Genomic DNA, 57,671 nt, shown 5'->3' on the forward strand with positions numbered 1-57,671 from the left:
GGGCATCAAATACAATCAGGGCTACTGCCAATTCGTTCAAATATAACTGGTGAATCAGCCGATAACCCGGTTGTCCTGCTAAATCCCACAAAAGTATTTCCCGCAATTCTTGGCGATCTTCGCTTAACTCCAACTCCTGTTTGTGAAAAGTCCAAACACTACGACCGTGAGTTGATTCTGTGGGGCGAAACTCTCTATCAGTTAGCACCAAACTCAATCCAGACTTGCCTACACCACTTTCACCTACCAGCACCACTTTAGCGTTTCTATATAGGTCAGAAGGATTCGCCGGAGGTGCATTGAGCAAAATTTCTGAGTCGATTTTCCAAATGCGGATGGCTATGTCTGCTTCCCCCAAAGTCGCCAAAATGGGTTCTTTGGGGTGGAAAGCTAACCCAAAAGGCAATGATTTAAAAGTTTCTTCCTCCAAAATTGTTACCGTTTCCCAAGTGTCGCAGCGCCAGAGACGAACAGTACCGTCAGAAGATTTAGAAGCCAGTAATTTAGCATCATTAGAAAATTCTAAACAATTTACCGATCCTGTATGTCCTTCTAAAACAAATAATGTTTGCCCTGTTTGAGGGTTCCATAAGCGGATTATATTGTCACGTGAAGCTGATGCTACTATCTGCCCATCTGGAGACCATGCAACGCTGTAAACATCTGCCGAATGTCCAATCAGGGTTTTTTTCAGTTTCGTTGTTTCTTTATCCCAAAGTTTAATTGTGCTGTCGTGAGAAGCAGATGCCAGTATTTTTCCATCTGGCGACCATGCCAAGCTATTCACTTGTCCTGAATGTCCTTCGATGGTTTTGTATTCTTCTGTGTTGATATATCCCAACCTAATCGACCAATCATCCCCCATTCCACCGAAGGCAAGTATCTGACTATCGGGAGACCATGCCATACTCAGACATACACCGGTATGCATATCAATTGTCTTTTCGAGTTTGCCAGTATCTGTTTTCCAAAACCGGATGGTGTTATCAGCAGATCCAGAAGCAATTGATTCGCCATTTGGCGACCAGGCAACTGTCCAAACCCGTCCTTCATGACCCTCAAGGGTGCATATACATTCGCCAGTATTTACAGACCAAAGTTTGATTGTGCTGTCAAAAGATGGTGAGGCCAGCATCGTACCATCTAGAGACCATTCCACTCGACTAATTAACCCATTGTGCCCCCGAAGCGTATGTTTCAGTTGCCAACCTATTGGGATTTCGCTAAGAATGACTGGATTTTTCATAGATTCAGTTTTGTTTAATAGTTCACAAGTCAAGAATCAAAAAACCTTTTAATTTGTAGCTTTCTATGAGTTATCTTGTGCTTACTGCTGTCTAACTGCACTAAGTTATTGACTTGACAAACAGCTATATTTTTTCAGATAACATATAACGCGATATGCAACTTTTACTCAAATCTAACTCTCCAGTCTCTTTTCTTAGTTAAGAAGGGGGAAAATTTAGAGCATCTGACGTCAGAAGCTCTAAATCGGCAGAGCCGCACGCAGTTGCTACCTTGTGGGAACGTTAAAAGTGAACAAGTCGAGAAACCCGTTTAACACCTGCTTCACCAATCGAGTAGCTCCTGCTTGGAGCAAAGGGGTGAGAGTATTAAGTTGTATATCGCGTTATAGTATGTACTTCAATTTGGAGTATTTACTCAATTGAATCATTAATTGGCTCAAATAATTATTCTCAGATAGACTAATCAGTTTTTCGTCTTGCAGAATATATAAAAAGTATTAGATTCTTCCTTCCTCTATTTCCAAGGGTAGAACAATTTATGTAAAGTCTCTTTTTTTAGTAGGAATTTAGGAGTATTTTGCGTGATCAGGAGTTGGCGATCGCAGTTTGCCTTCTCAGACATATTCATCAAGACAATATATAAAATTTTATTTACATATCATTAGGAAATATAAGGCAATAAGCGGCAATTATCGGCAATTTGCAAAAATGTGTTTATTGAAGTAAAATAAGAGGTTAGATCGTCTATAACTAAGTCACAAAAACCCTGAATAAAATACTTTTTTAGGGAAAACCGATCTATTACTTTGGAGATATTATGTATAAACTACAAATAGAAATAGGAATTTCGGATAAAGTCTTATCCAATAAGGTCTGGAGAAGCTAAAACCTACTGTAATTTCAAGATACACTTTTATTTTTTCTTAATTATAACCAATCATCAAGGACATAGAGATGGCATCAATTCAAGTTGAATCAAAAGTTTTTCAATCATTAAAACAAGCGTACTCGGAGAAATTTGGCGGTTCACCAACTTCTTTAATTAACAGATTAAATTCTATTTATTATCAGTCAGAGGATAAAAGTGATAACTTAATTGCTGATAGAACTATTCGCTCTTTTTTTAATGCTGCTACCCCACCGAAAATGCAGGAAAAAAATCTCAATTATTTATGTAGGGTACTTTTAGACCAGAACAGCTATCAAGAAGCTCTAAGAAAAATCAGCAACATAGACTCTGAGTTTGAAGGAGATTGGCTAGATTCTTATTGGAAGCACTTAGAAAGAAAGTGCAATACAATGCGGATACTAGATATGAACGAACCAATACCTATTGATAGTATTTATGTTAAGTTTAAAATCCTCAAGAATATTCAAGGACGCAGGCAGCAAACCCTTGAATATTTATTAAATAATTTAGAATTAGAAACTTCAATTAATCCAAATTTTAGACGACTAATTTTTTCTAGTAATGAAGTTAAAATACCAGCTTTAGAAGCTGCAATGCAGAACCCAAAACTGATGGTATTAGGTAAACCAGGGGCAGGAAAAACAACATTTTTAAAGTATCTAGCCATGCACTTACCACTAGAAAAATCAATGGAGAAAATTGTGCCTGTTTTTATTCGGATGCGAGATATATCTGAAAATCAAGCCAATAGCAGCTTAACTGAAACTGTCATCTCTGAATTTACAAAATATATCCCCAACTCTGAGAAAAAAGTGCGTGATTTACTAGAAAGTGGGCGAATTTTAATTTTATTAGATGGATTAGATGAAGTAAAAGTAGAAAATAACAATATATATCGACAAATTGATGAACTTACCAATTCATTTCCAGATAACCGTTTTATAATTACCTGCCGCAATGCAGCGTGTGATTATGTTTTTGATAATTTTACAGAGGTAGAAATTGCCGATTTTGAAAAAGAAGAAATTGAGGTATTTGTTCACCATTGGTTTCAAGCCCGTGGAGAAGAAGAAAAAACTAGCGATCGCTTCTTAGAGAAATTAGCAGAAAATAAGGCAGTCAAAGAATTAGCCACAAGTCCTTTACTGCTGACGATTTTGTGTTTGACGTTTGAAGATAACTATAATTTCTCTGTAAATCGCTATGCACTATATGCAGATGCAGTAGATTCTCTTTTGAGAAGATGGGATGCTAGCCGTCGGATTGAACGTCAACCCGAACTTCATCTATCACGGCAACGGAAAATCAATATGTTTAGCGAAATAGCTTATCATGGCTTCAGTCAGAATCCCCCTAAATTTTTATGGCAACAATGGGAGCTAGAAAAGCAAATTGTACAATTTATGCAGAATATTATTCCTGAAATAGATTCAGCAGAAGTGCTAAGAATTATCGAAGCCAACTATGGTTTACTAATCAAACAATCTAAGGGAGTATACTCTTTCTCTCATCTGACTTTCCAGGAATTTTTTGCTGCGGAATACATAGTAGAAAATCGCAAATCAGAATTCTTGAAAAAGTTTGTTGAAGAAAATCTCATAGTCCGTCAATGGCGAGAAGTATTTATTTTAATTACTCAGCGACTGGGCAATGCTGATGAATTTCTTAAACTAATGTTTAGATGTACCAATGACATTGTAAAACAGAACCAGAATTTGCAAGATATGCTCAATTGGCTACATAGAATGACAACTAATGCTCACATTAGCTCTAGTTCTTGGAGAGCTTATTATTTAGCAATTGATTTAGATGTTGATCTCTACATTAGTCGTGATATTGAAATTGATCGGTCGACCTTTGCCAAATTTGCGACAGAACTCAGAAAATATAATGACGCTCATCATAAATTAGTTCCTCCACAACCAAAAGGTTTACTAATTTCCCGATTAGCAGCTATTCATGCTTTAGCTGTGGATCGTTCTCATGCAGACATTCCTAATGAATATGTAAGCCTAAAAAATTCCAATGAATTTACCATTAAACGACTGCAAATTGGTAATGATGTGGAAGTTGATATTAATGAAAAGCTAGATTTTGCAATTGAGAAAGCCCAAGAAGCAAATCTAATTGAGCTAACTAGAGAATTGATCGATTTGCAAAGCCGTCATCCATCTAGTCATGCAGCTAATCAAGAATGGCAAGAATGGGCAGAAGAATTACGACAACTTATGCTTACACATCTTGATGCTGGTTATAAAGTGAGCTTTGCACCCGCAGATGTCAAAGCTTTAGAAGATTATATTTATGCAAATTACTTATTATTTGACTGTATTTGTGGAGAAATTTATTGTTCTAGAGAACTACATGAGGAAATTCTAGATAGTTTACTATTACCTACAGATAAAATACCACCTCATCTATTAAGCGATTAGGATGTCAAGAACTTTTCTCTCAAAAAATAAAATTTATACAAATTCTTGAGGATTAGCAAAAGACCAATTCACTAATCTCAGAAGCGGAAATTTTTTGTACTTTATCGCGGTTCCTAAAAGTCCAGGTTCTATGCTGAGTAGGCATTTTAGCAGATATGCCCAAAAATTATACTGTTCAGAAATATTGTTCTGAGGAAAAATAGTGATATACTTCTCCTTGTTGATACTGGTGTTACAAGAATGCTACTTCAATTAAGCATTCTGTCAGTTGCGTTGGGATTTGCGGCTCATTGCTTCGCTCTTCTATTTGGCCTAAATGTCAGAAGCATTCCCTATCTCGAAGAAATGATGAATACTGCCATTTCTCTGGGCTTGTATATCAATGTTTTAAGTATCGATCCGATATTCTTTAAAAGACATTTGGACTCAATTATTAAGGTAATAGTTATTGGAGTTCCAATAAAAATTATCTTGCCCGGTTTCCTTTTGACTCACTTTTCACCCCGTGTTGCCCCAATTGCCTTTTTGTGTGCAACCGTGATTGCTCAAATAGATCCAATTGCCGCAGCTAAATCTCTTGACAGCAGCAAGATTAGCAGGAAATCTGAAACCATTTTGAGGGCTTGGTCTAGCTTTGATGACCCAATTACTGTACTATTTGCTTTTTACATTTTTTTACCACTATTAATCTCAAATAATTTTAGTTGGAATCAATATTTAGTGAGGATTGCTGCTGATATTATCAGTTGTATTACAGTTTATTACATATATTATAAAATTAATAAGTGGTTAAATAGACTATATCACAAGATAAAAACATTTTTAGAAATATTTATCTTAGTAATAATTATTGTTTATAGCGTTTTATCTGATTCATTCATTTTACCTGCATTTGTAGGTATATTCTTAAGACCAATTGCATCAGAACAGCTAGAAAAAATCATCTCTGCTATTTTTTATTTTAGTGTAATTGTTATTGGTTTATTGTCTGCTAATCTCAGTCTAGATTGGCTTTCTGGAGGAATTCTAGCATTTTCTACATTCTTTTTAGGACAAGTTATTGTGACTTTCCTGTTTTTAAAAGATTCTATGTCCAGTAAAGCAAGAGTTATGTTTGGTCATCAAAATGGCATGACTGCAATTCTGCTAACCGTTGCTATTGAAGTGTCTGGCTTAGATAAAACAAGAGATTTGTTATCAGTTACATTACCTGCGATTATCCTAATTGCCTTATTTTACTTTGGCACTAATTATCTTTTAGATCGGTTACAACTAAGCTCTTCAACTGACCAAGACTATTGAATTTATCTGAAAATGAGTGCAAAGCAGAGAATATTTTCTGGCTTAATGCCGCTTAATGCCGTTCATTGCCTATTATTGCCATAAGAGTTTATACTTAAGGAGGCAGCTTGATGCTGGATTGACATTTAGTAGGTATTATTAGCCATGCCTCAAAAACACGATCAAACCCAAGAGTCTGTTAAAGTCTGCAACCATAAACCTGGCGATCCTTGGGAAGAAAAGGGTTGTTGCGGAGAGATTGAAGCGATCGCCAAGGCAAATCAGGCGATCGCTAATGAGGGTAAGAACAAGCAGATAGCTGATGGTGAGACTAAGCAACTCATCCACAAAGCTGATAATTAAGATAAATTTAATCAGATGTCAAGTCATGGATAATACTCCTGGACTTGGACAGAAATTTGAAAAGACTCGATGGACTTACTACTAAAGATTTACTAGCCTGGGTAAACCAATCTAAAACCCAGGCTTAACAAAAATAAATCACCAAATCGCATTCTGCAAGCTTTGGCTGCTTTTGGTTGCTTTGCAGTTCACATCTGCTATAAATCGAGGCAAACTATCAGCTTTGGGGATACAGCTTGTATGTTCCGTTAAAGAGCGTGATTATGTCAAGGTAATTTGGATTCATTAAAATCAATCCAGCGATCGTACTGGCATTCAAGCCGCTAAAGATAATCACTCAACAATATTTTAAAACCTCACACCGAGGTGCTGAGTTGTTCTCAGCACCTTCGCATAAGATTATCATTCTATAAATTAGGTGGAATACAAACATCTGGCGCACACAAACCAGGAAATTCCAGTGTTGTCACCTCAAAGGTGTTTAAGTCTACGCGGCGGATAGCGTGATTATTGGTATCACTAATATATAGATATGAATCCATAACACTCAATCCCGAAGGTTCAAAAAAGCGGCTATTCTTACCTTGACCATCTTGTAAACCAGCAGAACCATCTCCTAATACTGTTTGACAATTACCATTGGGACTAACTAATTTAATTTTATGGTTATAGGTATCTGCTACCCACAGAAAATTCTGAGCATATTCCACTCCTAAACAGTGCTGCAAACGGACATCTTCACCTTGTCCATCTACATCGCCAAAACCAAATAAACCCCCACTACCGCAAATGGTTCGCACTTGGTACGGTTCGACAATTCCCACACCACGAATTGAACTAACTTCACTGTCAGCAATATATAATTCTTGCCCATTAGTAGTAATACCGCTAGGTTGAGCAAAGGCAGATTCGCTAAGTGAACCATCAATACAAGCTTCTGCACCAGTACCAGCATAAGTTTTGATGATGCCACTTTCTAAATCCATTTGCCAAATTTGATGTGGCCCAGCCATTGCAATAAACAAGGTATTTCCCACTTTGACTAAATCCCAAGGGGAATTCAGCGCGGTTTCTAAACCAGCACCGCTATGAGGATGGATATTGCGGCTTTGTTCACCAGTTCCTGCGATCGCTTCTACCACTTGACGCTTTAAATCAACTCGCCGCAGCGCATGATTTTCTGTATCAGCAACGTAAAGAATCTCATTTTCGGCATCATAAGCCATTCCCTGTGGTGCAAAAAACTGCGCTTCGCTGAACGAACCATCGCTTAAACCAGATTTTCCAGTACCAATTAAGTGCAAAATTTTCCCGTTGAAGTTACTCATAATCAGGCGATGATGTCCAGAATCAGCAATGAATAAACCCATTGGAGTAGCTAGAACTTTACCAGGAAAAGCTAGGGGTGTGATTAATGGTTGGCGCTGTTTTTCTAAAGTCAAGCTGATTTCTTGAAAATTAATTGTGCCTTTGTCTTGATGTTGCTGAATTAACTTTTGAATCAACTCGTCTAAAGCGTTACGGTTTCCTTCACCAGAAATTTGGCCAATCACGTAACCTTCTGGATCAATAATTATTAATGTTGGCCAAGCACGCACAGCATACTCTTCCCAAATCCGAAAACCTCTGTCCACTACAACTGAATGTTCAATGTCGTAGCGCAGAATGGCTTGGCGGATATTTTCTGTTTCTTTTTCATTTTCAAATTTGGCAGAGTGAACGCCGATAACAGTAAGACTTTCTTTATATTTTTGTTCTAAATATTTCAGGTTTGGCAGAATATGCAGACAATTGATGCAACAGTATGTCCAAAAGTCTAAAATTACGACTCTACCCTTGAGTTCTTTAAGAGATAAAGGTTTATCGGTGTTCAGCCAAGAGTAATTTTGTGGTAATTCTGGCGCTCTAACACGGGGAATCATAAAGTATCCTTTACTAAAGTTAGTTTATCACTTTAACTTTAAATTCAGAGCAGTTTTCATGCAGATTTTGCTGCCTTTATACACAGTTTATATATAATAATTGAACAGAAAAGTGAGATAACGGCTTCGAGCGATTAAACTAAAATCTGTAAATAATCATTGAAATTGCTTAGTTTATTTTAGGAGCTATATATGCTTGGGGTAATATTTGATCTAGACGGAACTCTTTGGAATATATCTAGTATATGTGCAGATGCTTGGAATCAAGCAATTAAGATTGCTAATATTCCGAGAACTCCTATTACTGAGGATGATATTAATGGGGTTAGTGGTCTTCCTTTTATAGAATGCATAAAAAATATTTTTCCAGACATAGAAGAGGAAAGTATTGATAAATTTTCTCTTTTAATCGAAGATTGTGAAAAGCAAGAGATAAAAATTAGAGGTGGAATTTTATACAAAGGAGTTTCAGAATATTTAGATACTTTGTCCGGTCAGTTTCCCTTGTTTTTAGTTAGCAATTGTGAATACTGGTATTTACAGGTATTTCTTTCTATGCCTTTAAACACTAATAATACAAACAAAACTTTTAGGGATATATTTGTAGACTCAGAGTGTTTTGGCAGAACTCAAAAACCCAAGGCTGAAAATATTATTGCAATCTGTCAGCGTAATAGCCTAAAAAAGGCGATTTATATTGGAGATACAGAAAGTGATCGATTAGCAGCTATGAAAGCAGGGGTTGATTTTATTCACGCCTCCTATGGATTTGGTTATGTAGAATCAGTAAATTTAAAGAGTGCAGCTTCTTTTAATGAAGTTGTTGATATATTGTTAACTCTTATTAATCCACCATCAGTAGCGATAGAAAATATTACAACGAGTTTATAAACTAGAAATGGTATTAGCGGATATCACTTTTGAAAAGACTTGACAGACTAACGACTACAGAGGTGTCAGCTTTGGTACAACAAGTGAAAACTAAAGCTGAACACGGAAAAGTTATCGATCGCATTCCGCAACTAGCTAAAGCTTATCCTGCTTGGTTTGCAGTTCATATCTACTGTGAATCGGAAAAAACCATCAGCTTTGGGGATACAGGTTGTGTATTTCCACTAATGAGCGTGATTAAGACATTTTCTTTACTTTATCTGCTGGAACATTTTGGAGCAGAAACAGTTTTTGGGTGGGTTGGGGTGGAACCATCGGATGCACCCTTCAATTCTTTAGAACAATTAATTACCGATCGCGGCCATCCCCGCAACCCGATGATTAATAGTGGAGCAATTACTCTTGCTGATAAGTTACCAGGAAAGGATGCAAGCATTCGCACTCTTTTATTTTGTCAATGGCTTAACCAATTAGCAGGTTGCCAACTATATTTAGATGAGGTGATGCTGGCTTCAGTGCGATTAACCCGTTCAACAGCCAATGAAGCGATCGCAAACTATCTTGCCGAAACAGGTCATCTAGAAAATCTTGAAACAGCACTTGACACTTATAATCAAATATGCTGTCTCTCTGGGCGAGTTGAAGATTTAGCCCTGTTAGGAAAAATCCTAGCTTTTGAAAATAGGTTGATAAATTCACAAAACCGTCGAATTGTCAATGCTGTAATGTCAATTTGTGGACTTTATGAAACTTCTGCCGAGTTTGCAGTCAGGATTGGTCTACCGATGAAATCAGGAATTGCTGGTGGACTTATAGCAATAGTACCAGGTGAGGGAGCGATCGCTTGTTACAGTCCTGGGTTGGATAATATTGGAAATCCTGTAGCAGCGATCGCATTTGTTGAGGCTTTAGCGCAAAAATTACAGTTGAGCGTCTTTGGTTAACTCTGTTGTTTTAGGTAACGGTGTTAATTCAGGAGTTGGCGTTAACGTTGCCTGTGGTTCTGGTGCAGGAGACTCGATAATCTCTGGCAGCGTGGGTGGCAAGCTAGGAGATGGCGCAATTGTTACTTGTGGAGTTGGTGTCTTAGCCGTTCGACGGTTGAAAAATCCGCCAAATCTAGGTTTAGTTGGCTGAGGCGCAATTTCAGGTAACGGCGTTGATTCAGGAGTTGGCGTTACCGTTGGCTGTGGTTCTGGTGTTGGCGTAATTATTTCTGGTGTCGGAGACTCAATAATCTCTGGCAGCGTAGGTGGCAAACTAGGAGATGGTGCAACTGGTGCTTGTGGTGTCTGAACTTTACCAGCTCCACGGTTAAAAAATCCACCAGGTCTAGGTTTTGTTGGCTGAGGCGCAATTTCGGGTAACGGCGTTGATTCAGGAGTTGGCGTTACTGTTGGCTGTGGTTCTGGTATAGGAGACTCAATAATTTCTGGTAGCGTCGGGGACAAACTGGGAGATGGTACAGCCGTTGGAACTTCTAATTTTGGTTGTTCTGGAATTTGCGTTTCCGGAATGGGCTGTTTTTCTAGCTTCGGTTGTATTTGGGGTGTTTTTTCAACAGAAGGTGTTGGTGTGGGTTTAGGTGTAAATCTATAATTCGGGTCTACAATAGGGCGCACCTCATCTGCTGTGAGTTCTCCTCTGACAATTCTCGACAAAGTGTCTTTACCCTTTGACTGGTAGTCAATCAATCTAACTGTAGTATTAAAGGCATTTTTCACAGGATTTCCCTGGTTATCGAGAAATTCTAGTTTTACCCAGTTTTTTCCTGGACGAAAGCCTTTAAGATAAATTGCCTGCCAGCGATCAAAAATAAAGCTTTCACCATTAATTGTGGAGCGAATGCGCCAATCACTGAATTCGTTGTTAGCGTTTTCTTTGCCAACCAGGTGCAGAGGAGCATTAGTTAGGTAAAAGTCCAGTAAGATTGGTTCTGCTCCGTAGCCGCTTTGAGGACGGCTGTAAGTTAGCAAAGGTAACTTGGGATCTGGATTGTTATCGTCGGTTTTGGTGAAGATATGAAATGTTGTCTGGGCATAAGCGCCTTCATTTTTAAAACTTTCATGCCAAGGACGAGAGGCGAAGACACGTAGGGTATGAGTACCTGGAGACAAGTCTGGCAAAACCAAAGGCTGATTCAGGTCGTAAATAGGTATATAAGGTTGGTTATCGAGAATTACGTGTAGATGGGGCCCCAGTTGTAATTCTGCGTCTTTAAATATTGGTAAATCCTTAACTTGAAAACTGGCTGTAACTTTGTTGTCTTGGAAAACCTCATCAGATTTTGGAGTAACAATTGTCACTTGTGGCTGATAAACTTCCAAAATTGGACGCAGTTCTTGAATAACACATGGTGGAGAAATTTCCGAAAATTGTTTGGAAATTTGAGAAATCTGTGGGGGTTTTTCTCCATAATCATTAGATACTTCCTGGCTGCCAGCTTTCTCACCACAACTGGTCAAGCTTAATACCAGCACCAATGTCATTATCCACCTGAGAATTGGAAATCTCTCAGCGAGGAATTTCTGTAACACCTTTTTCTGCCACGAGTTCATGCGTTGCACCCACTGATAGTCTTCGACAATTGACAGATTATTTTGGCTCAAACTGTCCATCTGGAACTATAGCCCAAAAGGTGAATCTGCCTCACACCCGATAAGTTTTCTTCAGGACTTACGCACACTCTACAATTCTTCTCTACGAGATGCTGCGCGTAGCGTTCCGAAGGAAAGGCGTTCTTGGCGTCTTGGCGGTATGCCTCCGGTACGCTACGCGAACGAGAAATTAAGCTTTTTAGCAATTTTTGCGTAAGTCCTGTGGAAAAAAATTCTTTTAAGATTTGCTTGGGGTATGAATCAATACGCTTGCGTTAAGCATTATTCTTTCCCTTGCCTCCCCTGCCTACCTCAACAGATTATTTTCTTAACTCAACTGTATTGAGGTATGAATCTACAGACTCATCTTCCCAATCCCTAATCCCGATTTTAAAATAAGTCATATTCTCTACAGCTTTTTACTTATAAAAATTGAAAGATGATACAAATATTTACGGTTAATAACAGCAAAAACTCGAATATCGGTTACATACAGCCAAACCATAAATTTTACGAATTGTTATTCTTTGTAAATTAAATAGATAAACTATTGACTTTTGGACAAATAGTTTGAAGTTAAAAGCCAGTTAAGGTATGAATTTCAGCAATATTTGAGCAAGTTTGAATTATTGTTAAAATATCTCCAACAATGTACAAGTGAAGACTTTATAATTCAACGAGAAACAACAATCCACATAGGTCTTCATCGCGGCTTCAGTACAATTCTGGAATTTGCGGTAATGGTTAATTTTGTGGTATTCATGATTCCTCATTCCTTATCAAGAGAGGAGGTCGAATGACAATAAGTCCTCCGGAGCGAGAGGAAAAAAAGGCAAGAGTAATCGTCGATAATGACCCAGTTCCAACCTCATTCGAAAGATGGGCGCAACCTGGACACTTTGACAGAACCTTAGCCAGAGGTCCCAAAACCACCACATGGATTTGGAACCTGCACGCACTCGCCCATGATTTTGATACACATACAAGCGATTTAGAAGACATCTCCCGCAAGATATTCTCAGCCCACTTCGGCCACTTAGCCGTAATAATGGTTTGGTTGAGCGGGATGATTTTTCACGGCGCGAAGTTTTCTAACTACGAAGCTTGGTTAAGCGACCCGTTGAACGTTAGACCTAGTGCTCAAGTAGTTTGGCCCATTGTTGGACAAGACATTTTAAACGGTGATGTTGGCGGTGGTTTCCACGGTATTCAAATCACCTCTGGTTTGTTCCAAGTATGGCGTGGTTGGGGGATCACAAACTCCTTCCAGCTTTACTGCACAGCGATCGGTGGCTTGGTATTAGCAGCCTTATTACTATTTGCAGGCTGGTTCCATTACCACAAACGCGCTCCTAAACTGGAATGGTTCCAGAATGTGGAGTCAATGCTGAATCACCACTTGCAAGTATTGCTAGGTTGTGGTTCCTTGGGATGGGCAGGTCACATAATCCACGTATCCGCACCGACCAACAAGCTTTTGGATGCAGGCGTTGCTCTCAAAGACATACCCTTGCCCCACGAGTTCATCTTGAACAAAGACTTGTTGACCGAGCTGTATCCCAGCTTTGCTGCTGGTTTAGCACCTTTCTTCACCTTGAACTGGGGTCAGTATGCTGACTTCCTCACCTTCAAGGGCGGTCTAAACCCAGTAACAGGCGGCTTGTGGATGACTGATATTGCTCATCACCACTTAGCGATCGCAGTTGTCTTTATCATTGCTGGTCATCAGTACCGTACTAACTGGGGTATTGGTCACAGCATAAAAGAGATCCTGGAAAACCATAAAGGTCCTTTCACCGGTGAAGGTCACAAAGGTCTCTACGAAAACCTGACCTCATCCTGGCACGCTCAGTTGGCTACTAACTTGGCCTTCTTGGGTTCGCTGACCATCATCGTCGCGCATCACATGTACGCGATGCCTCCCTATCCATATTTGGCAACTGATTATGCAACACAGTTGTGCATTTTCACCCACCACATGTGGATTGGTGCATTCTGTATAGTCGGCGGTGCGGCTCACGCTGCCATATTCATGGTGCGGGATTACGATCCAGTTGTGAACCAAAACAACTTGCTCGATCGCGTGCTTCGTCACCGAGATGCGATTATTTCTCACCTTAACTGGGTGTGTATCTTCCTCGGCTTCCATAGCTTTGGGCTTTACATCCACAACGATACAATGCGTGCCTTGGGGCGTCCCCAAGATATGTTCTCTGATACTGCAATTCAATTGCAGCCAGTATTTGCCCAGTGGGTGCAAAACATCCATACCCTAGCTCCTGGTGGTACTGCTCCTAACGCGCTAGAACCCGTTAGCTATGCTTTCGGTGGTGGGATTTTGGCTGTAGGCGGTAAAGTAGCGATGATGCCCATTGCTTTGGGTACGGCGGACTTCTTAATCCACCATATTCACGCATTCCAAATCCACGTTACTGTCCTAATTCTGCTCAAAGGTGTACTGTTTGCCCGTAGCTCTCGTCTGATTCCAGACAAAGCAAACCTGGGCTTCCGCTTCCCCTGCGACGGTCCTGGTCGTGGCGGTACTTGTCAAGTGTCTGGTTGGGACCATGTGTTCCTCGGACTATTCTGGATGTACAACACAATATCCATTGCAATTTTCCACTTCAGCTGGAAGATGCAATCAGATGTCTGGGGAACCGTAGATGCAGATGGTGTTGTGACTCACATCACCGGTGGTAACTTTGCCCAAAGTGCCATCACCATCAACGGTTGGTTACGAGACTTCTTGTGGGCGCAAGCTACGCAAGTCATCAATTCCTATGGCAGTGCGCTATCTGCTTATGGACTCATGTTCTTAGGCGCTCACTTTGTTTGGGCATTCAGCTTGATGTTCCTGTTCAGTGGTCGCGGCTACTGGCAAGAACTAATTGAGTCCATTGTTTGGGCGCATAACAAACTGAAGGTAGCACCAGCAATTCAGCCTCGCGCTTTGAGCATTATTCAGGGTCGGGCTGTAGGGGTAGCTCACTACCTCTTAGGAGGAATTGCCACAACTTGGGCGTTCTTCCATGCACACATCCTTTCAGTAGGGTAGCAATCAGCAAAATTTTGGATTTGAGATTTTAGATTTTGGTGAAGCAGCGCGGTCTTGGGAATTTCCCCCATGAGTGACTGCTGAACCCGAAGGGATTGAATCTAAAATCTAAAATTCAAAATCCAAAATTAAACTGATACTTGATGGCTAAAGGTCAGAGGATTTATTAAACCTATGGCGACGAAATTTCCGAAATTTAGCCAGGATCTCGCACAGGACCCGACAACTCGTCGGATATGGTATGCGATCGCTACAGGCAACGATTTTGAAACCCATGATGGCATGACGGAAGAAAATCTTTACCAAAAGATTTTCGCAACTCACTTCGGTCACTTGGCAATCATCTTCCTGTGGGCATCCAGCCTCCTGTTCCACGTAGCCTGGCAAGGTAACTTTGAACAGTGGATTAAAGATCCCCTTCATATCCGTCCCATCGCCCATGCGATTTGGGACCCCCACTTCGGTAAACCAGCGATCGAAGCTTTTACCCAAGCGGGCGCTAGCAATCCAGTAAACATTACCTACTCTGGTCTGTACCACTGGTGGTATACCATCGGTATGCGGAATAACGGCGAACTGTACAACGGTTCAGTTTTCTTGCTGTTATTCGCTGCTGTATTACTGTTTGCTGGTTGGCTGCACTTGCAACCCAAGTACCGTCCTAGCTTGGCATGGTTTAAGAGCGCTGAACATCGCCTAAACCACCACTTAGCAGGTTTGTTTGGTGTTAGTTCTTTGGCTTGGGCTGGTCACTTAATTCACGTTGCTATCCCCGAAGCTCGCGGACAGCACGTAGGTTGGGATAATTTCCTCAACACACCACCCCACCCCGCAGGTTTGACACCATTCTTTACAGGCAACTGGGGTGTTTACTCTCAAAACCCTGACACTCCTGGACATATATTCGGGACATCGCAAGGTGCAGGAACTGCAATTCTGAGTTTCTTGGGTGGTTTCCATCCCCAGACAGAAGCTTTGTGGCTGACTGACATAGCTCATCACCACCTAGCGATCGCAGTTTTATTCATTGTTGCTGGTCACATGTACCGGACAAACTTTGGGATTGGTCACAGTCTCAAAGAAGCCTTGAATGCCAAGAATTTCTTTGGTATTCCTGTTGAAGGGCCGTTTAACCTACCTCACCAAGGTATCTACGACACCTACAACAACTCCCTGCACTTCCAATTGGGATGGCACTTAGCAGCGTTAGGTGTTGTTACTTCCCTGGTAGCGCAGCACATGTACTCCATGCCTTCCTACGCATTTATTGCGAAGGACTACACAACTCAGGCAGCGTTGTACACGCATCACCAGTATATTGCTGGATTCCTGATGCTTGGAGCTTTTGCTCACGGAGCAATCTTCTGGGTTCGTGATTACGATCCAGAGCAAAATAAGGGCAACGTACTTGAGCGCGTGCTGAAGCACAAAGAAGCGATTATTTCCCACCTTAGCTGGGTATCCCTTTTCTTGGGCTTCCACACCCTTGGTCTGTACGTCCACAACGACGTAGTAGTTGCTTTCGGTACTCCTGAAAAGCAAATCTTGATTGAGCCAGTATTTGCTCAATTCGTCCAAGCTGCTAACGGTAAAGTACTGTACGGTTTAGATACTTTGTTATCTAACCCAGATAGTGTTGCTTACACAGCATGGCCCAACTACGCTAACGTTTGGTTGCCAGGTTGGTTAGATGCCATCAATGCTGGTACTAACTCCTTGTTCTTGACAATTGGCCCTGGCGATTTCTTGGTACACCATGCGATCGCTTTAGGTCTGCACACCACCACCTTGATCTTGGTCAAAGGTGCTTTGGATGCGCGTGGTTCTAAGCTGATGCCCGATAAAAAGGACTTCGGTTATGCCTTCCCTTGCGACGGCCCTGGTCGTGGCGGTACTTGCGACATCTCAGGTTGGGATTCCTTCTACCTTGCTGCGTTCTGGATGCTGAACACCCTTGGTTGGGTTACATTCTACTGGCATTGGAAACATCTAGGTATTTGGCAAGGCAACGTAGCTCAGTTCAATGAGAACTCTACATATCTCATGGGCTGGTTCCGCGATTACCTCTGGGCTAACTCTGCTCAGTTGATTAACGGTTACAACCCTTACGGCGTGAATAACCTGTCTGTCTGGGCTTGGATGTTCTTGTTTGGACACCTAGTTTGGGCGACTGGCTTCATGTTCTTAATCTCCTGGAGAGGTTACTGGCAAGAGTTGATTGAAACCCTTGTTTGGGCACACGAACGCACTCCTCTAGCTAACCTAGTTCGCTGGAAAGACAAGCCCGTTGCTCTGTCTATCGTTCAAGGTCGTGTAGTTGGTCTAGCTCACTTCACTGTTGGCTACATCGTTACTTACGCCGCGTTCTTGATTGCTTCTACTGCTGGTAAGTTCGGTTAATTCGGCTGCTAGTTTTGTAGGTAAGTAATAAAAATCCCCTGCCGCAAGGTGGGGGATTTTTTCATTTTTGATTACTTTTTCTACTTTTTTGGGAACTCTAAAGCATAAATACTTTAGTGTACGAAATATAAAATTCGTAGAATCTTTTATACAAGTTATTTTATCTCTCTCTGATGAAGGGAGAAAAACTATGTTTCGATTTATCAGAGCCTTCAACCAATGACTTAATGCGACTTGCTCAGACTGGTGGAGCCTTTCAATTTATTAACTATGAACCAGACATATACTCACTAAAAGATGGATAATCTATCTAAAAAGAAAGCGATGTCTACGACAGGCGGTTCCTGAGCGCAGCCGAAGGGCTACGCCTAAAATTAACTTTAATACAATTCACTATAGGAGTTATCAGGTGTCTATTTCCGAAATTACTCAAAAGCTATTAGCCGCGAAAGAAGAGAAAAAACTAAGCTTTGCCGATTTGGAAAAAGTTCTCGGACGTGATGAAGTATGGATTGCTGCTTTATTCTACCGTCAAGCTAGTGCTTCCGAGGAAGAAGCTAAGTTATTAGTTGAAGCATTGGGGTTAGATACTAGTTATGTTAAAGAATTGACTGGATATCCTGTAAAAGGATTAGGCCCGGTTGTACCAACCGACCCACTAATTTATCGTTTCTACGAGATTATGCAAGTTTATGGTTTCCCCATCAAAGAAGTAATTCAAGAAAAGTTTGGTGACGGGATTATGAGTGCCATTGACTTTACATTAGATATAGAAAAAGAAGAAGACCCCAAAGGCGATCGCGTTAAAATCATTATGTCTGGCAAATTTTTACCATACAAAAAGTGGTAGCATTCAGTTGATAAATTCCAAAAGGATAACCAGGGTGCAATTTTGCCAAATCTACTAAAAATTGCTAATACTGAAAATCTAATAACACTTATTTACGACGCTGCAAAGCAACAGAAATTAAACCCCATCCAACGCGTTTTCCTCAAGGGGTGGCCGAGTTATTCATCAAATTCTTAACTGATGAAGGTGATATGGTATTACATCCATTTGCAGGTTCTAATACAATCGGCTTTGTTGCTGAAACTCTGCAACGCCGATGGATATCTTTTGAAATTAATGAGCATTATATAATGGGAAGTCGTTATCGATTTAGCCAATAACCAAATTAAGTAAAGAGTGAGAGCAAGAAGTTAAAATTTATAACTTATAAATCTTAACTCATAACTACTCACTCAAATTTCTCCATTCACCTGCATTTGATGAACTTGATCGGCTAGCTCTTGACGACCTTGATCGTCTAGTTTGTCAATAGCTAACATCCCCATGAGAATAACTTCTTTCAGGGTCAAACGTGTAGAATGTGCCTGTTTTTGCACAATCTCCTTAATAATGGGACTGACACCAATTGCTGTACTAGCTCTAGCCACGGAATAAAAGGAAAACACTAATGATTCAGCCTAAATCTTAGCACTTCAATGAGGCTATTCTCTAGAAGTAAAACTTAATTTAAATGTGTTTCAACTCATACTCCAATGAGTAAACATAAATTTTAAATTACGTATAGTAAATTCTCAAATTTTTAGTATGGCAAACTTGATTCTTGCTCATTGAGGACCCACCATCGTATGATATCAATATTCTCAACAGTTAAACTTTAGCTATTCCTCTTTGATAACTGAGGTATTTACACTGCTCAATTTCACATAGAAAAGTGAAAAATGTAGAAGTGAAGCGGCTTGTCGTCAGACATCACCTCTCGATCTACCAAACTCTCATGCGATCGCCACAATTTACTGAAATCTAGAAATCTAAAATATTATGATTATTTAATCAAAAGCAAAAACTTCTCTCCTGAAGATCCTCAAAAATCACTCACTAATCGCCGATGCCAATACTTACAATGTTTTTGACAACTGAGTAATAAAAAGTGGTCGGCAGATAAAACCAGTGCTTTCAGTAAAAGTATTCTCACAAAAAAGATTTGTATACCACAGGGAAAACCGTACTTTAAAGAGATCGTAAATTGTCAAATATAATATCGTGAACACGCTTTACAGAACTACACAGTGTAAATAAGAATAGTAGATTAACCGAAGTAAAATTTTCCTGAATACAGGCAACTAATCCTGTGATATGGAAAAGCAGTGAGTAGAGGAGAGAGAAAGCGATGAGGGACCCTTATCTGTTGGCAGCAGGCTTGTTAACAGGATTAGCAATACCAGCATCGGCTCTTCCACATCTGTCGATTGTCCTGCCAGAAAATTCTAGATTCCTGTGGGATTTAAAACAGGGTTCGCAGGCAATAATCAGTACAAAAATTATCAAGAGCGTTGATCTCTCCTTACCAGAACTCAGTGGCCAAGCGTTCCAACCCCTAAAAAGTTCGCAGCTACCAGTAGTTGAGAAAAACGTCACTAGCGTACCAGAATTCAGTAGTCAGGGATTACCAGCCTCAACAGAGTCATCACTCAACCCCAGCGCCCAAGCAACTAGCCTCTTATTGACATCTGGGAATCAGCTTTACTACCAAAGATTGGCCGCTCTGAAAACAGGTCAGATTTATACACGCGTAGATAGTGATAATTTGCAATCATTGTGGGAGTCGATCAAAAAACGTCAGCTAACTTATGACGACTGGAAAAGTTTATTAGCTTTAGAAGCTAGAGCGATCGCTCAAGGTCAAGGTGCAAATCATCTAAGTATTTTAGTTGGTGATTCTTTGAGCATGTGGTTTCCAAGAGAAAAACTGCCTGCTGGTAAATTGTGGCTAAATCAAGGCATATCTGGAGATACTTCCAGTGGCGTTTTAAAAAGATTGGGGGCATTTTCGGCAACGCGGCCGGATGTGATTTACGTCATGGCTGGGATTAACGACTTACGGAAAGGCGCTAGTGATGAAACAATTTTGCATAATTATCGCCGGATTGTTCGTCGTTTACGGCAGACTCACCCAAAAGCTCAAATCATTGTCCAATCAATTTTGCCTACTCGCCTAGCAAAACTTTCCAACAGCCGTATTCGTCACATCAACACCCAATTAACCATGATTGCCAAAGAAGAAGGTGCTAATTATCTAAATATTTATAGCTGGTTTACGGATATGGAAGGCAATATGCGCCCAGAGTTGACTACTGACGGGTTGCACCTGTCTCAAGAGGGATATGATGTGTGGCGATCGGCACTACAACAGATCGAATACAAGCTCACTCAGCGCCAGAAGTGAGCGATCGCTGCAAATGTTGGCAAAGCGATGTCTACGATGGTCACTGAATCTCGACTCACTTCGACGCCGCTCAGTGCAAGTCGCTCGATTTCCGCGCAGTCGTTCGCGGAGCGTCTCGTAGAGAAGTGCGGGCTGCGCCTACGCAATTTTTTAATTTATGGAAGTTACTGATACCGATGCCATCAATATACGTTCTGTAATTGAATACCAATTGGCAGCTTTTAAAAATGATGATGCCCAAAGCGCTTTTTCTTTCGCTAGTCCCGCAATTCAAGCGCAATTCGGAACCGCAGAAAATTTTATGCAGATGGTTAAGACAAGCTACCCAGCAGTATACCGTCCTCGGTCTGTCTTTTTTGAGAAAATAACAACCATCCAAGGAAATATAACTCAACCAGTGCTGCTACTTGCTCCTGATGGAGTTCCTCTGAGGGCTTTATATTTCATGGAAAAACAGCCCGATCATATCTGGAGGATTAACGGTTGCTTTCTAGTTTCTCTAGAAGGGAAATAAACTCTATCTGTATACAACTAAAATTTTATACTTTAACGCCCAAGGCTTCCCTATTTAAAACTTGATTCAACTTACCGCTACGATAACCTTCTAAATCTAAAGTTACATAGATAAATCCAAAATCTTGAAATGCCGAAACTAAAGTTTGTAAATCGTTAGTCAACACAAACTCTTTAATTTGTTCTGGTGGTAATTCAATACGTGCTGTATCGCCTTCTGATCGCACACGCAAATTCTGCCAACCTAGTTTTCGTAGATAAATTTCTCCTCTACCGACTCGTTGCAACTTAGCGACAGTAATCTCTTCACCGTAAGGAAACCGGGAACTGAGGCAAGGTTGAGCAGGTTTATCCCACCAAGGTAAACCGAGTTGTTGCGAAAGTTGGCGAACTTCAACTTTAGTGATACCCACTTCGGCTAAAGGCGATCGCGCCCCTCTTTCTTTAGCCGCTTGAATTCCTGGGCGATAATCATGCAAATCATCGGCATTCACTCCATCCACCACATAAGGATAACCCAGTTCTAAAGCTAAAGGTTTGAGAGTGTCGTGCAACTCACTTTTGCAAAAATAACAGCGATTAACAGGGTTAGAAGTGTAATTGGGATTTTCCATCTCGTGAGTCTGGACGATTTTATGAGGAATCCCAATTGTTGCAGCTTGAATTTTCGCGTCTTCCAATTCTTCTGGTAATAGCGAAGCAGAAACAGCCGTGACAGCTAAAGCGCGATCGCCCAACACATCATAAGCAATTTTGGCAACCAAAGTACTATCAACGCCCCCAGAGTAGGCAATCAACGCCTGCTCCATTTCTTGAAATAAGGCTCTTAATTGCTCAAATTTTTCTGTCAGCATCATTTCCTAATCCTGCCAAAACCCTATAGCACCCAACAATTTCTATTGTAGTCATTACTTTTGAGGCATGGGGCATGGGGCATGGGGCATGGGCTATTAGTTATTTCTTCCCCTGCTTCCCCTGCTCCCCCTGCCTCCCCTGCTCCCTCATCCCCTACTCCCTACTCCCCATCAACCGAAGTTGGTGCTTTACTGTACTTAGCCACCAGACTGGCTAAAAGTGGTAAATCAATTGGCTTAGAAATATAGTCATTTACTCCAGCAGCTAGACAGATTTCGCGATCGCCTTTCATTGCCATTGCTGTTTGAACAATTACCGGAATCGTCCGATATTGCTCATGTTCTCGCAGTTGTTGCACCAAGTTCAGACCATTTCCATCTGCCAAAGAAACATCCATTAAAATCAACGCTGGGTCTAACTGTGTTAAAGCTTCCCACATTTCAGTAGCCTTCTTAACCCAAGTCACCTGATATCCCAAGTTACGTAGATAAATTTGCATCAAATTAGCGTTGGGTAAATCATTTTCTACCAGCAAAATCTCTACAGACGAGCTAGGCGTGAAAGCCAAAGGAAATGAAGAAAATTTTGCTTCCTCTGCTTCCCCTGCTTCCTCTGCTCCCCCCACTCCTACTTCTTGCTTAAAAGGAAGTACGAGGGTAAAACGGGAGCCATGATCTACTTCAGATTCCACCTTCACAGAACCACCGTGAATTTGGGCGAGTTTTCGAGTCACTGCTAAACCCAAACCAGTACCTTCAACACTATCAGCTACAGCCTTGGCAATTTGGAAATAGGGTTCAAACAGTTGAATTTGGTCTTCTTGGGAAATGCCACTGCCAGTATCCCAAACTGTAAAATGCACAAATCCACCTTTGAGAGCAACTCGTAGTCCAACACTTCCAATACTTGTAAACTTTAAGGCGTTGAAGAGTAAATTCAACAGCATTTGCTTGAGCCGTAAGGGGTCAGCTACTAAAGTTGTAATATCGGGTTCAAGTTCTAAGCACAGTTTCAAACCCTTATTAGCGGCTTTTTCTTTCACCAGTGCCAAAACATTGCTACATAGCAGTGGTACATCTACTGCTTCCCACTGTACTTCTAGCTGATTTGCTTCAATTTTAGAGAGATCCAAAATATCATTGATTAAAGCTAGTAAGTGCTTGCCGCTAGACCGAATGATACTTAAATACTCTTGCTGGCGTTCTCTAGTTGGTTCGTACCCTGGAGCTAAAAGCAGATGAGTAAACCCAATAATAGAACTAAGCGGTGTACGAATTTCGTGACTAGTGTTTGCCAAAAACTGATTTTTGAGTTGATTTGTGCGCTCCAATTCTTGATTAGAATTACTTAACTGTTGATACTGTTGCTGCCAAGATAGGATGTGTCTAAGCTGTGCCAAAGCTGTAATACAGTACTTGGCACATCTTGCCATCAATTGCGATCTAAGTTGAGCTTGTGATTCTATGAGCGATTCACGATCAGAGTTTAGAGAAGCTACGGCGATAATTAGCCAGCCCATGACATTACCAGAATCATCAGCTAACCGCCAAGCACTCGGTAGTTGTTGATTCTCAAGGTGTTGTAAATCTTCGAGTTTTATGACCTCTTGCAATCTTAACAGCAGCTTTTTTTCTGCTGTCAGCACTTCTAGAAATAAAGGTTGTGAGTTTGAGAATGGAGAATGAGAAACATAGCAAACTGTAGCAACAGCTTCTTGTGGTTGAAACAGAGCAATGCCTACGGCACAATCTGTAACCGCCAGATTACTGCTGTGAATAGCACTGTTGATTTCGTTAACCACAGTTTGGAAAATTTCCGCTTGTGCGGCTTCTGCCTGTGGGACAGTCTGACAAGCAGAAAGTAGGCAATCATTAAGGCGACTTTGCAACTGGTTTAAGCTGCTCTCCAGCCACAGCTGTGCGCGAAGTTGCTCAATTGTTGTCAAAAGTTTTGGCGTTGCATCTATATGTGAGTTCTGGTCTGATAAGCTTGAGTACTGCTGCATGGTCAACTAGACCGCCGAACAAGTTTAGCTTCGCATAAAAATCCGAACCGGATTTTATGTATATTAGCCGACAATTCTTTTTTATTTATAAACCATAACTTATGTTGTTATAAACCATAACTTATGATGTGGAATTTAGCAGCTAAACCAAAAAAATTATTGGATGAACTGCTGACCTAAAATTTTTAAAAGCAACTTCAGACTTATGGACGCACAATTCGCCCAGCTAATGGTTAATGGGATTGCGGTGGGGAGCATTATTGCTCTAGCGGCAGTCGGACTTACTCTTACTTATGGAATTTTACGGTTATCTAACTTTGCTCATGGTGATTTTCTAACTTTAGGAGCCTATCTGACTTGGCTGATAAACACCATTGGAGTCAATATTTGGCTGTCGATGATCCTAGCGGCGGCGGGAACAGTAGCAGCAATGCTGTTATCAGAAAAGTTACTGTGGTCAAAGATGCGCTCTATCCGTGCTACTTCCACTACGCTAATTATTATTTCTATCGGGCTTGCCTTATTTCTTCGCAATGGGATTATTTTGATCTGGGGTGGCAAGAACCAAAATTATAATTTACCTGTTACTCCGGCTTTAGATATTTTGGGTTTAAAGATACCGCAAAATCAATTATTGGTATTAGGGTTAGCGGTGCTAGCAATTTTGGCGCTGCATTATCTGCTGCAAAATACCAAAATTGGTAAGGCGATGCGAGCAGTTGCTGACGATCTGGACTTAGCCAGGGTTTCAGGTATTAATGTTGACCGAGTAATTTTCTGGACTTGGCTAATTGCTGGCACTCTGACATCACTGGGCGGCAGTATGTATGGGTTAATTACAGCCGTGCGCCCAAATATGGGATGGTTTTTAATTTTACCATTATTCACCTCAGTAATACTTGGTGGTATTGGCAATCCCTACGGTGCGATCGCAGCAGCTTTTATTATTGGCATCGTCCAAGAAATCAGCACTCCTTGGCTGGGTTCGCAGTATAAACAGGGTGTAGCACTGTTAATTATGATTTTGGTGCTGCTCATTCGTCCCAAAGGTTTATTCAAAGGAACGATTTGAGCAGCACCATTCCACTTCTAATTATTCAATAATGTGGAAATACCAGGCTGCTACCAGGAAATTGATAGCTAACAAGAATATTGCCCAGCCTGTGCGATAGGCGTAGGGAGGTTTAGCTCCACTGTCGGCAACTGGTAAATCTGCAGGATTCTTCGTTGTTTTAGAGGTCATAATCCGATTCTCCTAATGTCATGACTTTTTAAGAAATACCAAACTGGCGTACCAAATACCCAAATTCTTTAAGAATATTTGTGTGAATTTGGAAATTGGGAATTGGGAATTGGGCATTAGGGATTGGGGAAAGACTTACTGTAACTTCTCTTCTTCTCCCTCATCTCCCTCATCTCCCCCATCTCCCCCTGCTCCCTGCCCCCTGCCCTGCCCCCTACTCTTCACTCCCCACTCCCTCCTCTCCAGCATGATAGGAACTGCGAACCAGAGGCCCAGAACGAACATGGTTAAATCCCATTTCCCATGCTAATCTGCCGAGTCGATCGAATTCCTCTGGAGTCCAATATTTTTGGACTGGCAGATGTTCTAAAGATGGACGCATATACTGCCCGATAGTCAAGCGATCGCACCCCACAGTCCTTAAATCAGCCATTGCTTCAACGACTTCATCAACTGTTTCTCCGTGTCCCAGCATCAAACCTGATTTGGTGGGAATTGTCGAATCGATTTCTTTAACCGTAGCTAGTACCGAGAGCGAGCGATCGTATTTAGCTCCCCGGCGCACTGGCCCAGTTAACCGCCGCACTGTCTCAATATTGTGATTGAAACAAGCTGGTTTGGCTTTGACAATCATCCCTATTCGTTGACGTTGACCTGATTCGCCAACACCAGCACCACCCCAAAAATCGGGGGTCAGCACTTCAATTTGAGTCTCTGGGTTCAATTGGCGAATAGTCGCGATCGTCTCCACAAAGTGCCTTGCACCCTGATCGGCTAAGTCATCACGGGCTACAGAAGTCAGCACCACATAACGCAATCCCAAAAGCTGCACTGCCTGGGCTACCTTTTGGGGTTCCTCTAAATCAAGAGGCATCGGTGCATGACCTTTATCTACTTGACAGAAAGCACAAGAGCGTGTGCAAGTAGGCCCCATTAACAAGAAAGTTGCAGTTTTTTGGGCATAGCACTCTCCCCGGTTAGGACAGCGACCTTCTTCGCAAATCGTGTGAATTTGGCGCTGCTTAATAATACGTTGTACGGTAGAGATTTCACTGGCTTTGCCAATCGGGCGACGTAACCAGCTAGGCATTGCCGTAATTTCAGACTTTAGGTCGGCTTGTTGTGACGAAATCATAGACATCCAAGCAAGATGCGGATATAGATGTACTGGCCTGTCGGTTAAATATCACCATGACACAAATTGAAAAGAGCGCGAACAAAAGTTTTGCAAAACACCTCTAGCAATGTCATTTATACCGAAATATACTATCCCCCAATTGCTAGAAATTTTGTATATAGTGGGAGGATTCTCAAGGACAATCGGCAAAGCCGCTATTTACACTTAAAGTTTCGGTTAGAGCAAACAGTCGTGGCAAGCAACAAGATTTTAGTTATCGATGACACTACAGTTGTCAGGGTAAAAGTACGAGAAATGTTGCCTCCGGGCAATTTTGAGGTACTGGAAGCAAAAGATGGTTTGGAAGGACTAAATTTTATCCTTCAGGAAAAACTCAGCCTGATTATGCTGGATTTCCTGTTGCCTAAAATGAGTGGCTGGGAGGTTTTCCAAAAAGTTCAAGCCGATCCTGAATTAAGGAAAATTCCTTTGGTGATCATGTCTGGTCGCAAAGAAGAGGTGACGGAAAAAATCACAGAACCCTTTGAATACTTTGAATTTCTGGGCAAGCCTTTCGATCAAAAGCAACTAATTAGCGCGATTAAGTTAGCTATGACCAAGGCGAAACAGCCACGCCCAGAACTAGTTTCAGTAGGAGCAACGGTTGCTGTCAAAAATGGCGCAGTTGCAACACTAGAAGTAGCAACTGCTACGGTAGCCGTCCCTAGCGCCGCAAATACTGCGATGCCTACAGCGCCAAGCAACGCAACTCTTAGTGTTGCTGCTGCGATGCCTACGGCGGCAAGCAACGCAACTCCTAGCACCGGGGGAGTCTCCGACGCTGAAATCAATGCGTTGAATGAGAAAATTGCCAAAATGCAAGCAGAAATTGATGGTTTGAAGAAACAGCTAACTCAAGTTGTGACTTTTATTAAACAAAAAATCAAGTAGTATTTGTGCTCGTTATTATTATCGCAGCCAAAAATACACCGTTTCTAATAACGGGTGTCCGATTAAAAGCGGGTAAAAATAGTTAGTTCAAAAACACTTATGTTGACAAATCATTGTTGACAGCAAAATTCAATAATAGGAAATTACAACATATAGGGGCAATTCATGGATTGCCCCTATATGTTGTAATTTTGCGTAAGTTTTATAGATGCATAAAATTTATTTTAAAGTTTACCAAAGCGGCGTTTTACCCGATATTGTTTAACTCCTCACCGGACACTTACCCTTCACCATCAAAGATCCGATGGAGTTAGTTTATTCTCACATTCCTAAACAATTCCTAAAAGCCAGCCTAATTAACTTCAAATATTCCACTAATTTTATTTGACATCATCAGCAAGCTAATGGCAAAAAATACCGAAGACCGCTATCAGAGTGCTTTGAGTTTAAAGCATGGCTTCGAGGTGGATCAAAGTCAGTGGCAAGAAACAGGAAATATTACACCCTTAGAATTAGGCGTAAGAGACATTTCAGATTAGACCGTTTCGTAATTCCTGAAAAACTCTATGATCGCCAAAGTAAAGTTGAAACCCTACTTGCTGCTTTTATTTGGTGTGAGAATGTTGCTGTTATCAAAGTTTTTGGGAACTATAGGATTGTCAGACTAGAAGGAAAGTCAGTCATTCCGTCGATGAAATAGAGGTGAATTAGCTGCGATCGCAGAGCAATAGTGGATAAATAACAAGAAGTTAAATTAATTTAAATACATGAATTATAAGCCAGGAATGAAAATACTTGATCAACCAGAGGATAATTTGATTTTAGTGGTAGATGATACCACTACAAATTTAGAAATTGTATTTGATATTTTAACTAATGTAGGCTTTAAAGTTATTACAGAAAATGATGCAACAAGGGCAATCCAGCTTGTTGAAGATAAATTGCCTGATTTAATTTTGTTAGATGTAATGATGCCAGTCATGGATGGATTTGAAGCCTGTAGAATGCTGAAAGAAAATCCCCTAACCTGTGATGTTCCAGTAATGTTTATGACAGCCAATTCTGATACTGATAGTAAAGTAAAAGGTTTAAATATAGGGGCGGTTGATTACATTACTAAACCTTTTCATGAAGAAGAATTATTAGCTAGAATTAAAACCCATCTTCAATTACGAAATCTCACCAAAACTTTAGAAAGACGGGTTGCAGAAAGGACAGCAGCGTTGTCTAAAGCATTAAAAGACTTACAAGAGTCTCAACTTCAGCTTGTGCAAACCGAAAAAATGTCTGCCCTTGGTCAATTAGTAGCAGGAGTTGCTCATGAAATTAATAATCCAGTTGGTTTTATTCATGGCAATCTCGGACACGCTTCAGTATATTTTCAAGACATGATTAACTTGATTGATCTCTATCAGCAGCACTATCCTAATCCGTTTCCAGAAATTCAAGAGGAAATTGCAGCGATAGATTTGAAGTATATCCTTACCGATCTACCTAACTTAATTTCCTCAATGAAAGAGGGTGTTCAGCGCATTCGTGACATTAGTACCAGTCTGAGAACCTTTTCTCGCTCAGATAGCGATCGCAAAGTTTCTTGCAACATTCATGATGGCATCGATAGTACAATCATGATTCTCAAACACCGATTCAAAGCATCTGAGGAGCGTCCTGATATTCAAATAATTAAAGATTACCATAACTTGCCAGAGTTAGAATGCTTTATCGGACAGCTAAATCAAGTATTTATGAATTTGCTAGCTAATGCTATTGATGCTTTAGAGGAGTCTAATATAGGACGTACTTATATAGAAATTGAAGCAAATCCCAATCAAGTTTTAATTCAGACTAGCCTTACTGAAGATAAAAATCATATATTGATTCGGATTAAAGATAATGGCTTGGGAATGTCAGATGATGTCCAGAAAAAAATATTTGACCATTTATTCACCACCAAGTCTGTGGGTAAAGGTACAGGATTAGGATTATCAATTGCCCGTCAAATTGTTGTCGAAAAACATGGGGGAACTCTGGAGGTAAATTCAACATTAGGACAAGGTTCAGAGTTTATCATCAAGCTTCCTATTTAATAATCATAGTAAATTGCGTTTATAAACATAATAGATAAATTTATGTTCAAGGCAGTAGTAGGTCACAGTAACGATCCAGATTCGCTATCAGCAATTGAAGAAATTCTTCAGCAATGTGTCAGATCTCTTGCAAGAGATATACCAAAAGCTGGAATTCTTTTTGCTGCAATTGACTTTGAACATTCTCTAATTTTGCAGCAAATTTATCAGGCTTTTCCAGAAATTGAGTTGATTGGTGGAACAACAGATGGAGAAATTTCTTCAGTTTTAGATTTTCAGCAAGACTCAATTACTTTGATGTTGTTTTGCTCAGACGAAGTTGAAATTCATGCAGGAGTTGGACGCAAAGTTTCAGATAATCCAATTACTGCAACTAAACAAGCTGTAGAGCAAGCCAAAGCAAAAAGTAGCGCACCTCCAAAGCTATGCTTAACTCATCCAGAGAGCCTTACAACTAGTGGTGTTTCTATATTGAATGGCTTAAAGCTAGCTCTTGGTCAATATGTGCCAATATTCGGTGGTTTAGCAGGCGATCAGTCAAGATATCAAAATACATATCAATTTTTTCAAACAGAAGTATTAAGTGATTCTGTACCAATTCTGCTTTTTTCCGGCACAATATTGTTTTCCCACGGTGTTGCGAGTGGTTGGCATCCTATCGGTCAAAAAAGCAAAGTCACTAAGGTAGATAAGAACATACTCTATGAAATAGATGATAAGCCAGCTTTAGACTTTTATCAACATTATCTAGGTTTGCTTCCTCCTTCAATGGAATATCCGCTAGCAGTCTTTGATCAGAATGGAGATAATTTTTATATAAGGGCACCTATTTCTTACAATCAAGAATCTGGTAGCATCACTTTTTTTGGAGATATTCCCGATCAGGCAATTATTCAAATCTCAGAAGCAGCTTATGAAGATATTCTGGCAGCTTCCAAAGCTTCATTCATGAATGCCTTAGAGAATTATCCCAGTGCAGAACCAAGTGCTGTTTTGTTTTTTTCATGTGTAGCCCGTCGGCAAATACTTGGTATGAAGGCACAAAAAGAATACCAGAATACGAAACTTTGTCTGACTGATTATTTACCAGCCTGTGGATTTTATTCTTATGGAGAGATTGCTCCTATAGATCGAATTAGCCAGACACAATTTCATAATGAAACGTTTGTAACTTTAGTTTTAGGAACTCGGTAAAAGTTGATGGAAATCGTAAATTATCAGCAAGAAATTAAGGAATTAAAAAAAGCGAATAGAATTCTCCAAAAAAAATTGGATCGCTCTGAATCCGACCGGATAAAGCTCGAAGATATAAATAAAAAAAAAGAATCCTTACTCAAGAAAGTAATTGATGAATTAAAGGACTATCAAAAAAATTTAGAAGAAAGAAGCTATGAACTAGAAACGATGCTTTTTAATCTTCAAATAATGCAGAATAAAATGTCTACTTTAGGAAGTCTTGTTGCGGATGTAGCTCACGAAATTAATAACCCAGTTGGCTTTATAGCAGGTAATCTGACTCCGGCTAAAGAGTATATTCAGAATTTATTACATCTCCTCGACCTCTATCAGCAAACCTATCCTAAAGCATCTGAGCAAATTCAAGAAACAATCAAAGTGATTGATCTAGAATATGTGCGCGAGGATCTACCTAAATTAATTTCCTCAATGAGAGAAGGTACAGATCGTATTTCCAACATTAGCAACAGCTTGCGAACTTTCTCTAGAGCAGATACAGAACAAAAAGTTCTATTTAATCTTCATGAAGGTATTAACAGTACTCTTTCCATTCTTAAGCATCGTTTGAAAGCTAATAAGATTCGTCCTGCTATTCAAGTAGTTCAGGATTACAGCGAAATTCCTCTAATAAAATGCTTCCCAGGGCAACTAAATCAGGTATTTATGAATTTATTGGCAAATGCTATTGATGCCTTAGAAGAGTCTAACTCTGGGCTGACTTTTAATGATATTAAAGCAAATCCCAATCAAATTACAATTCATACTGCCCTAATTAAAGATACAAATCATGCCTTGATTCGGATTAAAGATAATGGGGTGGGAATATCGGTTGATGTTCAGCAAAAAATGTTTGACCATTTATTCACGACCAAAGCTGTAGGAAAAGGAACAGGATTAGGATTATCAATTGCCTATCAAATAATTGTCCAAAAACATAAAGGAACTCTAGAAGTAAATTCTGTGTTAGGAAAAGGTTCTGAGTTTATAATCACTATTCCTATTTATTAAACTAGCAAATAACAAAATTTTATAATTATTCTTATCAAAATAAATATTCATATCACAATCCGATTTGATTTCTGTTCGCGCAGATTGGCGTAGTCATACTTATTTTTATAGGAGGCAATAGGCAATAGTCAGGAAGCTTCTTTGAGTTGTAATAAATTTTTTCATAAATAAAATATGATTTCTATAGTAGCAAATTATAGTAATGTAATAATTCGTAGTTTCTAGTTTGTAATTCAGGTTTCAAAGTAAAAAATTTTGTTTTTAATATAAATTTTAAATTTAATTTAAAGTTAAAATATATGACAAACGCCTGTCTGCGTATTAGCAAACAGGCGTGTATCTGAATACAAACTTTGCTTGAGATTCAGGCTATTAAATCTTCGCAGTAGAATCAGCTGAAGGTTGAGACTGACTAACCGAATCTAACTTTGGTAAAAGCAGTGGATTTTCTGCTTTTACATTAGTGTTGATTGTTGCTTGCAAAATTGGGGTATTGGAGATGGAATTGTTCGCCAATGTAAACAGTGGATTTGACAAAATCCCTGCTATGGAAGTGGCAATTAATGTTACCACTAATCCCACCTGCAAAGGTCTTAGCCCAGGCAAATCCCAGCGCACTTGTGGATAATTCTTCACCGCGTCGGACATTTCATGGGGTTCTTTAACTACCATCATCTTGACTACACGAATGTAATAGTAGATGGAGACGACGGTGGTAACTAAGCCCAGCAAGACTAACCAATAAAGACCTGCTTGCCAACCAGCCCAGAATAAGTAAATCTTGCCGAAAAACCCAGCCAGTGGTGGAATACCACCCAAGGAAAGCAGGGAGATGCTTAACCCCAGTGTTAAGAGTGGGTCTTTTTGATATAAACCAGAGTACTCGGCAATCTGGTCGGTTCCTGTGCGTAGTGAGAACAGGATGATGCAGGTAAAGCCGCACAAGTTCATGAACAGGTAAACCAGTAAGTAGAATATCATACTGGCATAGCCTGCCTGAGTACCAGCAATCAAGCCAATCATCACAAACCCAGCTTGGGCAATGGATGAATAAGCTAGCATCCGTTTCATACTGGTTTGGGCTAGGGCGACTACGTTACCCAAGATCATGCTGAGAACGGCTAGAGCTGTGAAGACAAACCTCCACTCGTCAGCAACAAGGGGGAAGGCTGTTGTCAGCAAACGGATAGCTAAGGCAAACCCAGCCGCTTTGGAACCGACAGATAAAAAGGCGATGACTGGGGTGGGAGCGCCTTCGTAAACGTCTGGTGTCCACTGGTGGAAGGGTGCGGCGGAGATTTTGAAGCCAATACCTGCGATCGCAAAAACCAGGGCAATCACTAAACCTAAAGATTGTCCCACTTTTGCTGTGGCAATGCCATTAGCGATCGCACTAAGTTCGGTTTGTCCTCCAGATAGTCCATACAGCAGTGATACACCGTACAAAAATATTGCTGTGCTGGAAGCTCCAATTAACAAGTATTTCAGCGCCGCTTCGTTGGAACGGGGGTCACGCTTGGTATAACCTGTTAACAAATAAGAGGAGATACTCAGGGTTTCTAGGGAGATGAAAATCATCACCAATTCACTAGCCCCGGATAAAAACATCCCTCCTAAAGTAGCACTCAGCAAAATAGCGATAAATTCTGCTAAAGCGGTGCCGCTTTGCTCAACGTAGCGAATTGACATCAGTATAGTCGCGATCGCAGACAAGGCAATAATACCGCGAAAGACGATACTCAGGTCATCACTGTTAAAGCTACCAGTAAAACCGATGGGACTAGAAGAGTCCCATTGAAAATATAGGGCGACAATCGAAGCAAATAAACCTGCGATCGCTAGATATCCAATCCAGCGTCCAGATGTACGCCCCAAAATCAAATCAACAATCAAAACCCCCAAGAGGGTGAGAATAACAATCCCCTCTGGTAAAATCGTTCCAGCGTTTAGCTGGGATGCAATATTAGCAAAATCCATGAGATGTATAGGTTTTGGGGATTAGACATTAAGGCTAACTCTGTTCACTCTAGCAAGTTTTCTAATCCCCAGACTAGCTCTTTTAACAAGAGCTTAACAGCTTGGGTGCAGATGGCGATTGCACCAACTTCACCGACTTACCAGCAGCTTTCTCAGTATTTAGGAATTTACCTAACAGCTTTCCTACCTCGTTTTTCAGGCGTGACCTTTAGCGAATATGATAAATAATTATGCTGCAACCGATGCGATCGCCACGTACAAAAAGCTTATAAAATTAATAAGGGCACAGCAATGCTGTGCCCCGAAAATATTCATAACTCCTAACTTTATCAAAAACCGACAGATGGCAGCTTGCCTTGTAACGACTGAAATTTAGCTTGAACACAGTTGGCACAATTGCAACCGAGTTTATCAGTAATCGGATGGGATGTTTGAGTAAATTTTGGTGTTACCAGATCGGGAATTTGTTGTGTAGATACTACCGTCGTAATTTGGGTAGCATAAGCAGATTTAAGGCTAGATGCGTTTGCTGGATTGACTACCAGCAGTATGGATACCAGAAATGCAGGACAGGCAAGTAAAATCAGTTTGACTATGTTCATAATTCACACGAAGATAGCTTTGCTGATACAGCATAGCTAATAAATTGCCCAGCTTCAATTTTAATTACCAAGTATTGTTTAACTACGCCCGAATCCTTGACCCCGCAAAACCTTTGACCAAACGACTAATTCGCCCTGTTCACCGCCTGCGGCCAGTAACTTGCCTTGGGGATGCCAAGCTAGGGTAGAAAATCCTGCTGAGACACCTGTGATAATTTGGGATACTTCCTTAGCTTTGTTCCACAAACATAACCAGCCATCAGCAGCAGCAGAAGCGAGAAGGAAGCTTTTGGGTGCAAAGGCGATTGCATTGATCACACCCACATGATTAGTTAAAACTCGCGCTTCCCAACCTAAATTATCATCCTCTAGCTTTTCCCACACCACAATACCTTCAACGCTGGAGGATGCGAGTATTGGCGCACCCACTTTAGTCATAGCTTCTGACCATGCCAATTGGCGAATTTTACCAGGGAACCCACGCATCACCCAAGGATCAGGGTTGTTCCATTCTAAAACGGTAACGCTACGATCCATGTTGCCAGAAGCGAGGAATTTGCCATCGGGCGACCAAGCCATAGCTAAACTGACAGTAGTCATATCTAGGTTGTATGGTTCTTCATCCCAGTTTTGACTATGCCAAATTTTGACTCCCTTATAACCACTAATGGCTAAGTATTCTCCATCAATGCGCCAATCTATACCCAATACTGAAGAGTTATCAAAATTCAGCGTCACGACAACTTCACGAGTATCTGCATCCCAGACTTGAACGTAACGCCCCAAACTAAAAGCGAGTTGGTTACTGGTGTAATTCCAAGCTAACTTATCAACCCATGCAGGGGCATTTTCCAACGTAGCGATTAATTTACTATCCCGCCAAATTTTCACCTGTCCATCTTGTCCGCCAACGGCTAAAAATTTTCCATCTGGTGAAAAAGCTAGACAGTCTACTGATTTACCGTTACCAGTTTGTAAGGTTGTGAGTTCGCTATCATTCCACAGAACTACTTCACCGGCGGCGGAAGTTGCTGCTAAAGTTTGACCTTGTGGCGACCAAGCGATCGCAGTTACATAATCTGAAAGTGTCCCCGAATAGTATTGTTCAAATTCCTTAGATTTGGTTGTAGAGTTCATATTTATTAGGTACTGGGGAATAGAGACTAGGGACTGGGGCTGGGGACTAGGAAGTAAATTTTTCCCAATACCCAATCCCCAGTCCCCAATCCCCTATTTAAGCTAAACAAGCGAGAAAATCTTGCTTTAGTTGGGCTGCATCAAGATTGCGACCAATGAAGACTAGTTCGTTTTTGGGAGTTTCGCTTGGTTTCCAGGGGCGATCGGGTTTGCCATCGAATATCATGTGTACTCCTTGGAATACAAATCGATTATCTTCTCCAGCAATATTTAAAATGCCTTTCATCCGAAAGATATCGGGGCCTTGGGTACGTAGTAACTCCGAAAGCCAAGCGTTTAATTTTTCTCCATCAACTGCACCTGCTTCTACTAAAGCCACAGAATAAACAGTTTCATCGTGTACGTGGGCATCTTCGCCTAAAAAATCTGGATCGATTTCTAATGCGCGTTCTAAATCAAAGGCTTTTACACCCAACAAAGCATCCATCCCTAGTTCAGAATTTTGAGTACGGTAGATTTTTGCGATCGCATTCATCGCCCGAATCCGTTTTTCTAATTCATTCAACTCTTCTGGCGCTACTAAATCTGTTTTATTAAGTAAAATTACATCGGCAAAAGCAATCTGTTCTTGGGCTTCGTCTGCATCCCAGTGCTGCCAAATGTGCTTGGCATCTACAACTGTCACCACTGCATCGAGAGACAGTTGACTTTGCAAATCTTCATCAACAAAAAATGTCTGAATCACTGGCGCAGGATCGGCTAATCCAGTTGTTTCAATTACTAAATGGTCAAATTTATCGCGCCGCTTCATCAAATTGCCAATGATGCGAATTAAATCGCCGCGCACTGTACAACAGATACAGCCATTATTCATTTCAAAAATTTCTTCATCTGCATCGATAATCAATTGATTATCAATACCCACTTCCCCAAATTCATTAACAATCACAGCAACTTTTTTGCCGTGTTCGTAGGTGAGGATGTGATTGAGTAGAGTCGTTTTACCTGCTCCCAAATAGCCAGTCAGAACAGTAACGGGAACTGAATTGTTGATTACGTCAGCCACCATACTCTAAATTCCTCTTGTCTCACCTTATGGATAATCATTTTCGCCTATGATAAATCTTTTTATATTTTTGTGCTAAATTGCTATTTTTTGGATTTCAGCAAAATAATCACATAATTTAATCACAAAACATTTTCTTTTTATGCATCTGTAATAAGTAATAAATATTCATAAGTTGGGGTAGCTAGTAGGAATATTGCATACAAGCCAACCCATCTTGCGGGAAATCGCAGGTTAATACCTTAACATTTTTGCAATTAATGATAATCATTATCACATAAAAGTTATACTTTGGTGGAGACTTCCCTACTAACGTTCGCAAAGAAGACTTAAAGCCTCTCTCCTACGAGGCTACAGTGTACACACAGCCTCTTGGTGTAAAGATTTAATTTTCTGGGTATAACAAAAAATCTTGAACTGCTTCTAAAACAACTGCTGGATATTCTTCATGCAGTCCCAAAGAACCAGGAATTACAACGCTTTTCACTCCTGGTAAGGCTACCAAAGCGTTCATTTCTTCTCGTGATTTTGGGGGACTGGATTCCCCAATTACTACCATGAGCGGTACGGTTAAAGACTGCACAAGTTCTAAAAAATCAGATTGTTCGTGTACAGCATCGAGATTACCAGTTACAAAGGCAGCAGAAGCAAATCGTGCTCCTGGTTGTTGAGTTGTGTGCCACTTTTTATCAATGAAACTGGGTGTAATTTTAGCCGCGTCAGTAAAGACATGACGACGGTACATAAAACTTAAGAAAGATGGGCTAGTGTTGAGTTTGTAGAGAGCTTGACCAAGTATAGGCGATCGCACCAATTCTCTCACAAAACCAGCTATCTGTTGACTTGCCCCCATTGTCGGCAAAGGCCCACGCCAAGTAGGAGCTAACAACAAAATTCGTGAGAAAGTAGCAGGTTGTTTGATAGCTAATTTTAAAACGTAACTAGCAGCATGACCAGCCGCCACCACAGTAATGGGAGTATTAAAAATAGCTTTGACAAAATCTTCCAGAAATTGCTGATATATTTCTGGTCGATAATTCAAACTAGGGCGAGAAGATTCACCAAAACCTGGCCAGTCTATGGCTACAACTTGAAAATTGGGAGCTAGTAACTTGGCAAGTTCGCCGACTTCCAAACGCGTTGAAACACTGCTGAAAGATGGTAGTAGCAATAGCGGTGAACCTTTACCAAGGGTTTCATAAACAACGCGCAATTGCTGATTTTCCCAATTCCAGAGATATTCTTGAACTACTCCACCAAAGCCAGTAGCAACAGAGGTAGATAATAAATTTGTTGACATGACACTAAATTTTGGTAGTTACACATTGTTTGTGATTTGTCAGTTGTCCTTTGTCCTTTGCAAATGACCAATGACTTATGACCAAGTTTAGCTAGGTAAATCTAACTTACATTCCAACGCTTTTTTTTGCATTGTTTTAAAAATGTTGTAAAATCCATTAGCGCGGGATGGCGTGAGGCTAACATTTAAGCCTGTTTCTTGAATAAAATCTGGGGTAAGTTGGACAATCTCACTTGGCGTTAGTCCCTGCAATCCTTCAACCAGAAGTCCAACTAATCCTTTAGTTAACTGGGAATCGGAATCGCCCTGAAACACAACCTTACCGTCATCCAAGGCTGCTGTGATATAAACTTGAGACACGCAACCAGGAACTTTATTTTCAGGTAATTTATCAGCTTCTGGGAACTCATTGAGCTTCTGAGCATACCAGATTAGCTGTTCGTAGCGCCGCTTCGGTTCGGAAGCGCGTTGAAAGCGCTGGACAATTTTAGCAAGCGCAGGTGGCAAAGAATCTAGAGTTGAGGACATAAACAGAAGCTGAAAACGATCGCTATCTCCTTGAGTGTAGATTATCTTGAAAGCGATGCCTACGGTAAATGCTCGCCTACGCGCCTCCGGTTCTCTTGGTATATCAGCTAGCTATAACTTGATAAATCTAGACAATTACTGCGTAGGCGCAGCCCGCCGTAGGCATCGCATCCCCCTTGTCCAGGTTTTCTAATGCGTCTAATCACAAAAACTTAATTTTATTCTAAGTAAAAAAATTATTACTTTGTAGCATATTCTCTGCGTGCCTCTGCGCTACGCCAGTTGCTACAACGCGGGGAACCCGCGCAACGCACTGGCTTACCTTTGCGTCCCTCTGCGTTGAAATTTCAACCCTCAATTCTCCACGATTCGACAACTCGATGCCTACACACTTACAAAATTAGCTGCAAGTAGATTAAACCAAGCAGCTAGATAATTATCAATAATTAAAAATTAAAAATCAAAAAAAATTCTGATTTTTAATTTTTAATTTCTCTCCCTTAAGGATTAATTCGTAGTTTGTGCAGCTAGCATCTGCTTCAGCTTTTCTAATTCCGAAGCCCAACGAGGATCTGGACGAATAGCGTCTGAATCGGTAGTTGTTGTTGTGCTGTTTTCGCGGGAACCTCCGCCACCGCTTCCACGACGAGGCTTTTTAGAGCTTTTCTCACGACGGCTACCTTCTCTGTTGGGGCTAGGAGTCGGGGTACTATTACTAGTACTAGCAATAACTGGTTTAGGAGCTTGCTCGTCGCCCTCTTCACCCTTTGTCCGAGGTAATGCCTTCTCTAGCTTAATGGGAGTATCTTTGAACATCTGACCATTATACTTTTCAATAATTTCGTCAGCTTGTTCGTCATTGTTGACTGTAAGAAAACCGAAACCACGGCATTTGCCAGTTTTGCGGTCTTTAATTAATTTAGTAGTTACAGCATCACCTTCTGCTGCAAAAACGGCTTGCAGATCTTGACGATCTATTTCATCTTTAGGCAAATTACCTATATATAGGCGAACGGACATGAACTATACCTCCAGAGTTGAATGAACATGGCAAGGCAAGAAAACAATCACTTAGCTTTGGCTTTTAAATAGATGCTATTGACCAAGACTGCCATAAACCAATTTTTTTGCTCGAAACTATCAACCTATACAACAATACAGTTTTTCGTCGGGATCAAGCTTGTTTAATCCAAATGCCCACACTATGGTGAGCTAATAACACCTTAATTCTAAGAATTGTAAATTTAATAGCCTAGTGCCTGCTAAAGTACACGCTTTCTTCTATGCCCTTTTTCGCAGAATCAAATACCATTCCTTACATTACCACGGTATTTTCTACGTAGCTAGTTTAGCGCATACATTTCCGACGTTAGTATTACTGCATCGTAACATAAAACACATTTTTTTATTCAAGTGGGCATATTTTGAAACAAAAACCAGCCAGTGGCTGGTTAATTTGCTGCTGTGTTGGGAGGATAAAAGGTATGGAGCGGGGAAAAAAGCATCCGAATTCACAACTAAGCTGTACTGCTGAGTTACAATGTCGGCTGCTCTTGTTTGTGTGAATAAATGTAACACTTGTAAAGAAAACCTGCAACTTTTGTTTACATGACAATTTGTCTTTTGATAATACCCAATGCCCAATGATTAACCAGTAAGAAAAACGTATGCGCCCCAAGCCTGTGCTGCAACTGCCAAAAAAGTAGACCAAATGGGATGAGGGCTATGAATGGTTTTACCACTTTGAGTTTCTAAGGTTTGGATATCGATCCAAGGTGTTGCTCCTCGCCGGAACCAACCTGTGACAATAATTTGCCGACCAATTAGATCCTGGTGATTAACTGACTGTCCTAGCCAAGAAATGTGGTGTAATTTCACTAAACCAGCGCTGGATTGGAAGATTAAATCTTGCGCTAGGGAGTTGCTAGTGCCTTGACGACCTAATAGTTTGCCCACCAGACGCACGCTGATGCTGTCAATGGGTAAAGCAGAAGGGTCAGATAACAGATGGGGTAAGCTGTCATCAGTTTGCACCGTGGCAGGTTTAATATCGGGAAAGAAAGAATTAATCCGCATCACTGTACCGATGCTAAAGCCAATTAGAAGGCAGCCTGTAATGAAAGACCAATCTTCATATATCCACTTTAGATGTAAAAACTTGAGTGCGAATGCTAGTTGCCAGGTTAGCCAGACTAAAGCTGCAAACATAATCCCTAGAGGAATTCCCAACCAGGGAGCGATTTGTAATAAGAAAGACTGACGCTTAACCTTTGATGGAACGCTAGCAAAATGTAGTTCGGTGTCTAGATGCCAGTGACGGGCTATTTGGCAAAGGCGTCCGATGCGATCGCCCATTAAAGGGTGACTATTATTAATCGTAAACCATTGGCGATAGGGATTGGCTGTATCCCAGTTCAAAAAGGATTCAAAAGATAGATTACTGGCAATAGTACCTAAAGATAAACTCTGTTGGTAACTAACTGGTGTCAGGAGATTTAAGCTTTCTAGTTGCCAACTCGTGTGTTCTTGTTTTTGGATATCAGCTGCAATGCCAATGGCAATTTTGAGTAAAGCGCGAATCAGGGCATTGGGATTACCAGTAATTTCAGATGCGACGCGATCGCTATAATAAAGCCGCAACCGCGACAACCACAATGCAGCCCCAGTTAGGAAACACCAAACTCCATAAATTAGACTGGCCATAATTGTTACCGGCCAGCGCCAAACTTTCGCTGATATTTTGTCTCCCAACTCCGACACTTGCTGATATAGCTTATGAGTTGGTAGTGTCAGCAACAGCAACAAAGACATTACAGCAAAATCCCAGTGAACAATATGTCCTAGCTGCGTCGCGTAAATAGTGGCGATTTCATCATCTGCTAATTGCTCTAATAGCCCTTGACTGACAACAATCCTGGCATTACGTGGTAAACTACCATAAGTCAGGATAATTGGTGCAGTCATTGGTAAAATCCGCAGTTTCGGTAACGGCCACTGCCTCTGTTGGCAACAACGTTGTAGCACCCGAACCGCTTCGCGACTATGAGCATTCAATACATCTTTCGGAAATTCTCGCTGACCATACAAGTTAGCCAGTAGCAGATCCAGCAACCAAGGTGATACTCCGATTAAAATCACCAATACTATTAGCAAGAATTGACTAGGGTCGCCGTATAAAGGCTGCAACGGCTCTACATAAGGTAGTTTGACTAAAGTCTCGTTGATGAATCCCATTGCTAACTTGAGGATTTCTCGCATCACCAAAAACAGGGCGATGAATGTTCCTGCTGACAGTAGCCGTAAGGGAATTAATTTTGGTTTACGTAATGGTTGCCATGCTCTAGCGCGCTGTGCTTGCCGCCAATAAATAACACCGAACAGTTTGGCTTGGGTGCGGGTAACAGAACCCATGAAGCCACTTAGGGGCGCAGGTGGTGGTGGTGGTGGTGGTGTCGCTACTGTAGCCTTGAGTCTAGGTAGTGGCACCATCGGTGGTGTTTCGTTGCTTTTGGTTTCTATGACTTGATCGTTCGGCTTTTCCTCTAATGTCGAAGTTTCCGGGGGAGTTACTGGAGTTGAATTTGGGGTTGAATTCTCAAAGGGAACAAATCCAGTTTCGACATTTTTTGATTCTTGTTCAGGTTTTTTACGTTTTGTCAGGTGTTCGAGAGCGCGTGTTGCCCACTCTTGAACTTGCGGATTGTTACTCTCAATCAGATTTTGGGAAATAGCGATCGCTTTCGGAACTTCGCCAGTGCGAGCATAAGCCATCACTAAACCAACCTGGGCTTGTAAGCTAGCAGTACCGCTTTGACTGGTAGCAATAGGTTCTAGTTGAGCGATCGCTGTTTGGTAATTTCCCTGCTTGAGGGCAACTAAACCAGCCTCCAAAGACGGTTTGGCATGTGAAGGCATACAAATTCTGGCACTCCAATCTCTTCTAAATGATCCACGTTTGTGCAAAAGCGCGAACCTCGGATGCCGTGGAAATCAACCGCGCTCAAGTTTTGCTTGTCTAAGTGAATTAATCGAGTAGGAATTCAGGAGTCAGAAGTCAGAATTCAGTTGAGTCTTCATCTGAATTTTGGATTCTGGATTCTGTATTCTTCTTCATTCCTTCACTGGTTGTTGACTAGAAAATACTGGAGCGATCGCGCTTAATTTTAACTCTGGATGGTCGCCCATTAACTGTTGACAATTCCATTCATTGCGGAATAACAACACTGGTCGTCCCATACTGTCTTTAACTGTAGTGGTATTGAATATTCGTCCCACTTTTTCTAATGCTTCCCAACCACCCTCAACCCAACGGGCGACGCTGTAGGGCAATAAATCTAATATGGTTTCTACACCATACTCATTTTGTAAGCGAAACTGTACTACCTCGAATTGCAACTGACCCACCGCCGCCAAAATTGGATCGCGCTTGGCTTCATCAGTTGAATACATAATTTGCACAGCACCTTCTTCGCGCAATTCCGCAACGCCTTTTTGGAATTGTTTAGACTTGGAGGGGTTGGGATTCCTCAAAGATGCGAACAGTTCCGGCGAGAAATACGGAATCCCCTCATATTCGAGCTTTTGTCCCGTGTAAATTGTATCCCCGATCGCAAAAACACCGGGATTGTTCAAACCGATCACATCGCCAGGATAAGCCACATCAATCGATTCTCGCTCTTGAGCAAAGAGTTTTTGCGGGCGAGATAGACGGATGAGTTTACCAATGCGAGCGTGATTCACCATCATATCTTTTTCAAACTTACCAGTGCAAACCCGGATAAATGCGACGCGATCGCGGTGTTTTGGGTCCATATTCGCTTGCAGCTTGAAGACAAACCCCGAAAATTCCGGGTATGTAGGAGGAACTTCGCCAACACTGCTGACATGAGAACCGGGTTTGAGGGCATAGTCAAGGAAATACTTAAGGAATAACTCTACCCCGAAGTTAGTCATGGCGCTACCAAAGAACACAGGCGTCATTTTCCCTTCGTGTATCAGCTGCAAATCTAACTCTGGCCCAACTCCTTCTAAGAGTTCTAGATCGTTTTTCAGTTGGTAGTAGAGGTTTTCTTCTAGCTGTTCTTCTATTTTTGGATCGCCTAACTCGACTATGGTATCGCGGGCTTCTCGGCTGCCGTGGGCGCTGCGTTCAAACAGGTGAATTTGTTGCTTGTGTCGATCAAAAACACCTTTAAAGCGATCGCCCATCCCAATCGGCCAGTTGACTGCATAGGTTTGCAATCCCAGTTCTTGCTCAATTTCATCCAACAATTCCAGAGGTTCCCTTCCGGGGCGATCGAGCTTGTTGATAAATGTAAAAATTGGGATACCCCGTAACTTACATACTTCAAACAATTTGCGCGTTTGAGGTTCCAAACCCTTTGCCGCATCAATCAACATCACTGCATTATCGGCGGCGGCGAGGGTGCGATAAGTATCTTCACTGAAATCTTGGTGTCCGGGAGTGTCTAATAAATTGATTTGACAATTCTGGTATTCAAATTGCAACACTGTGGAGGTAATAGAAATACCCCGTTGTTGTTCCATCGCCATCCAGTCAGAGGTAGCCTTACGCTGTGCCCGCCGTGCCTTAACCGCACCAGCTTCGTGAATAGCACCTCCGTATAGGAGTAGCTTTTCTGTTAGTGTCGTTTTACCCGCATCGGGGTGAGATATAATCGCAAAGTTGCGGCGAAGTTCAACTGCTTGAATAAGTTCAGACTGAAGTTCAGTAGACATAAGTGTATTTGTTTGTCAGCTAACTTAATTTTTTTTGACTCTAGTAAGTCTTTTAATCTTAAGACAACGATGCTCGTGATAGGGTCGTAATATAACCAACAATCTGACTAAATAGGAGAAAGCAATGTACGACACAGATAAGCGAAAGCTACTATCCGCCTTGTCTCATGGGGCGATTTTTTTCAGTACCACATTGATATCTGTAGGTATACCGATCGCCATCCTGCTTGTATCTGACGATCCTGTTGTTAAAGAAAACGCCAAAGAATCGATCAATTTCCACTTTAATGTCTGGTTTTATGGCGCAATTTTGGGAGCGTTGTTTTTTCTATTCGGTTGGTTAGTATTACCTCTATTATTATTGGGGCCACTAGCAGGTTTGGGATATCTATTACACTGGGGATTAACAATTTGGGCGCTCATTGGAGTTTTCAGTAATCCTGATATACCCTTCCGCTATCCCTATATTTTCCGAGTTTTTTAACACAAATTTATGGGATTAGGCATAGAGCATTGGTAATTGTCAATTATTTACTACCAAGCACAACATTTCATTAAACTTAGTAGCAAATTCTCTGCGTGCCTCTGCGTTTACCTTTGCGCCACTTTGCGTTTAAATTTTTGAATTTCTTCATAATGTTGTTTTTTTTCCAGTCCGTCGGATAGGTGCAACCAAGCTGTAGAATACAAAATTGCCCTACAACTTGATTAAGAGTAGGGCAAAGGACAGTTAAGCACTGTTTGTAGTCTCTCTGACGGCAGGAAAATTTTAGCCTGCTTTTGTGACGCTTTGTTTTGTGTCTATTTGCGTTGTTTTTCTTGATAAAATTTTATGTTTCCTACACATCGCCCCCGTCGTCTGCGTACACATCCCCAATTGCGCCGGATGGTTCGTGAAACTGTTTTAACAACAAGCGATTTAATCTACCCACTATTTGCTGTACCAGGTGAGGGAATCGCTAATGAGGTGAAATCTATGCCTGGAGTCTACCAACTTTCGGTAGATAAAATTGTCGAAGAAGCAAAAGAAGTTTACGACTTAGGAATTCCTTCTATTATTCTATTTGGTATTCCGGCTGATAAAGATGTGGATGCTACTGGCGCTTGGCATGATTGCGGTATCGTCCAAAAAGCAGCGACGGCGGTAAAAGCAGCAGTGCCAGATTTGATTGTAATTGCTGATACTTGTTTATGCGAGTACACAAGTCACGGTCATTGCGGTTATTTACAAACTGGTGATTTAACAGGACGAGTTTTAAATGACCCTACTCTGGAATTGTTGAAAAAAACAGCAGTTTCTCAAGCGAAAGCTGGGGCTGATATCATCGCCCCTTCGGGGATGATGGATGGGTTTGTGCAAGCAATTCGTCAGGGTTTGGATGAAGCCGGATTTCAAGATACACCGATCTTGTCTTATGCTGCTAAGTATGCTTCGGGTTATTATGGCCCATTTAGGGATGCAGCAGACTCGACACCCCAATTTGGAGACAGAAGAACTTACCAAATGGACCCAGGTAATGGCCGCGAAGCGATTAAAGAGATTAAATTGGATATCGCTGAAGGTGCTGATATGCTGATGGTTAAGCCAGCCTTGGCATATATGGATATTATCTGGCGGGTGAAGGAAGCGAGTAATTTACCAGTTGCGGCTTACAATGTTTCCGGTGAGTATGCGATGGTGAAAGCTGCGGCTCTGAATGGTTGGATTGATGAAGAGCGGGTGGTTATGGAAACTTTAACCGGGTTTAAACGGGCTGGTGCAGATTTGATTTTGACTTATCATGCCAAAGATGCGGCGCGATGGTTAAAGTAGGCTAGGTATATTGAATACTAATTTAGTGAGAAATCTCACGCAGAGGCGCGAAGACGCAGAGTTGTGTTTTGGTGTTTGGGCGTGAGATTCTTTTATGACTTACGCAAGAGTTAGGGAATAATGTAGACGCATTAGCGAAGCGGTAGCGACGTTCGCGTAGCGTCTCGCAGAGAAGGAGCGTCAGCGGCTTGCCGCAGGCTACCACAGAGGCGCAGAGAAGCCAGTGCGCTCTTGCGGTTCCCCGACTTGTTCGCTTTTAGCGTTCCCGCTCTTTAGCAACTGGCGCGACACGGAGAAATAGGAGTTTGAGAGATATTTTGCGTAAGTCCTATCTTTATATTTTGGGTTTAGCTGGTGCGAAATTCAAACAAAATTTAACTAATCGGCGTTATACTTGTCATACGTGTATTGCAAGGATGATAAAGGTTATGCTCAGTGTCAGGCTGGATGAAGAAACAGAACGGCAGCTAGCCGATATTTTAGCTCACGAGCAAACGGAAAAGAGTGAATTGATCCGACGCTTGATTGCTGAACGCTGGCTAACCTTACAAGCGGGTAAAACTTTGGTAGAGAGGCGGGGTGGACACCCCGAACATCTGCTACAAGATGCACCAACGGATTTATCGGAACGCTCAAACCGTAAAAAAGCGATCGCTCAATATCTCAACAAGCGGCATTCATGACCTATTATCCGCTTATACTCGCGGATAGCGGGTTTTTGTTTGCGTACTACAGCGCTAAAGATCGGTATCACCAACAGGTGCGTCGTTTTTTTGAAAACTGTACTTCTAGGCTGGTGACTACGCCCATTTGTATTGCAGAAGTAGTGTGGTTGCTCAACTTTGATTGGCGTACACAAAACGAGTTTCTTCTAGATGTTGCTAAACAACTCTACGAGTGTGAGCAACTATTGCTACAAGATTTTTCGCGCATTGCTGAGTTGAATACTCAGTACAGAGATTTACCAGGGGATTTTGCAGATTTATCCTTGATAGTCATTTCGGAACGCTTAGATATTGCTGCCATCGCTACTTTGGACAGTGATTTTGATATTTATCGGCGTTATCGGAAAAAACCTTTTGAGCGGGTGTTTTAGGAATGCGATCGCTCATAAAACCTCTAAAATCTAAATAAAATAGCTTTGATATAGTTATGGCAATTACTCGCTCTATGTTTGGGGCAGTTCGTTTAAAAAACCCAATCTCTAACTCGTGCGATCGCTAACCGTATTTGCGACAGTAGCACGATAAAATTCTAAAACTATAATCGTACTAAAAGGTCTAAATGGCAGAAACACTATTTTTCAACGCCTTACGGGAAGCCATTGATGAAGAAATGGCGCGTGACTCCAGCGTATTCGTCCTCGGTGAAGATGTTGGACACTACGGCGGTTCCTATAAAGTTACCAAAGACCTGTACCAAAAATATGGCGAACTCCGCATTCTAGACACCCCCATTGCCGAAAATAGCTTTACCGGTATGGCAGTGGGAGCAGCAATGACAGGGTTGCGTCCCATCATTGAAGGCATGAATATGGGCTTTTTACTGCTCGCCTTCAACCAAATATCCAATAACGCTGGGATGCTGCGCTATACTTCTGGCGGTAACTTTAAAATTCCGATGGTAATTCGTGGCCCTGGAGGCGTGGGACGGCAGCTAGGTGCAGAACATTCTCAACGACTAGAAACTTACTTCCAAGCTGTGCCAGGGTTGAAGATTGTTGCCTGCTCCACACCAAGAAACGCTAAAGGACTGCTGAAATCCGCTATCCGCGATGATAACCCCGTGTTGTTCTTTGAACACGTTCTGCTTTACAACTTGAAAGAAGATTTACCAGAAGAAGAATACTTGCTCCCTCTGGATAAAGCAGAAATGGTGCGGGAAGGGAAAGATGTCACAATTATTACTTATTCCCGAATGCGGCATCATGTGCTACAAGCCGTGAAAACTCTTGAAAAACAAGGATATGATCCAGAAGTTATCGATTTAATATCTCTCAAACCATTAGATTTTGATACCATTGGGGCATCAGTAAGAAAAACCCATAAAGTCATTGTTGTGGAAGAATCCATGCGAACTGCGGGCATTGGAGCAGAAGTCATTGCTTCAATTAACGATCGCTTATTCGATGAATTGGATGCGCCAGTACTGCGGCTTTCTTCCCAAGATATCCCCACACCTTACAACGGCAATCTGGAACGACTAACAATCATCCAACCAGAGCAAATAGTCGAAGCTGTGGAAAAAATGGTAGCCTTGCGAGTCTAGGGATTAGGGATTGGGAAGAAGGCAGAGGAGCAGGGGAGCAGGGGAGCAGGGGAGCAGTTGCAGTAAGTCTTTCTCCTCTGCCCCTCTGCCCCTCCGCACCTCTGCTTCTTTTCAATGCCCAATGCCCAATCCCCGATCCCCACTCCCCATTCATAACTCCATAAAAGAGCGCTATTATAGCCTTTGTCAGTTGCGAGTTATGGTATGCAAAGACAGCGATCGCTATTAATTTTGATTTTAGTCCTGATAATCGCCGCTATTACGGTGATTGCCACAATTCCGATACCCCTTGGGCTGGACTTACGCGGAGGATCACAGCTCACTATTCAGGTGAAACCATCAGCCGATATTCCCAAAATCACCGAACGAGAATTGGAAGGTGTGAAGAAAGTTGTCGAAGGCCGGATTAATGGTCTGGGTGTTTCTGAACCAGTGATCCAAACAGTCGGCACAGATAAAATATTGGTGCAACTACCAGGAGTTAACGATCCAGAGCAAGCTGAACGAGTGCTAGGGGGTACAGCACAGTTAGAATTTCGTACCCAAAAGCCGAATACAGAAACTCAACTGCTTGCTTTTCAAGCATCAAGAGCCGAATTGAAATTTAAGCAAGAAGAATTAAGAAAGAGTACCGACAAAGCGGCAATTGTCAAGAACCAGGAAGATTTACAGAAAAATAATCAAGCGATCGCAGAATTGTTTGAAAGCACTAATCCACCGCTAATTGGCAAATACCTCAAGGATGCCTATGGTGAACCCACTCAAGGTAACAACTGGAATGTTGCCATTCGCTTCGACCAAAAGGGTGGTGAACTGTTTGCCAATTTGACGAAAAACCTTGCCGGTACTGGGCGTAGCATTGGTGTTTTTCTGGACAATGAATTGATCAGCGCTCCTACTGTGGGGATAGAATTTGCTGCTACTGGTATTACTGGTGGCTCTGCCGTGATTACAGGACGGTTTACCGCCCAACAAGCCAATGATTTAGGCGTGCAGTTACGCGGTGGCGCATTACCCGTACCAGTAGAAATTGCAGAAAGGCGGACAGTCGGTGCAACCTTGGGTAGAGATAGCATTCAAAGCAGTATTTATGCTGGAGTCGGTGGTTTGACTTTAGTATTAATATTCATGGTGGTTTACTATCGATTACCAGGATTGATTGCCGATTTCTCACTAGTGATCTACTCCCTCTTAACTTGGTCAACCTTTGCTTTATTGGGTGTCACCCTAACTTTGCCGGGAATTGCTGGTTTTATTCTCAGTATTGGGATGGCAGTTGATGCCAACGTGCTAATTTTTGAAAGAACACGAGAAGAATTGCGGGCTGGTAAATCTCTGTATCGTTCTGTGGAATCTGGTTTTTATCGGGCATTTTCTAGTATTTTAGATAGCAACGTCACTACATGGATTGCTTGCGCTGCCCTGTTTTGGCTGGGGTCTGGTTTAGTTAAAGGTTTTGCTCTAACCTTAGCTTTGGGGGTTGCTGTGAGTATGTTTACTGCAATTACCTGTAGTCGGACATTGCTGTTTTTGGCAATTTCAATTCACTCCTTGCGGAAGACAGAACTTTTCTGTCCAAACCTGCCAGCATCGAATAAGGCAGAGGTGACTCAATGAAACTAAGTATTAATAAATCGCGATCGCTTTGGTGGAGTATTTCTGCTGCTATCATCATTGCTGGTATCATCTCAATGGTGATTTCTTGGCAACAACCGAGTATTCGTTCCCCCTTACGCCCCGGTTTAGATTTTATCGGTGGTACGCGGTTGCAGTTTGTCCGAGATTGCACCAAACCCGGTAACTGCGACAAACCAATTAATATCAACGCTGTCCGGGAAGTAGCAAAAGCCCAGGGACTCGGTGATAGCAGTATCCAACTTGTCTCAGAAAATGGTGCAGAAAATGGTGTACTAATTCGGTCAAAAGATTTGAGTGTCGATCAGCGTACCAAATTACAAAACGCTTTGAGCGAAGAAATCGGCGCTTTTGACCCACAAAAAAACCAGATTGACTCAGTTGGCCCCACTTTGGGAAAAGAATTATTTACATCCGGGATGTTAGCTCTGGTAGTTTCCTTCATCGGGATTACTGTCTACATGAGCTTCCGCTTCCAGTTAGATTATGCCGTGTTTGCGATCATTGCCCTATTCCACGATATCTTGATCACAGTAGGGGCTTTTTCAATTTTGGGTTTGGTAGCAGGTATCGAAGTAGATAGTCTTTTTATCGTCGCCTTACTTACGATCACAGGTTTCTCAGTCAACGACACAGTAGTGATTTATGATCGCATTCGAGAAACCATTAAAATCCATCCCGAACAGCCGATTGCCGAAATTGTAGATGATGCAGTTAACCAAACCTTGACAAGATCAATCAATACTACCTTAACCGTATTACTGACATTATCTGCGATCTTTCTATTTGGCGGCGAAACACTGAAAAACTTTTCTCTTGCTTTGATTATTGGCTTCACAATGGGAGCTTATTCGAGTATTTTCATCGCTAGTACTCTTCTAACTTGGTGGCGAGAGCGCAGGGGTGAATCTCAGATGGTAGTCAGCGCTGAGTCGATTGATACATCTCCTAGTTCCCAGGATAGTTAAACCTGTGTATATTTCACAATTGGGTGAAAGCATTTTTAATTGCTCACCCACGCCTTGCAATTTTATCCCCCTATGGATCAACCAGAAGAACCATTAAATTCTGTCCCAGACTCGGAGAAATCTGACCCGGCGTTTGCTCAACAAGTACAAAGGTTACATCAGCTAACAGTGTATGGCAGGTGGCTATTTGTGGGCTGTTTATGGCTGACCATTGCGCCTGTTTGTTTGTGGGGTCTACGTTCAGAAATTGCTCTGTGGCAACAATATTTTACCTGGGTGGCAGTGAGATATGGACTGTTCTACCATCCACTGTCTACCTTCGGTCTAGCCTTTTGTGTTGGGATGACTGCTGCTGTTTTAGTTTGGCAAAGTCGGAATATCTTACTCGGACTACCACAGCAGGAAAAACAACGTTTAGAAAAACAAGTTTATCGGATACGTCAGCAGGGGCCAACTCATCCTCTGTGGAAGTGGGTTTGTCATTAATTTTTTTCTCGTTGCATATACATATACACGTACAGCAATTTATAGCAAAATATGACTTAACCATACTAGACATCTGGTGAAAAAGCATGTAGAGAGGTAGCAGTGCTACCTCTCTACAAAATTTTTGGATGATACATTATTTAAATTCGGTCGATGTCTACTAAAGATAGTGCCAAAAATGGATGCCATACATGAACGATCTTCAAATTAAATTTAGCGAACAGCTTTGCTGCGCCAAAGGCGAACGCAAATCTGAAATTGACCTTTACCAACTCCAAGAACTGTTAAACGTTTCCGCTTTTTGGGCAAAGGGACGCAGTATTGAAGATTTAGCTATAGCCATTGCCAACAGTGAGCCAGTGATTTCCGTTTGCCTTCGCGATCGACTCATTGGCTTTGCTAGAGCAACATCTGATGGCATATATCGCGCCACAATTTGGGATGTTGTGATTCATCCAGAGTATCAACATAGTGGGTTGGGAAGCAAGTTAGTAGAAACCGTTTTGAGTCACCCCCGGATGAGGCGGGTTGAGCGAGTTTACCTGATGACTACTCACCAGCAGGGTTTCTACGAAAAGATTGGTTTTAAAGCCAACACCACCACTACGATGGTGCTACACAACCTAACTAACCCTGCTTTCGTTCCTGCGACAGAAGTTCAGCTTCAGGAATCACTAGGGGGATAGAGATTTGTATTCTGGTAAGCTGTTGAGGTGTTTCCTTCACAATGTTCAAGGGCAGAATTTCCAACTTTCCTCCCATAACTTCCACCAGAGTCTGATTGATTAATAGCCTCATTCCTGGCGAAAGAGCAGTGTTCTTTTGGTCAATCTCAGTCAGATGATCTTCAGATTTGAGCAAATCAATCGGCTCGCTCCGGGGTATGGCATGAGTTGGTAAATCCAGCCAAATGTTGACAAAATTATTTGTAGGTAGGGTACTGCTAGAAATACAGATGCTGCCCTCCTCCATCTGAGTAATGGCAGTGTCTATTAAACCGATCAATATTTGGCGGAGCCAGAGGTAATCTGCCAAAACATAAATTTCTGGATCGGCGGGTAACAATTGCAAGGGAAAATTGCGATTTGCCGCCAACATATAAGTTAATTTATGAACCTCTTCCAAAATTTGGGCTAAAGGTCTAGGCTGAATATCTAATTTATTGGTACCATGTTGGGTTCTGGCAACGTTGAGAATTTCATCCATGAGCTTGAGCAACTTCAACGTTCGCTCGTGAGCTTGGGCAATAAATTCTCGCTCCTCAGCTGGATCTTCACACAAATCTGACAAAATTAACTGATGTAAGCCAATCAGACCATTGAGAGGCGATCGCAATTCATGGGTAGTCCGCGCCAAAAAACCAGCTTTAAACAGGCTCATTTCCCTTGCCATCAGGTATGCCAGCTGCGTTTGCTGTAGCTGTTGCGATATTGGTGGCATATCTTCTCGATCTAATGGCGCTACTGGAGATGAGCTAGATAAAACATTTGATGATAGCGCAAATAACTGACGGAAAACCATACCTAGTGCTATTCCTGCTCCTAGATATATCCAGTTGCTCCAATTCATAATCTGGCAATTATTAACTTGTTAATTGACCACAACAGCGCAAACTAAAGTTCCAGATTTCTCTGTTGTTAAAATCAGGAAGCCAACATTATAGCGACCTATATTTGGTTATCACTGGAAATATCTAACTTTATCGCACCTTGCCGCAAAATCTGCCAATTTATTCCTGTCCATTTCGCTACGGTGGAAGGTACACCCATCCCTGGTATTTCACCCTGGTATTCTAGAGTCAGAACCTTGGGAAACTGAGTCTCAATTTCTGCCATTGTTTGCAAAGGCGGCTGACCAGAAAAATTGGCGCTAGTGGTGGCAAGAGGGCCTGTTTCGGCCAAAATAGATTGAGCGATCGCACTGTTTGGTACTCGAATTCCAATTGTCGTTGGATCAATGGGATTCATAACTTTTGGGACGCTATCTGAAGCTGGTAAAACTAGCGTCAACCCTCCTGGCCAATATTTTTCTGCTAATTCTTGCCAAACTTTATACTCATTCTCACTACCTTTGACATACAGCCACAAATCTTCAGCACTAGCTGCCATCAAAATCAAAGGTTTATCCTGACTGCGTTGCTTTGCTGCAAAAATTAATCCAGCTTTTTCTGGTATGGCTGCAAGTGCAGGCACAGTATCGGTAGGAAAGCTCACTAAAACACCAGCGCGTGCGCCAGCTATTAGGTCTGCTAGGGAAACTTGCATTATGTATCTGTATTACTAAGTAAGCCAGCAAGAACAATTTAATATATATTTTGACTTAAGCTAAATCAACATTAGTTGCCACGAATTGCCGATGCAATTGATGATATTTAAGTGATTTTGCAATAGCTCAAACAGATGGAGATAGCCAAATGTAGTTAGAGTTTTTCTAACTTCTATAAGCTAGGGCGAAGCGTTCAATTCCAGCTAGATCAGCATGAATTTGAATATTGCAATAATTACCTTGATTTTGCAAAAGTTCTCGCACTGTATCTGCCTGTCCTGCCATCATCTCAATCAGCCACACGCCACCAGGTTGCAAATAACTAGGGGAGATTTCTACCAAATGGCGAATGCAATCTAAGCCATCAGCGCCACCATCCAAAGCTAGATGTGGTTCATGATTGACTACTTCTGGCTGCAAAGTAGGTAAGGTACTGGTGGGTATGTAGGGAGGATTCGACACCATACCACTAAACTGACCTTTGAGAAAGGACAGTGGCTCCCACCAAGAACCTTGATAAAATTTAATTCGGTCAGCAAAACCCAAATTACGGGCGTTGGTTTGAGCGATCGCCAGAGCTTCTAAACTGTAATCTACTGCATGAATTGTTGCTGGCAAGACATCTGCTAATCCGATGGCGATCGCTCCACTCCCAGTACCCAAATCCGCCCAATGTCCTGAAACATTGCTAGTAGATGCTAAAGCTAAATCGATTAAGCATTCTGTCTCTGGTCGGGGAATCAAAACCGCACTCGAAACAGCGATTTGAAAGTTACGCCAAGGTGTAACTCCCGCAATATACTGCACTGGTAAGCGGTCATTTAATCGCTTTTGCCACAGATGGTCTAACTCTTCTAGTGGCAATTGCAGCTGAACTTGCGGCCAGTTTTTAAAAGACTCCAAACGTAGTGCCAAGCGGTCTAACCCAGCGATCTCTAAAAGCAGCCAATCTACCTCCATTGCTGGCACATCAGTGGCGATCGCTGCTTTCAGAGCTGCATTTCGCCACTGCCAAAGTTGTAAACCAGAAACTATCAGATTCTCCCCCATACCTCAACCTTGGAGCGCATAACCGTTATTTTTTCGGAGCGGTCGTAGCAGCTGGCTTGGCACCTGATGATTGATTCGGGGCTAGCGATCGAATAAAACTGATCGACTCTCGTGATGGATACAAGACAATTTTATTGATGCTAGGATCGCTGCTGCTATTGAGAGCCTCCATAACACCGTATAAATCCACCACTTGAATTTCAGTGTTGTCTCCTTCCTTTGGCACGGCTTTTTTGAATTCGTCTAATAGAGCCAGTGCCTGCTCTTTCTCAAAAAAGAAAGGGATAGCGCGCTCATTGCCTTTAGCAATAGGAATAGTCAGATAGCTATTATCTTTCTTAAATTTGGGTACAAACAAGGGAACGCCATTGAATTGCTCTCCTTTTTTACCATTTTGATTCAGCATACTTGTTGCTGAAGCTACCTGTGCTTGCGTCGGGACTAAAGTATAAATTACAGAGTCTGACTTCTTTTTGCTTTCTTGAACTATTTTATAGTAGTCTGCCAAGGACAAAGGTCTAACCTGTAGGGTGCTTGCCAACTGGGGGTTTTCTTTTTTGAGCCGATTGTCAAGGAATTTTTGAGCATCTTGCTTGCTAATAAAAAATCCCACTTGCGAGATTGGCTTGGATGCGTTGTTTCTCGAAAGAACTACGAATTCGCCTTTGGGATTGGTGAGCGTGAATACAGGTACTTCTTGGAGCTTTTTCACTACCTGATCTTGTGGCAAAGCCACTGCCTCTAGATTACCTATTCCTGGTAAATTTCCTATTCCTGAAAGCCCCGTTAAAAATACACTGCCAGCTATACCCAATGTTGCGCCCAAGCGAATAAATGATTTCATGACTGCTCCTCGCATCAATAGTCCAATTAAATTAAACAAGTGGTTGGATTTGCACAGCACCAACTAGCTTTAGTTATATAGCAATCTATTTGAGTTGTGAAAAATTCATTGTGCGCGTTGAGGTTAAGTGTTAAGCGTGAGGCAGCCCGGTCTTGTTGTTCCAACAAAGAGGAGCCAGCGTTGAAGACGGGTTTTCCGTCGCAGGTGACTGGCGTTGGACTGCCGTTAGCGCAAGCGGTAGCGACGCAGGAGCGTCACCCGCAGGGTCAACGGTCAAAATCCAATATTCCCCAACTATTTAGGGTTGCTATACTATCGTTTTCACAAGTTGGCTGTGTTAACGTTGTGTTTTTCTGAGTTTTGCTTCGCTATTCACTGCGAAATGCCGTAGATGCCTATTATATGTCTTTTCAAAGAGTGAAAAGCCTCTCCATCTCTCTGACCTTGGAGATGATAAATGCCATTCTATCGGCTTTTTCTAATATTGGGTGACGCTATTATTAAATCAATCGTTCCATGTACGATTGTTTTAATAATATATTTTCAAATCTCTACAAAGCTCAGTGTCAGAAATATCTTACTGCTTAAAGAGTAAATTTGTCTGTTAGACGTCAACAACTAACCCAACAGCAGAACAGCCAGATTAATCTTCTCCGTAAAAATATACAATTTAATTGCACATCCTAGCAAAAAAGCCTAGTCAATCTGCCTTAACTATTAACTACATTAATTAAATCGGGATGACAGGATTTGAACCTGCGGCATCCTGCTCCCAAAGCAGGCGCGCTACCAAGCTGCGCTACATCCCGGTTATATCTATCTACTTTTTTGGTTTGATTTTAATCTTCCCATTAAAGCGATCGCGCTTTTCACAAAAGCATTAATCTGATTATATCAGATATCACGACTTATGCCTAATATCTTTTATATTCTGCAAAGACGAGCTAGATTACATCCTTACACTACACTAATAAAGGTTTTTCTGCCGACTTAGTTTTACAAGAGATATACTTGCTCGTTCGTCGGCTAAACCTTGTCAAACCAAATCAAAATAATAGATTCGTACTACTATACCTGATTTTATTATGCTAATCGGGTTTTATTTGGATTGAGACCTAGTGAGGATACCAGAACATACCTTTGATACCTTCTGGATCAGCCATAAACCCCATAGTTCGGTAGAAATCCACAACATGGGGGTCGGCAAAGAGAGTGACATTACTAATTTCTTCACTCCTAAGTTTTTTGAGAACGTATTTCATCAGCGCCTTACCCAATCCTTGACTTTGAAAGTCTGGGTGAACCACTACATCCCAAATAGTGGCATTAAAGGCGTGATCTGAGGTAGCACGGGCAAAACCAATGAGCCGCTTTTGGTTTCCTCTCACCTGCCACATTGAGGCGACGAGAAAACTATGCTCAATAGCTTTTTTCACTTTTCTTAGAGGACGACGTGACCAACCAACTGCATCACAGAGTTCTTCTAGCTCATATAGGTCAATATCTCGTTCCGTACTGAAGACGATCCGAGCTTCCTTTGAAGAAGCTTCGCTAATGCCACTGGGGCTGGAGTTGCCCGCAGTTCCTGCTGTATGCTCTTCAAAGGGGTTTGTCCTAGTTGTCGCTACAGATTCAGGAGTACTAAACCAAGTTTTCCAAAAACCCATGCCAACGTGGTTCGGGTAGTATAACTGAATTGGTTTCCACTCTCAGGAGTGTTGATTCACATTTAACATAGCTACTGCCATTTACTACCCCTGACACTCAAAGTTTTTCGGTTGTTTTCGGGATTTTTAATGGTAACAGCTAGTTAAAGGGTGTTTCACACCAATCATTTTCAACTTTAGCATTTTGTTGTAAAGGGTAGGGGAAATTCACCAAAAGGGAAGGATATAACTAATTCAAAATTTAAAATTCAAAATGGAAAAACCTAATCCTGGCAATTAGTCGTATAGAGCTTAAATGCACGTTAGCTTAGGAGTGTATTGTATACAAAGGATTGGGTATGGGGCATTGGGCATTAGGCATGGGGGATTATTATTCTTTTTTTGCTCCTCTGCCTTCGCCTCCCCAGTCCCCAATCCCCAATCCCCAATCCCCAATCCCCAACACCAACACCCAGTCCCCAGGTGACGAAAGCAAGCGAGTCTTACCCTTAACAATGGCTTCTGGTTTAAAATCTTCAACACTGGAACTCCTAAAGCGCTTTAACCGAGCGTTTCCCCAGTTTTATGAGCAATTCGTCAGCAGTGAAATTCAGCTGCAAAATTTGCGGCTAGCATACCGTCTCTATAAAACTAGACGCGCTGTTATTGAACTGAAACCGGAAGGTAGCAAAAGTGCCCTGCATTTTGCTTACCGCAACCAATCTTTTCTCCTCAGCGATATTTTTGGTGTACTAGCAGCTTATGGGTTGACTATCCACGGTCTAAGTCTATACGGTCAAATCCGTCCACCAATGTTAGTTTTTATCAAACTGTTGGTGTCTCGTGGTAGTAAAGCCTTAACCGAGAAAACCGCAGAAAATGTCTGTCGTGCCATTCGTGAGGCTTTAGGAGGTCGGTTTGAGGTAGAAGAGATGCTCGCAGTAGAATTTAATCTTGATACTGGCTTAGAGCAAGTACAAACTGAGTTCTATGTCGATCCG

At 41.6% G+C, this 57,671-nt stretch carries 48 protein-coding genes, 1 tRNA gene and 2 pseudogenes (1 of these 51 running past the window's edge); 28 read left to right on the top strand and 23 right to left on the bottom strand.

All coding sequences use genetic code 11. From position 1 onward, the window contains the following. The coding region (locus RMX98_RS14360; protein WP_409881152.1) for an eIF2A-related protein at positions 1–1,246 on the bottom strand (1,246 nt) is incomplete at its 3' end. Positions 1,247–2,201: 955 nt separating this feature from the next. Here RMX98_RS14360 and RMX98_RS14365 point away from each other — a divergent pair. The 3 genes from RMX98_RS14365 (at position 2,202) to RMX98_RS14375 (ending at position 6,233) form a co-directional block, all read left to right on the top strand. Further along, positions 2,202–4,589, top strand: coding sequence for an NACHT domain-containing protein (locus tag RMX98_RS14365; protein WP_322681043.1), 2,388 nt, complete (start codon positions 2,202–2,204; stop codon positions 4,587–4,589). A 240-nt stretch (positions 4,590–4,829) separates the two neighbouring features. Continuing rightward, positions 4,830–5,891, top strand: a complete 1,062-nt coding sequence (locus RMX98_RS14370) for a hypothetical protein (RefSeq protein ID WP_322681044.1) — start codon at positions 4,830–4,832, stop codon at positions 5,889–5,891. Positions 5,892–6,035: 144 nt separating this feature from the next. Beyond that, positions 6,036–6,233, top strand: a complete 198-nt coding sequence (locus RMX98_RS14375) for a hypothetical protein (RefSeq protein WP_322681045.1) — start codon at positions 6,036–6,038, stop codon at positions 6,231–6,233. 407 nt (positions 6,234–6,640) lie between these two features. On the opposite strand, the gene RMX98_RS14380 is transcribed toward RMX98_RS14375, so the two are convergent. Continuing rightward, positions 6,641–8,155 carry a thioredoxin-like domain-containing protein gene (locus RMX98_RS14380; RefSeq protein ID WP_322681046.1) on the bottom strand — a complete coding sequence of 505 codons (1,515 nt, stop codon included), beginning with the start codon at positions 8,153–8,155 and terminating at the stop codon, positions 6,641–6,643. A gap of 192 nt (positions 8,156–8,347) precedes the next feature. On the opposite strand from RMX98_RS14380, the gene RMX98_RS14385 reads away from it, so the two are divergent. Together RMX98_RS14385 and RMX98_RS14390 are read left to right on the top strand one after the other, a co-directional pair. After that, positions 8,348–9,046, top strand: a complete 699-nt coding sequence (locus RMX98_RS14385) for an HAD family hydrolase (RefSeq protein ID WP_322681047.1) — start codon at positions 8,348–8,350, stop codon at positions 9,044–9,046. 29 nt (positions 9,047–9,075) lie between these two features. Further along, positions 9,076–9,990 carry a glutaminase gene (locus tag RMX98_RS14390; RefSeq protein ID WP_322681048.1) on the top strand — a complete coding sequence of 305 codons (915 nt, stop codon included), beginning with the start codon at positions 9,076–9,078 and terminating at the stop codon, positions 9,988–9,990. On the opposite strand, the gene RMX98_RS14395 is transcribed toward RMX98_RS14390, so the two are convergent. Then, positions 9,967–11,604 (bottom strand): hypothetical protein, encoded by a 1,638-nt coding sequence (locus RMX98_RS14395; RefSeq protein ID WP_322681128.1) that lies wholly within the window; start codon positions 11,602–11,604, stop codon positions 9,967–9,969. The genes RMX98_RS14390 and RMX98_RS14395 overlap by 24 nt on opposite strands. Before the next feature lie 835 nt (positions 11,605–12,439). Between RMX98_RS14395 and psaA the strand changes: the two genes are divergently transcribed. The 4 genes and pseudogenes from psaA to RMX98_RS14415 form a co-directional block, all read left to right on the top strand. Continuing rightward, entirely contained in the window at positions 12,440–14,698 is a 2,259-nt protein-coding gene (gene psaA / locus RMX98_RS14400) for a photosystem I core protein PsaA (RefSeq protein ID WP_322681049.1), read from the top strand. 174 nt (positions 14,699–14,872) lie between these two features. Next, positions 14,873–17,098: a photosystem I core protein PsaB gene (gene psaB / locus RMX98_RS14405; protein ID WP_322681050.1), complete on the top strand. Its 2,226-nt coding sequence runs from the start codon at positions 14,873–14,875 to the stop codon at positions 17,096–17,098. A 409-nt stretch (positions 17,099–17,507) separates the two neighbouring features. After that, entirely contained in the window at positions 17,508–17,948 is a 441-nt protein-coding gene (cynS, locus tag RMX98_RS14410) for a cyanase (protein ID WP_322681051.1), read from the top strand. A gap of 9 nt (positions 17,949–17,957) precedes the next feature. Then, positions 17,958–18,268: pseudogene (locus RMX98_RS14415) on the top strand (DNA methyltransferase); the annotation flags it as partial. 72 nt (positions 18,269–18,340) lie between these two features. Here RMX98_RS14415 and RMX98_RS14420 read toward each other — a convergent pair. Beyond that, complete coding sequence (locus RMX98_RS14420) at positions 18,341–18,553, bottom strand: hypothetical protein (protein WP_100899890.1); 213 nt, start codon at positions 18,551–18,553, stop codon at positions 18,341–18,343. A gap of 722 nt (positions 18,554–19,275) precedes the next feature. Between RMX98_RS14420 and RMX98_RS14425 the strand changes: the two genes are divergently transcribed. Then, positions 19,276–20,331, top strand: a complete 1,056-nt coding sequence (locus RMX98_RS14425) for an SGNH/GDSL hydrolase family protein (RefSeq protein WP_322681052.1) — start codon at positions 19,276–19,278, stop codon at positions 20,329–20,331. Positions 20,332–20,488: 157 nt separating this feature from the next. Beyond that, positions 20,489–20,845, top strand: a complete 357-nt coding sequence (locus RMX98_RS14430) for a DUF4864 domain-containing protein (protein ID WP_322681053.1) — start codon at positions 20,489–20,491, stop codon at positions 20,843–20,845. Positions 20,846–20,870: 25 nt separating this feature from the next. Here the strand turns inward: RMX98_RS14430 and larE are convergent, their stop codons facing one another. Next, the gene (gene larE / locus RMX98_RS14435; protein WP_322681129.1) at positions 20,871–21,698 is read right to left on the bottom strand and encodes an ATP-dependent sacrificial sulfur transferase LarE; all 828 of its coding nucleotides are present in this window, start codon (positions 21,696–21,698) and stop codon (positions 20,871–20,873) included. Between the two features lie 161 nt (positions 21,699–21,859). Further along, the gene (gene hrmK / locus RMX98_RS14440) at positions 21,860–23,704 is read right to left on the bottom strand and encodes a hybrid histidine kinase/response regulator HrmK (RefSeq protein WP_322681054.1); all 1,845 of its coding nucleotides are present in this window, start codon (positions 23,702–23,704) and stop codon (positions 21,860–21,862) included. Positions 23,705–23,909: 205 nt separating this feature from the next. Here hrmK and RMX98_RS14445 point away from each other — a divergent pair, with 205 nt between their 5' ends. Next, positions 23,910–24,776, top strand: a complete 867-nt coding sequence (locus tag RMX98_RS14445; protein ID WP_322681055.1) for a branched-chain amino acid ABC transporter permease — start codon at positions 23,910–23,912, stop codon at positions 24,774–24,776. A gap of 21 nt (positions 24,777–24,797) precedes the next feature. On the opposite strand, the gene RMX98_RS14450 is transcribed toward RMX98_RS14445, so the two are convergent. After that, positions 24,798–24,947 carry a photosystem I protein PsaX gene (locus RMX98_RS14450; protein WP_194041075.1) on the bottom strand — a complete coding sequence of 50 codons (150 nt, stop codon included), beginning with the start codon at positions 24,945–24,947 and terminating at the stop codon, positions 24,798–24,800. Positions 24,948–25,161: 214 nt separating this feature from the next. Then, positions 25,162–26,082 carry a lipoyl synthase gene (lipA, locus tag RMX98_RS14455; protein WP_322681130.1) on the bottom strand — a complete coding sequence of 307 codons (921 nt, stop codon included), beginning with the start codon at positions 26,080–26,082 and terminating at the stop codon, positions 25,162–25,164. A 234-nt stretch (positions 26,083–26,316) separates the two neighbouring features. Here lipA and RMX98_RS14460 point away from each other — a divergent pair, with 234 nt between their 5' ends. From RMX98_RS14460 to RMX98_RS14480, 5 genes and pseudogenes are all read left to right on the top strand, one after another. Beyond that, complete coding sequence (locus tag RMX98_RS14460) at positions 26,317–27,015, top strand: response regulator (RefSeq protein WP_322681056.1); 699 nt, start codon at positions 26,317–26,319, stop codon at positions 27,013–27,015. A 265-nt stretch (positions 27,016–27,280) separates the two neighbouring features. Next, positions 27,281–27,622 (top strand): annotated as a pseudogene (locus tag RMX98_RS14465) (hypothetical protein); the annotation flags it as partial. Positions 27,623–27,800: 178 nt separating this feature from the next. Continuing rightward, entirely contained in the window at positions 27,801–29,102 is a 1,302-nt protein-coding gene (locus RMX98_RS14470) for a response regulator (RefSeq protein WP_322681057.1), read from the top strand. Positions 29,103–29,144: 42 nt separating this feature from the next. After that, on the top strand, positions 29,145–30,296 hold the full coding sequence (locus RMX98_RS14475; RefSeq protein ID WP_322681058.1) for an FIST signal transduction protein: 1,152 nt from the start codon (positions 29,145–29,147) through the stop codon (positions 30,294–30,296). A 6-nt stretch (positions 30,297–30,302) separates the two neighbouring features. Beyond that, the gene (locus RMX98_RS14480) at positions 30,303–31,346 is read left to right on the top strand and encodes a sensor histidine kinase (protein ID WP_322681059.1); all 1,044 of its coding nucleotides are present in this window, start codon (positions 30,303–30,305) and stop codon (positions 31,344–31,346) included. A gap of 372 nt (positions 31,347–31,718) precedes the next feature. On the opposite strand, the gene RMX98_RS14485 is transcribed toward RMX98_RS14480, so the two are convergent. Further along, positions 31,719–33,323, bottom strand: a complete 1,605-nt coding sequence (locus tag RMX98_RS14485) for an NAD(P)H-quinone oxidoreductase subunit N (protein ID WP_322681060.1) — start codon at positions 33,321–33,323, stop codon at positions 31,719–31,721. 3 nt (positions 33,324–33,326) lie between these two features. Between RMX98_RS14485 and RMX98_RS14490 the strand changes: the two genes are divergently transcribed. Continuing rightward, positions 33,327–33,551, top strand: coding sequence for a hypothetical protein (locus RMX98_RS14490; RefSeq protein ID WP_322681061.1), 225 nt, complete (start codon positions 33,327–33,329; stop codon positions 33,549–33,551). A gap of 101 nt (positions 33,552–33,652) precedes the next feature. Here RMX98_RS14490 and RMX98_RS14495 read toward each other — a convergent pair whose 3' ends face one another. From RMX98_RS14495 to prfC, 8 genes are all read right to left on the bottom strand, one after another. Further along, positions 33,653–33,925 carry a hypothetical protein gene (locus RMX98_RS14495; RefSeq protein WP_322681062.1) on the bottom strand — a complete coding sequence of 91 codons (273 nt, stop codon included), beginning with the start codon at positions 33,923–33,925 and terminating at the stop codon, positions 33,653–33,655. A 78-nt stretch (positions 33,926–34,003) separates the two neighbouring features. Beyond that, complete coding sequence (locus RMX98_RS14500) at positions 34,004–35,062, bottom strand: WD40 repeat domain-containing protein (RefSeq protein ID WP_322681063.1); 1,059 nt, start codon at positions 35,060–35,062, stop codon at positions 34,004–34,006. 97 nt (positions 35,063–35,159) lie between these two features. Further along, positions 35,160–36,131, bottom strand: coding sequence for a GTP-binding protein (locus tag RMX98_RS14505; protein ID WP_322671994.1), 972 nt, complete (start codon positions 36,129–36,131; stop codon positions 35,160–35,162). A gap of 382 nt (positions 36,132–36,513) precedes the next feature. Further along, positions 36,514–37,428, bottom strand: a complete 915-nt coding sequence (locus RMX98_RS14510) for an alpha/beta hydrolase (RefSeq protein WP_322681064.1) — start codon at positions 37,426–37,428, stop codon at positions 36,514–36,516. Between the two features lie 87 nt (positions 37,429–37,515). After that, positions 37,516–37,956 (bottom strand): SufE family protein, encoded by a 441-nt coding sequence (locus tag RMX98_RS14515; protein WP_322681066.1) that lies wholly within the window; start codon positions 37,954–37,956, stop codon positions 37,516–37,518. Positions 37,957–38,463: 507 nt separating this feature from the next. Further along, the gene (locus RMX98_RS14520; protein ID WP_322681067.1) at positions 38,464–38,976 is read right to left on the bottom strand and encodes an RNA-binding protein; all 513 of its coding nucleotides are present in this window, start codon (positions 38,974–38,976) and stop codon (positions 38,464–38,466) included. A gap of 627 nt (positions 38,977–39,603) precedes the next feature. Then, the gene (locus tag RMX98_RS14525; RefSeq protein ID WP_322681069.1) at positions 39,604–41,871 is read right to left on the bottom strand and encodes a M48 family metalloprotease; all 2,268 of its coding nucleotides are present in this window, start codon (positions 41,869–41,871) and stop codon (positions 39,604–39,606) included. 195 nt (positions 41,872–42,066) lie between these two features. Next, on the bottom strand, positions 42,067–43,695 hold the full coding sequence (gene prfC, locus RMX98_RS14530) for a peptide chain release factor 3 (protein ID WP_322681070.1): 1,629 nt from the start codon (positions 43,693–43,695) through the stop codon (positions 42,067–42,069). Between the two features lie 124 nt (positions 43,696–43,819). Here prfC and RMX98_RS14535 point away from each other — a divergent pair, with 124 nt between their 5' ends. From RMX98_RS14535 to RMX98_RS14575, 9 genes are all read left to right on the top strand, one after another. Next, positions 43,820–44,179, top strand: coding sequence for a DUF4870 domain-containing protein (locus RMX98_RS14535; RefSeq protein ID WP_099100362.1), 360 nt, complete (start codon positions 43,820–43,822; stop codon positions 44,177–44,179). Between the two features lie 348 nt (positions 44,180–44,527). After that, positions 44,528–45,508: a porphobilinogen synthase gene (hemB, locus tag RMX98_RS14540; RefSeq protein ID WP_322681071.1), complete on the top strand. Its 981-nt coding sequence runs from the start codon at positions 44,528–44,530 to the stop codon at positions 45,506–45,508. 428 nt (positions 45,509–45,936) lie between these two features. Further along, the gene (locus tag RMX98_RS14545) at positions 45,937–46,191 is read left to right on the top strand and encodes a hypothetical protein (protein ID WP_292745472.1); all 255 of its coding nucleotides are present in this window, start codon (positions 45,937–45,939) and stop codon (positions 46,189–46,191) included. Continuing rightward, positions 46,188–46,604, top strand: a complete 417-nt coding sequence (locus tag RMX98_RS14550; RefSeq protein WP_322681073.1) for a type II toxin-antitoxin system VapC family toxin — start codon at positions 46,188–46,190, stop codon at positions 46,602–46,604. The genes RMX98_RS14545 and RMX98_RS14550 overlap by 4 nt, the downstream gene beginning before the upstream one ends. Before the next feature lie 188 nt (positions 46,605–46,792). Continuing rightward, positions 46,793–47,776 (top strand): alpha-ketoacid dehydrogenase subunit beta, encoded by a 984-nt coding sequence (locus RMX98_RS14555; RefSeq protein ID WP_190892814.1) that lies wholly within the window; start codon positions 46,793–46,795, stop codon positions 47,774–47,776. 204 nt (positions 47,777–47,980) lie between these two features. Beyond that, the gene (gene secD, locus RMX98_RS14560; protein ID WP_322681131.1) at positions 47,981–49,393 is read left to right on the top strand and encodes a protein translocase subunit SecD; all 1,413 of its coding nucleotides are present in this window, start codon (positions 47,981–47,983) and stop codon (positions 49,391–49,393) included. Continuing rightward, positions 49,390–50,379: a protein translocase subunit SecF gene (secF, locus tag RMX98_RS14565; RefSeq protein ID WP_322681074.1), complete on the top strand. Its 990-nt coding sequence runs from the start codon at positions 49,390–49,392 to the stop codon at positions 50,377–50,379. The genes secD and secF overlap by 4 nt, the downstream gene beginning before the upstream one ends. Before the next feature lie 72 nt (positions 50,380–50,451). Continuing rightward, positions 50,452–50,865: a hypothetical protein gene (locus RMX98_RS14570; RefSeq protein ID WP_322681075.1), complete on the top strand. Its 414-nt coding sequence runs from the start codon at positions 50,452–50,454 to the stop codon at positions 50,863–50,865. 191 nt (positions 50,866–51,056) lie between these two features. Next, the gene (locus RMX98_RS14575; RefSeq protein ID WP_322681076.1) at positions 51,057–51,551 is read left to right on the top strand and encodes a GNAT family N-acetyltransferase; all 495 of its coding nucleotides are present in this window, start codon (positions 51,057–51,059) and stop codon (positions 51,549–51,551) included. On the opposite strand, the gene RMX98_RS14580 is transcribed toward RMX98_RS14575, so the two are convergent. The 6 genes from RMX98_RS14580 to RMX98_RS14605 form a co-directional block, all read right to left on the bottom strand. Continuing rightward, positions 51,493–52,434 (bottom strand): HAMP domain-containing sensor histidine kinase, encoded by a 942-nt coding sequence (locus RMX98_RS14580; protein ID WP_322681077.1) that lies wholly within the window; start codon positions 52,432–52,434, stop codon positions 51,493–51,495. The two genes, RMX98_RS14575 and RMX98_RS14580, sit on opposite strands and share 59 nt — an antisense overlap. A 98-nt stretch (positions 52,435–52,532) precedes the next feature. Continuing rightward, a complete protein-coding gene (locus tag RMX98_RS14585) occupies positions 52,533–53,132 on the bottom strand; it encodes an L-threonylcarbamoyladenylate synthase (RefSeq protein ID WP_322681132.1) in 600 nt (199 codons plus the stop codon). A gap of 163 nt (positions 53,133–53,295) precedes the next feature. Continuing rightward, the gene (prmC, locus tag RMX98_RS14590; protein ID WP_322681078.1) at positions 53,296–54,180 is read right to left on the bottom strand and encodes a peptide chain release factor N(5)-glutamine methyltransferase; all 885 of its coding nucleotides are present in this window, start codon (positions 54,178–54,180) and stop codon (positions 53,296–53,298) included. Between the two features lie 25 nt (positions 54,181–54,205). Next, positions 54,206–55,024 (bottom strand): Tic22 family protein, encoded by an 819-nt coding sequence (locus RMX98_RS14595; RefSeq protein ID WP_322681079.1) that lies wholly within the window; start codon positions 55,022–55,024, stop codon positions 54,206–54,208. A 735-nt stretch (positions 55,025–55,759) separates the two neighbouring features. Continuing rightward, positions 55,760–55,833 (bottom strand) — tRNA-Pro (locus tag RMX98_RS14600). 306 nt (positions 55,834–56,139) lie between these two features. Continuing rightward, entirely contained in the window at positions 56,140–56,691 is a 552-nt protein-coding gene (locus tag RMX98_RS14605; protein WP_322681080.1) for a GNAT family N-acetyltransferase, read from the bottom strand. A 338-nt stretch (positions 56,692–57,029) separates the two neighbouring features. On the opposite strand from RMX98_RS14605, the gene RMX98_RS14610 reads away from it, so the two are divergent. Beyond that, a protein-coding gene (locus RMX98_RS14610; protein ID WP_409881145.1) for a hypothetical protein crosses the window boundary here: on the top strand, positions 57,030–57,671 show its 5' portion. 234 nt of this gene lie beyond the right edge of the window; 642 of the gene's 876 nt are visible here — the first part of the coding sequence; the start codon lies at positions 57,030–57,032; its stop codon lies off the right edge, out of view.

This window comes from Nostoc sp. DedQUE02 (assembly GCF_034531035.1).
Taxonomy (GTDB): domain Bacteria; phylum Cyanobacteriota; class Cyanobacteriia; order Cyanobacteriales; family Nostocaceae; genus Nostoc.

Bases quoted from the DNA above. Each gene is read 5' to 3' on its own strand.
- RMX98_RS14480 (WP_322681059.1), top strand. From the start codon at position 30,303: ATGGAAATCGTAAATTATCAGCAAGAAATTAAGGAATTAAAAAAAGCG.
- larE (WP_322681129.1), bottom strand. From the start codon at position 21,698: ATGCTGACAGAAAAATTTGAGCAATTAAGAGCCTTATTTCAAGAAATG.
- RMX98_RS14365 (WP_322681043.1), top strand. From the start codon at position 2,202: ATGGCATCAATTCAAGTTGAATCAAAAGTTTTTCAATCATTAAAACAA.
- RMX98_RS14385 (WP_322681047.1), top strand. From the start codon at position 8,348: ATGCTTGGGGTAATATTTGATCTAGACGGAACTCTTTGGAATATATCT.
- lipA (WP_322681130.1), bottom strand. From the start codon at position 26,082: ATGATTTCGTCACAACAAGCCGACCTAAAGTCTGAAATTACGGCAATG.
- RMX98_RS14580 (WP_322681077.1), bottom strand. From the start codon at position 52,434: ATGAATTGGAGCAACTGGATATATCTAGGAGCAGGAATAGCACTAGGT.
- RMX98_RS14430 (WP_322681053.1), top strand. From the start codon at position 20,489: ATGGAAGTTACTGATACCGATGCCATCAATATACGTTCTGTAATTGAA.
- RMX98_RS14535 (WP_099100362.1), top strand. From the start codon at position 43,820: ATGTACGACACAGATAAGCGAAAGCTACTATCCGCCTTGTCTCATGGG.
- RMX98_RS14605 (WP_322681080.1), bottom strand. From the start codon at position 56,691: ATGGGTTTTTGGAAAACTTGGTTTAGTACTCCTGAATCTGTAGCGACA.
- prmC (WP_322681078.1), bottom strand. From the start codon at position 54,180: ATGGGGGAGAATCTGATAGTTTCTGGTTTACAACTTTGGCAGTGGCGA.
- RMX98_RS14395 (WP_322681128.1), bottom strand. From the start codon at position 11,604: ATGAACTCGTGGCAGAAAAAGGTGTTACAGAAATTCCTCGCTGAGAGA.
- RMX98_RS14500 (WP_322681063.1), bottom strand. From the start codon at position 35,062: ATGAACTCTACAACCAAATCTAAGGAATTTGAACAATACTATTCGGGG.
- RMX98_RS14445 (WP_322681055.1), top strand. From the start codon at position 23,910: ATGGACGCACAATTCGCCCAGCTAATGGTTAATGGGATTGCGGTGGGG.
- secF (WP_322681074.1), top strand. From the start codon at position 49,390: ATGAAACTAAGTATTAATAAATCGCGATCGCTTTGGTGGAGTATTTCT.
- RMX98_RS14505 (WP_322671994.1), bottom strand. From the start codon at position 36,131: ATGGTGGCTGACGTAATCAACAATTCAGTTCCCGTTACTGTTCTGACT.
- RMX98_RS14485 (WP_322681060.1), bottom strand. From the start codon at position 33,323: ATGGATTTTGCTAATATTGCATCCCAGCTAAACGCTGGAACGATTTTA.
- RMX98_RS14380 (WP_322681046.1), bottom strand. From the start codon at position 8,155: ATGATTCCCCGTGTTAGAGCGCCAGAATTACCACAAAATTACTCTTGG.
- hemB (WP_322681071.1), top strand. From the start codon at position 44,528: ATGTTTCCTACACATCGCCCCCGTCGTCTGCGTACACATCCCCAATTG.
- RMX98_RS14490 (WP_322681061.1), top strand. From the start codon at position 33,327: ATGTATAGGTTTTGGGGATTAGACATTAAGGCTAACTCTGTTCACTCT.
- RMX98_RS14520 (WP_322681067.1), bottom strand. From the start codon at position 38,976: ATGTCCGTTCGCCTATATATAGGTAATTTGCCTAAAGATGAAATAGAT.
- prfC (WP_322681070.1), bottom strand. From the start codon at position 43,695: ATGTCTACTGAACTTCAGTCTGAACTTATTCAAGCAGTTGAACTTCGC.
- RMX98_RS14375 (WP_322681045.1), top strand. From the start codon at position 6,036: ATGCCTCAAAAACACGATCAAACCCAAGAGTCTGTTAAAGTCTGCAAC.
- RMX98_RS14555 (WP_190892814.1), top strand. From the start codon at position 46,793: ATGGCAGAAACACTATTTTTCAACGCCTTACGGGAAGCCATTGATGAA.
- RMX98_RS14595 (WP_322681079.1), bottom strand. From the start codon at position 55,024: ATGAAATCATTTATTCGCTTGGGCGCAACATTGGGTATAGCTGGCAGT.
- secD (WP_322681131.1), top strand. From the start codon at position 47,981: ATGCAAAGACAGCGATCGCTATTAATTTTGATTTTAGTCCTGATAATC.
- RMX98_RS14450 (WP_194041075.1), bottom strand. From the start codon at position 24,947: ATGACCTCTAAAACAACGAAGAATCCTGCAGATTTACCAGTTGCCGAC.
- RMX98_RS14475 (WP_322681058.1), top strand. From the start codon at position 29,145: ATGTTCAAGGCAGTAGTAGGTCACAGTAACGATCCAGATTCGCTATCA.
- psaB (WP_322681050.1), top strand. From the start codon at position 14,873: ATGGCGACGAAATTTCCGAAATTTAGCCAGGATCTCGCACAGGACCCG.
- RMX98_RS14425 (WP_322681052.1), top strand. From the start codon at position 19,276: ATGAGGGACCCTTATCTGTTGGCAGCAGGCTTGTTAACAGGATTAGCA.
- RMX98_RS14470 (WP_322681057.1), top strand. From the start codon at position 27,801: ATGAAAATACTTGATCAACCAGAGGATAATTTGATTTTAGTGGTAGAT.
- RMX98_RS14515 (WP_322681066.1), bottom strand. From the start codon at position 37,956: ATGTCCTCAACTCTAGATTCTTTGCCACCTGCGCTTGCTAAAATTGTC.
- RMX98_RS14550 (WP_322681073.1), top strand. From the start codon at position 46,188: ATGACCTATTATCCGCTTATACTCGCGGATAGCGGGTTTTTGTTTGCG.
- RMX98_RS14495 (WP_322681062.1), bottom strand. From the start codon at position 33,925: ATGAACATAGTCAAACTGATTTTACTTGCCTGTCCTGCATTTCTGGTA.
- RMX98_RS14510 (WP_322681064.1), bottom strand. From the start codon at position 37,428: ATGTCAACAAATTTATTATCTACCTCTGTTGCTACTGGCTTTGGTGGA.
- hrmK (WP_322681054.1), bottom strand. From the start codon at position 23,704: ATGCAGCAGTACTCAAGCTTATCAGACCAGAACTCACATATAGATGCA.
- RMX98_RS14525 (WP_322681069.1), bottom strand. From the start codon at position 41,871: ATGCCTTCACATGCCAAACCGTCTTTGGAGGCTGGTTTAGTTGCCCTC.
- RMX98_RS14575 (WP_322681076.1), top strand. From the start codon at position 51,057: ATGAACGATCTTCAAATTAAATTTAGCGAACAGCTTTGCTGCGCCAAA.
- RMX98_RS14545 (WP_292745472.1), top strand. From the start codon at position 45,937: ATGCTCAGTGTCAGGCTGGATGAAGAAACAGAACGGCAGCTAGCCGAT.
- RMX98_RS14370 (WP_322681044.1), top strand. From the start codon at position 4,830: ATGCTACTTCAATTAAGCATTCTGTCAGTTGCGTTGGGATTTGCGGCT.
- RMX98_RS14570 (WP_322681075.1), top strand. From the start codon at position 50,452: ATGGATCAACCAGAAGAACCATTAAATTCTGTCCCAGACTCGGAGAAA.
- psaA (WP_322681049.1), top strand. From the start codon at position 12,440: ATGACAATAAGTCCTCCGGAGCGAGAGGAAAAAAAGGCAAGAGTAATC.